Here is a 57,671-nt window from a genome sequence, read left to right on the forward strand (position 1 = left end):
CAAGTTTTTCTGGACGCGCTTGATGTCCTGATCCGTGAAGAAACGCTCAGCGGCATTGAATTTCGTGAATTGCTTAAGAAGTTGTCACATAGCGCATAATAATTCAGCATGAATAATCCTCAATTTATTACAATTTGAAGGCAGACGACATGTCTGTCTTCTTTTTTTTCAGAAAACCGTTATAATAAACATTGAACATAACTATAAAGAGAATGTTTCTCATTTACATGCTGTAGGGAAACGACAAGGAGAGAATCATGTCTATTAAAAAAGTTGGCGTAGTAGGCGCAGGAACAATGGGCCAGGGTATTGCTGAAATGTTGGCCTCTAATGGGCTGGACGTTCATTTAATCGAGATTTCGGAAGAACGATTGACATATGGCAGGCAAATGATCGAGCTTAGCCTGGACAAACAAATCGAGAAATGGGCTTTGACACAGGCGGAGAAGAAGCTGATTATGAATCGTATTCATATGACTTTGTCTTATGATGCACTGGCCGAATGCGAACTGGTCATTGAGACGGTTACCGAGGACTTGGAAAGCAAGAAGGCTGTCATTAGCCAAATAGACGACATTTGCGGCGCTGATGTTATTTTGGCGAGCAATACGTCGACGCTCAGCTTGACGGAGCTGGCTAGCGCATCTGCACATCCGGAACGGGTGATTGGACTTCATTTCATCTATCCGGTACTCAAAATCGATTTGGTAGAAATTGTTCGTGGTCTTAAAACGAGCGAGGATACGTTTACGAGCACGAAACATTTCGTTGAAGAAATTATTCATAAAAAAGGCGTCATGGTATTTGAATCTCCCGGATTCGTAACATCCCGCCTTATTTGCTTGTTCATAAACGAAGCTCTGCACGTATTGGAGGAAGGCGTTGCTTCTGCGGAAGACATCGACAGCGCGATGCGTATCGGCTATTCCTTCCAGCACGGTCCTTTCGAGATGGCAGACCGCTTCGGTCTCGATTCGGTGCTTGCTGCACTGGACCGCATGTTCCGCGAATATGGCGAGCTCAAATACCGCCCTTCCATCGTCTTGAAAAAAATGGTGCGTGCTGGCCAACTGGGTGCGAAAACTGGCGTTGGCTTTTTCAAATATGACAAGGATGGGGATCGGATCTAATGAAAGTACTCGTTATTAATGCAGGAAGCTCTTCTCTAAAATATCAGCTTTATGACATGCGCAATGAATCGGTGCTGGCAAGCGGCCGAGTTGAACGGATCGGCATGGATTCCTCTATCGTAACGCATGAACCAGCGGACAAGCCGGAAGTGCGCGATGTGAGCGAAATTTTGGATCATGTGACGGCAGTTAAAAAGGTTATCGACATGCTGACTCATCCGGAACATGGCGCAGTTGCGACAATGGATGAAATAGAGGCGGTCGGACACCGCGTTGTGCATGGCGGGGAAGTATTCAACAGCTCCACGCTTGTTACACCTGAGGTTAAGCTTGAAATTCGCCGCTTGTTTGATCTGGCGCCGCTGCATAATCCAGCCCATATGATGGGGATTACGGCGGTTGAGGCGAATATGCCGGGAGTTCCACAGGCTGTTGTATTCGATACAGCGTTCCACCAGTCGATGCCGAACACCTCTTACCTATACCCAATCCCGCAGGTGCTCTACCGTCGCCACAAGGTACGCCGCTACGGCTTCCACGGCACATCGCACCAATATGTGAGCCAGCAAGGTGCAGAGCTGCTTGGAAAGCCGCTGGAGTCGCTTAAAATGGTTACAGCGCATATTGGAAACGGCGCAAGCTGCACGGCGATTTTGGATGGCAAATCGTTTGATACGAGCATGGGCATGACCCCGCTTGAAGGTTTAATGATGGGTACGCGCAGCGGCGATCTTGACCCGGCGATCGTTCCTTTCGTCATGAATAAAGAAGAGCTGACGCTTAGCGAAGTTAATTCCATGCTGAATAAGCATAGCGGCATGCTGGCGATTTCAGGCATCAGCAGCGACATGCGCGAAGTAACGGAAGCGATGGAGGAAGGCGACCGTAATGCGAAGCTTGCTTTTGATATGTACACGTATCGCGTTCGTAAATATATCGGTGCTTATGCAGCTGCGATGAACGGCATTGACGTCCTGCTGTTTACAGCAGGCGTTGGCGAAAACTCTTCGGCGCTTCGCAAAGCGGTATGCGATGGCATTACTTTCCTTGGCATTGAGTTGGATGAAGAGAAAAATGCAAAGCGCAGCAAGGAAGCGCGGGTTATTTCGACAGAGGCTTCGCGCGTGAAGGTGCTGGTTGTTCCTACGAATGAAGAGCTCTTGATCGCTCGCGATACGTATACACTGGTACAAGCACAGGCTGCTGGAGAAACAAACGTTTAAAGAAAGCGGGTTTAACGGAAAGGCGGGCAAGCAGTGAGCAATGATGACATCTGGAAAGCTTACTCGCGCGGTATGGCGGCTGTAATGGAGGAGGGCGGTGTGCATATTTACGCCGTGCTGCTGCGTTCTTATCGGCAGCTTGGGCTGACGGATAGCGAGCTGCTGCTGCTGCTGCAGCTTAAGGCATTTCGGGAAACGGAGGAAAATGGTTTCCCGACGCCAGACGAGCTGGCGGAGCGTATGGGCGCAAGCGAGCGCAGCATTGTCGAGCAGCTTGGGAAGCTGATGAAAGAAGGTTTCCTAGCGATAGATGAGCACTTGGACTCCCAAACAGGTATCCAATCCGAGCAGTATAATTGGAGCGGCTGGCTGCTAAAGGCAGCGGAATGGGCAGCTCTGGAAAAACGCGAGTCGAAAAAAGCGGAGAAAGCACAGCGCCAGCCGGTGCAGCGCGTTGCAAATCCGGTCAATCTGTTTAATATTTTTGAACAGGAATTTGGCCGGCTGCTATCCCCCATCGAATGCGAGACCATTAGCGGGTGGATGGACGAGGATAAATATGCGGAAGAGCTTATTCGCTTTGCCCTTAAGGAAGCGGTATTTGCCGGGAAGCTAAGCTTCCGCTACATTGACCGCATCTTAATCGAGTGGAGCCGCAATCGTGTAACGAACGAGGATGAAGCTCGCGCCCATGCGCAGCGTTTTCGCGGCGGCAGGGGATAAGCGCAGGAAGCGTCTGGTTATTATGCAAGTGAAGTGAATCAATGCGTCTATGGATTGAATATAGCGGCGGCCGTCATCCTTTATAGGGTGGCGGCTGTTTTTTTTAGGCTTTTTGGTTGCTTATTTACGAGAGGTAGGAACTCCGCTAGTGAGAAGCGAATTTAAGAAGTAACTTGATTAAAGGAGATGAGCAGAGCGTGCAGCTTACAAACAAAATTGGAGTAATTGTCGATAGCTTTGGCGTCGGCGTAAGCGAAGGCTTGCGACTGGCAAAGGATGTTGGAGCGGAGGGTGTACAAATATATGCAGTGGATGGAGAAATGGACCCTGCTGTACTGACAGGAGTCAAACGCAAGCAGCTCAAGGACGAAATTGCCCAGCTAGGGCTTGAAATATCGGCGTTATGCGGCGATTTAGGTGGACATGGTTTTCAGGATAAACGGGCCAATCCGTTAAAAATCGAAAAATCCAAACGCATTCTGGATTTAGCGGTTGAACTGGGGACAAACATTGTTACGACCCATATTGGCATCGTACCGGACGATCCGAATAGCGAAGTGTATGCGTCCATGCAGCAGGCGTGCGAGGAGCTGGCGAATTATGCAACTAGCCAACAGGCGTATTTTGCGATTGAGACGGGGCCGGAAACAGCGGCGCATCTGAAGGCATTCCTTGATACGCTAGGCTCGCGGGGCGTCTCGGTTAATTTTGATCCGGCGAATATGGTCATGGTTACTGGAGATGATCCTGTGAATGGGCTGTACCTCCTAAGGGATTATGTTATGCATACGCATGTGAAGGATGGCGTCCGCCACCGTGTTGTGGATCCCCGGCAAGTATATGGAGCGCTAGGCTATGAAAAAATGGACCATGGGCAAATCGCGCAAATGGCGTCCGAAGGCCCGGACTTTTCAGAGCTGCCGCTTGGCGAGGGCCGCGTAAATTTTGATGCTTATTTTAAGATGATACAGACGATCGGGTATCAGGGCTATTTGACGATTGAGCGCGAGGTTGGTACGCAGCCAGAGGAGGATATTCGCAAAGCTGTCGAGTTTATTAGACGATACCGCTAACCTAAATTATGAAGTAGCAGAATCATTTCGTACAGGCTTGAAATAAAAAAGAGGACCCCTGCTAAATGCAAGGCTCCTCTCATGGCCGCTTAATTCCGCGGTAGTTTGTTTAAACGGTCTAGAATTCGGGCCAGTGTTCTGCTCTACCGGAGGGGTAACAAAAAAATAGATTGAACGCAAAATAACGCCATGATATAATCGATAGCGTCATTGACAATGCAGATTAAAGATGTATCCAATTTTATTCCCACTTTAATTGTACATCTGGAACTTTGATTTGTCAATGCTCTTTTTTATCCCGGAAAAACGGAAAAAGGAGTGTGTTCAGGAGAATGGATACGAAGGATTGGCGGCAAGAACAGGAGAGACTGGAATGGATCAGGAACAAGCTGCAGGCGAGGATCGCTGAATTGGAGCCGGAGGTTGCCGGGCTGCGCGATCAAGCTGCGGACATCCGCAAGCGGTTTTGGGAAGAGGTTACGATCAACACAAGCACGCAAGAAGATTTCGAAGAAACCTTCTACACGATTAACCAGCAGTCCGCGGTATTGGCCGAACGGGAGCGGGGCCGCAAGCTATTGGCGCAGCAATGGGACAGCATGAAACGTCTGCATCCATCTCCTTATTTCGGACGCCTCGACTTTCAGGAGGATGGTCTGGGCTTCAGCGAGCAAATCTATATTGGCGTATCTTCCTTCATCGACGATGACGGTTTGAGCTTTCTGATTTATGACTGGCGTACGCCCATCGCGAGCCTTTACTACGACTATTCCCCTGGCTTAGCGTCTTATGTCACGCCAGCTGGACAAATCGAAGGGACGATGGAGCTCAAGCGCCAGTTTCAGATTCAAAGCGGGCAAATCCAGAGCATGTTTGACGCGAGCGAGACGATCGGAGACGAATTGCTGCAGCAAGTGCTCGGCAAAGGGGCGGACTCGCAAATGAAGAGTATCGTGGCCACCATACAGAGGGAACAAAACATCATCATCCGCAATGAAAAAAGCCGGATGCTTATCGTACAGGGGGCGGCCGGCAGTGGCAAAACTTCAGCGGCATTGCAGCGAGTGGCGTATTTGCTGTACAAACATCGCCAGTCGATCAAGGCCGATCAAATCGTTCTTTTTTCGCCGAATCCGATGTTTAACAGTTATATCTCCACCGTCCTACCGGAGCTTGGTGAAGAGAACATACAGCAGACGACTTTTCAAGAATATCTCGACTATTGGCTAGGTTCTTCGTTACGGCCGGAGGATGCTTTTGATCAAATTGAATATGTACTGACCGCACAAGGGGTGCCGGGGTATGAGGCTCGACTTCAGGGGATCGAATATAAAGCTTCCGAGGTTTTCCTGCAAGCCCTGAAGGACTATGGCGTGTGGTTGGGACAAAAAGGCATGCGATTCAACGGTATCCGGTTTCGGGAACGCGATCTGATTGCCGCAGAGCGAATAAAAGCGAAATTTTACGAATATGACCGTTCTCAGCCGTTGCTCAATCGTATCGAACTTTTACAGGAATGGCTGCTGAAAGAACTGGCTTTGCTGGAACGTAAGGAGCGGGAAGCGCCTTGGGTGCAGGAAGAGCTGAATTATCTCGATGCCGAGCAGTACGCGGAAGTTTTCGGAATGCTGCACAAAGATAAGGAAGTATTCGACATTGCGGAACAATACGCGGTAGTTCGCGAGAAAATAAGCAACAAGCTTCGGGAAGATGAAGGCGACTTTGACTTCGCCACAAGGGAGGAAGAGCTGCACCGCCGCAGGATCGTGAAAGAATGCTTTAAACCGCTAAGGAAAATGGTGAAGAAGCTATCGTTCGTAGATATTAAAGGCATATATGGCCAACTGTTTGTTGACGAAGCCGCTTATCAAGAAAAAACGAATGGGGCTGTCGTCCCACCGCTGTGGCCTGAAATATGCAGGCAAACGAAGGAATCGCTGCTTCGCAATGAGCTATTCTACGAGGATGCGACTCCTTATTTGTATGTAAAAGAACTGATCGAAGGCGTCCGGACGAACAAGGAAATCCGGTATGTGTTCGTAGACGAGGGTCAGGATTATTCGCCGTTTCAATATGAATATTTAAAAAAGCTGTTTCCACGTGCTCGGATGACGGTGCTCGGTGATTTTGGGCAAGCGATCTTCATGCAGGCTACAAGTTTGTCTGCATCCGACTCGCCGCTGGTCCGCCTTTATGGCGAAGCCGAAACGAGCCTAGTATGCCTTGTACGCAGTTATCGTTCAACCAGGGAGATAGTTGAATTTACGAGATCGATGCTTCCAGGCGGGGAAGAAATTGCACCTTTTGAAAGGCGAGGCCACAAGCCCCTTCTGACGAGAATGGACAGCGGGGAGAAGCGTGATGCGCAAATAATGGCAGACATCGCGGCGCTCAGGGCCGAAGGCTTCGATTCCATCGCCGTCATTACGAAGACCGCTGCCGAAAGCCGGGAAGCTCATGAATCGTTGCGGATATATGGAGGCGCAGCTCTGCAGCTCATTACGAAGGAGACGCTGGGCTTTGAAAAAGGAGTGATGGTCATTCCCGTGTATCTCGCCAAGGGTGTCGAGTTCGATGCAGTCTTGATCTATGATGCTTCGCCCGAAGCTTACGGACAGAATAACGAACGCAAGCTTCTTTACACGGCTTGTACGCGGGCTATGCATCGGCTTCATCTTTATACGGCGGGCAATTGGTCGCCATTCGTGCAGTCATTGCCTGCGAATTTGTATGAGAAAGCTACATCTTGATGGATCGGGGAAAACTTCGACCCCGATAAGCTGCTGATTAGAAATCCATTTTGCTCCGAAACTGACGATGTCTCAATAAGCTGCCGGGCAAAAAATGTAAGCCTTGTGATTGTATAAACGTTGCAAATGAAATTTGCTTAAAGCTATAGAGTTGTGTATAATTATTCATTATTAAGAATAAATATTCATAACAAGGGAGTGCTTTATGACATATAAGGTATTTGTTGACGGACAAGAAGGCACGACAGGCTTGAAGATTTTTGAGTATCTGGCCAAGCTGCCGGACATTGAAGTTCTTAGGATTGACTCTGACAAAAGAAAAAATCCTGAAGAACGAAGTAAATTCCTTAATAGTGCAGATATCGTATTTCTTTGTCTGCCCGATTCGGCTGCTAAAGAGTCAATTGAGCTTGTGAAAAATGACAAAACAAGAATCATTAATACCAGCACTGCCTTTAGAACGGATAAAAGCTGGGTATATGGTCTGCCTGAGTTGAAAAATCAAAGAGAACTCATACAGTCCGCAGCGAGAGTATCCGTTCCAGGCTGTCATGCAACTGGTTTTATTCTTACGATTAGACCGCTAATTGAAGCAGGCATACTTCCAGAAGATTACCCTGTAACGTGTTATTCCTTGACTGGCTATTCCGGAGCTGGCAAAAGCGGAATAGAGGAATATGAGAATTCAGTATTAGCAGCTGAAAGAAAGCTCCATGTTCCAAGGCATTATGCGCTGCAGCATAATCATAAGCATATACCTGAGATGTTGATGTATTCAGGACTTTTATATGAACCATTATTCACGCCCATAAAAGCTAATTATGCACAAGGACTCGCGATGTCAGTCCCCTTAATTAGCAGGATTTTGTCCAAAAACGCTTCTGCAAAAGAGGTACATGAAGCATTATCCGCTTATTTTGAATCGGAGCGTTTTGTACATGTCATGCCTTACGATTCAGAAGCAAACCTTGATGAAGGACACTTCATGATTTCGGAGTGCAATAACACGAACCGATTGGAAATTTTTGTTTTTGGACAAAAGGGCAAGGTGAATATTATTTCAAGATACGATAATTTAGGAAAAGGTGCATCAGGGGCTGCAGTGCAAAATATGAATCTCATGCTTGGATTGGATGAAGGGAATAGCTTGTTGAACTAAATTCGTTTAGGCAAAATTTTTTCTGCTATCGAGTAACGTTATTTCAATAAAAATGCGTTGGTCCAGCTGTATTGTTATTCTAATAGGTCAACCAGAGATTTCTGGTTGGCCTATTTTTTCGTCCATGGCAACCGATTTTTCTTATAGTCAGGCTGGTCCAATCGTTTATTTCAATTGTACATGTGCTATTTCAAATTGTAGCTATTGAAATTTTGGAGCATTTCGGTGAAATGCTGCAGCGTGGCATCATCCCACTGTGAAATGCTGGCATAGAAGGCGGATTCTTTTTCCTTCAAGGCTTCTAAAGTTCGTTCCCGTCCAAGCTCGGTTAAGGATAAGCGTACGCCGCGGCGATCCTCAGGAGCCGTTTCACTTTGTACATAGTGCAGCCCCTTAAGCTGGTTGACCAGACGGCTGACGGAGCTGCGGTCCATAGCTGTTGCTTCGGCTAAAGCAGTGGCGCTAGTTGCCCCATAGGAGAGGAGCCACCGTACAATTAAAAAAGCGGCGGGCTGCAAGCTAGAGTCGAACCGCGCAGCAGCTCTGACATTCAAGGCGTGGGAGGCGCTGATAAGCGCATTAAGCTGCTCACCAAGCTTTAGCTCAAGCTGTGTTCTCGGTGCAAGCTGCTCTGATTGGTTATTGTCCATAATAATCATCTCCGTTGGCTCCATAGATTTACACTTGAATATAATTGACATATATCAAATAAAATCATATAGTTGATTTATGTCAATTATATGATTTTGCCTAGAAGGTGTCAAAATAAATTCAGCGTGATGGAGGAGAAACGAATGGATACGAAATCAGTGGCTGTCATAACAGGAGCGACCAGCGGCATTGGACAGATTGCGGCCATGGATTTAGCCAAGCGCGGCATGAAGCTTGCATTAACTGCCAGAAGCAGAGAACGAGCGGAGGAAACAGCCAGAAGGATTAATGAGGTTGCGCCTCATTCAGAAATGGTCTTTTTTTACGGTGACTTATCTATTATGGCGGATGTGAAACGGATAGGGGAAGAAATCAAGTCAACCTATCCCAAAATCGATGTGCTCGTAAATAATGCGGGTCTGCATGCTTTTAAACAGCGGATCACCTCCGAAGGCTTCTCGGAAATGATGGCCGTCAACTATTTGGCTCCCTGGCTATTGTCGAAAATTTTGCTGCCGTCGCTCAAGGCTTCAAACAAAGCGAGAATTGTCAATGTGGCATCAGAAGCGTCCCGCAATCATGGGGTGCTGACGCTGCCTGAAGATTTGACGGATACCGCTGATTTTACAGCGAGGGGCTCGTCAGCCATCTATGGAAAAACGAAGCTGTTGAACATTATGTTTGCAGGAGAGCTTTCCCGTCAATTATCTGGCACGAGTGTAGCTGTTCATACGCTCAATCCCGGATTTAATGTAACCGGACTTGGCCGCGAGCTCTGGTTTGCCCCGCTGCTTGAACGAATTTTAAAATGGCTGCGAATTGGAGATCCGCGCAAAGGTGCCGAGATTATTACCCGCCTAGTGGTTGATACGCAATATGAAGACGTTACTGGCGGATATTATAACGTTGGGACAGGCAAGTCGATCCTTCCTGTGCACCCTGGCGGAGATCCTGCAATGCAGTCTAGGCTATGGAAAGAGACACAGCAATTGCTAAAGCAAAAGGAATGGATTTAAATAACGGGCCTACGCCGGTATATTATGACTGTTCCGATTTTACCGCAAAAAGCATGACCGCAGCGCTCTCCAAACGCTCAATGAAGATGGAGTAGCGGCGCGACTGGAGCCAGCTTTGAAGCTCATGCAAACGGAAAGGCTCAATAGCTGCAGCAAGAGGCTGCCCGGCAGCGGCAAATTTAGTTGAGTCTGCTGCTGCTTCGATATCCTTGCTAATATCGATAATGGCCATTCGTCCTCCAGGCAGCAAAATTCGATCCATCTCAGCCAGAGCGAGCAACTGCTGGGAATCATTCAAATGATGCATTGCAAAGCTGCAAGCGATGAAGGCGCATACTCGATCCGGCAGTGGTATGGTGAGCAGGTTGCCGAGCTTTGCATCCACATGCGGCAGACGCCGGCGCAAAATGCTCAGCATTTGCACCGATTGCTCAATTGCTGTTAAGCGTACACCTGCTTCTGCGAGCTTGACAGACAGATTGCCGGTTCCCGCTCCAAGCTCGGCGCCGTACTCGCCTGCAATCGGATCAATCCATTCCAGCGTCTTCATTAACGCTTGTTCATAGCTGAAGGGAGTCAGCACCTTTGCCAATGCAGCCATTGGGGCAGCCTCGCCATGCTCCAGCGCTAGACGATCATAATCCCAGCGATCATTCCAGCTGCTTCGCTGGGAGCGGGAATGCTTCATCTTTTCCGCTGCATCCTCAGCGGCGCCAAGCTCAGGCTGTGGTTGGCTCCGCCATTTGGCTATCGTATCATCAAGCGCCTGCAGCTTTTGCCCCGCTGCGACCCATTCCTCATAGAGGAGAGCCCGCGCACGATCGGCTAATCGCAGAAAATCATCAGGCTGGCGTGCCGTTTGCAGCACCTCGCCAATGGCAGCCAGCGGCATGCCAAGCTCGCGGAGCGCAATAATCCATCGCAGCCGCTCTATATCTTCCTCACTATACAGGCGATAGCCGTTTTCGCGCGCTTTCGTGGGCGTAACGAGCCCTTTTTCCTCATAAAATCGCAGCGTACGCGGAGTTGTATCCAGCAGCCGTGCAGCTTCAAATACTTTCACCGTCATCCCTCCTTTACTAAGCATGAACCTTTCCCTAACGTAAAGGTCAAGCTTTTTTCAAAATTGCTCATTCATTCTACAGCTGGTTACGTCTTGAAAAAAGAGCCGCCTCTGCACGGGTGTGCATCGAGACAGCTCTTAGTCTTATTTATTAGTATGATCCTAATATAGCCTACCGTTGAAACAGCGCTTTATTTGCGGCCGTTCAACAGCTCCCAGCGATACACGTATTCAAAAATGAATTCAAACGCCTCCAAATGGCGCTTCGCTTCAAACGGATTCGCACCCCAAGCATAAATGCCGTGCTTGCGCAGCAAAATGCCGGGAATTTCGGGCTGCAGGCGCTCCATTACTTCAGGAACGATTTGCGGAATGTTGGCGAAGTTGGACACAATCGGAATGTCGATATGCGCTTCCTCGTCCCAAATATTGAACGCCTTAATTAATTCTACGCCGTCAACCGGCACGGATTTGCGATCCCAGAACCATTCCGAGATGACGCTGTTAAAGACGGTATGCACATGAAAAATAGCGCCTGCGCCCGTCTGGCGGTAAATTTCGCAGTGGATCAGCGTTTCCGCCGAAGGCTTCAGCTTAGTCGCTTCGACAGCTTTGCCTTCTTTATCGACGAATAGGTAGTCTTCTGGTGTATGAACCGTCTTATCCTTGCCGCTTGCCGTAATGGCAAAATGGAACTGCTCGGGGTCGAAATCCCCTACGCGCACGGACAGATTGCCGCTTGTGCCAGGGAACCAGCCGCGCGAGGCAAACAGCTCCTTTACTTCACGCAGATCAGCGAGCGCCTTCTGTTTCTGCTCGGTTGTAATTTGCTCAAATGTCATTACGATTCATCCTTTCCCTTGTCAAGCACGCGAATAATATCATGGAACGTCTCATATTCGGAATGAGGCAGGCCAAGCTCCTGGCATTTCGTCGTCAGGTGCGAGCGGGAAAAAACAGCATCCGCCAGCTTTGCGCCTTCAAAGTCCGTCACGCTGTCGCCAATGACAATACGTTCATATTGCTCAGCGGGGAAGCTGCGCATAATCGTCGTTTTGCACATGCCGCATTCATTGCTGCATTGTCCGTCGCACGGATGCGGCCATGTAATTTCAATATTAGCACCGCTAAAATCATGGCCATTGCAATAAATATGATCCTGTGGAATATCGAATGGCTCAAGCACCGGATAGACGAAAAAGTCTATGCCGCCGCTTGTCACGTAAAATTCAATATCATTTTTCCGGCAGTAGGAGAGGAACTCGCCAAACCCTTCGCGAATGCGCGCATTCGTAATGCCGAAATGGACAACTTCTTTTTGCATAGAAGAAGGGAGGAGGCGGAACAGCTTGCCTACCCCTTCACGAATGGATATTTGCTGTGAAATCGTCTGCTCCACAATCGGCTCCCAGCCTGGCGGGTTAAAATGGCGGATGATCGCAATAATATTATCATTTACCGTAATCGTTCCGTCGAAATCGCAGAACACGATGCGTTTTTTTGCTGCTGTCATTCTTTAATCCCCCAAGCGTCAATAGCAGCTTGCAGTGCTTCACCGCCAGGAGCTGCGGCAGCATCGCGCAGATGAATGCCATTCATCGCTGCATCAATCGCGAGGCGGAAGGCTTGTCCGCCAGCAGCGGTGCCCATCGGATGGCCGTGAATGCCTCCGCCAGCGTTGACGACTACATCGGTGCCGAAGTCGCGCAAAATAAGCGGCACGAGGCCCGGATGAATGCCCGCGGATGGAACAGGGAAGCTGGTGAGCAGCTCGCTGGATGGGGCAAGCAGCGCTTCCTTGACGGCGAGATTTTCTTCCTTCGGCATGACGACCGAGCCGTAAGGAGAAGGGAACAGCACGAGATCAGCTCCCGCAAGGCGCATAAGCTTGCCCAGAAGCACGGAAGCGCCAATGCCATAGTGCGGCGAAGGATACATCGCGCCTGCCATAGCCGGATGCGCAGCAATCGGTACGCTGATCGACGGATCTTTGCTCAGCTCATGCAGCACATCGTAGCCGTAAGCCAGCACATTAAAGAGCAGGGCGTTAGCTCTAGCAGCAATCGCTTTGCGCGCCTGAGAAGCAAGCTGCGAAGTAGGGCCCGTCAAATTGACAGCATACAGCAGCTTTTGGCCCGTTTCCTGCTGGGCGCGCTCGGCAGCTTCCATACAAGCCTCAACGCGTTTTTCCAGCGGGGTCAGCGGATTTTCAAACAAAATTTCATCGTCTTTAATCAGATCAACGCCGCCAAGCGCCTGCTTATAAAACTGCTCCTGCAAGTTCGCCAGATCATGGCCGACAACAGATTTGAAGATGCTCATCAGCAGCGGACGCTCCTGTACGCCGAGTAGGCCGCGAACGCCTTGCAAGCCAAACTTCGGACCCGGAAAAGCAGAGCCGAACGACTGTGAAACTTCAATATCAATCAGTTTAATGCGTCCGTCCATCGACAGCTTGCCGAAAATCGTAACGAGCAGGGCAGGGATATCGCGGCTGAAATTGATATCTGGATAGGCGATGCGAATATCAGCGTAGCGATTGCCTTCTCCGCCTTCATGCACCTCAACGGACAATACTTTGCCGAGATGCTTCTCCATTTCGGATTTGCGCGCTTCCGGCAAATCGGTCCAGCTTCCAACCGTCAGGCCGACGGCAATGGATAACGCTTTTTTATCAAAATCCGCTTTATCGTCAAAGCTGCGGTAGGTAGCAATGCAATATTCACTCATTATTTCAAGCTCCTTTCAATATCGGCTCCGATTTCGGCTGCGCGTTCGGCGGAACGCTTCATGCCGCTAGCAATTGTCTCAGCCAAACCTTGCTGGCTCATCAGCTCAAGCGCTGCTTGCGTCGTCCCATTCGGGGATGTCACTTTGCGGCGCAATTCGGCAGGCTCCTCGCCAGTTGCACGGACCATTTCCGCGGCACCAAGCACCGTCTGCGTGACAAGCGCCTTGGCAGCCGTTTCGCTAAGGCCCATTGCCTTCGCCGCATCAATCATCGATTCCATAAAATAATACACATAAGCCGGACCGCTGCCCGATACGCCGGTAATGGCGTCTTGATAGTTCTCCTCAACGACGGAGGTGATGCCAACGGATTGGAAAATAGCTTCCGCCAGCAGCTGCTGCTCCTTCGTCACCGCTTCGGAATAACTGATGCCTGTAACACCGAGCCCGATCGTGCAGGACGTATTCGGCATCGTGCGTACGATAGGCAGCTTGCGGCCAAGAAGCAGCTCAATCGAAGAAATCGATAGTCCGGCAATGACCGAAATAATAAGCTGATGCTCCGAAATAAAAGGCTTAATGCCTGCAATGGCTTCGGCTGCATCTTTTGGCTTCATGGCGAGAAAAATAATATCGGCTTCCTTCAGAAAAGCTTCGTTCGAGGAGCCTTGCAAAATCGTCTGAACACCATACTGGCTGTTAAGCTCGTTCAAACGATCGGCATTTTGCCGGTTGAGCATTGCAATGCGTTTCGGCTGCGTCAGGTTCTGATTAATCATGCCCCGGGCGATGGCTTCCGCCATGGAGCCTGCGCCGTAGAAAGCGATTTGCAGCGACTGAATGCGATCAATCGTCTTGGTGTCTGTATCTATTGGCATAACGGTTTCCTCCCATATTTTCGAAATCGTAAAGTGAACGCTTAATTAGCCGCGAATTTGTCCAGAGCCGGTAATCCGGTATTTGGTTGATGTGAGTGCAGGCAAGCCCATAGGCCCGCGTGCATGAAGCTTCTGCGTACTAATGCCAATTTCGGCGCCAAAGCCGAATTCAAAGCCATCCGTGAAGCGAGTGGAAGCATTGTGATAGACGGCAGCCGCATCAATTTCTTGCATAAAGCGGGCTGCATTGCCTGCGTCCTCGGTAACGATGCATTCGGAATGCTGCGTCCCGTAGTTGCTAATATGAGCGATGGCCTCATCCAGATTATCTACGATTTTCACGTTCAGAATATAGTCATTATACTCTGTCGCGTAATCCTCATTCGTCGCTTGCTTGGCGTGCGGAATAAGCTTCATAACGCGCTCGCAGCCGCGAAGCTCCACCTTTGCTGCTGTAAACTGCTCAGCAATGGAGAGAAGCGACTCGCTGGCAAAAGCTTCGTGTACAAGCAGCGTTTCCATGGAGTTGCAGACGGATGGACGCTGTGCTTTGGCATTGAGCGAAATGCTGGCCGCCATCTCCACGTTTGCACTCGCATCAATATAAGTATGGCAAATGCCTGCGCCGGTTTCAATAACCGGAACGGTAGCATTTTCAACGACGGTGCGAATGAGTGTTGACCCGCCGCGTGGAATAATAACATCGAGCAGTCCGTTCAGCTTGAGCATTTCATTGACCGACGCGCGATCGGAATCTTCAATGAGCTGGAGGGCATCGGCTGGCAATGCCGTCGACTCAAGCGCCTGGCGCAGCACCTCGATAATTTTGCGATTCGATTCAAGTGCTGCCGAGCCGCCGCGGAGCACGACGCAGTTGCTAGTTTTGAGACATAATCCAGCCGCATCGACCGTCACATTCGGACGCGCTTCATAAATGATGCCAATAACGCCGATCGGAACACGTGATTTTTCAATATGCAGTCCATTCGGACGGTCGAACTGCTCCAGCAGTTCGCCAACTGGGTCAGGCAGATCAGCGATTTCACGGAGCGCTTGAGCAATTGCTTCAATTCTTGCCTCATCGAGAGCGAGACGGTCGAGCAGGGAGCGGCTAGTGCCGGCTGCTTCTCCATTTTTCAAATCGAGCTTGTTCGCTTCAATAATATCAGCTGTATGCTTAATTAAAGCGTCAGCGATCGTAAGCAGTGCGGCATTTTTCTGGTCGGTCGTTACGGTGTTCATAATACTTGCAGCACGTTTTGCCAATGTGGCTTTTTGGACAACTTCGCTTGTCATAGGTTTGTTCCTCCTAAAAATAAGTGATGAATAACGACTGGCCCTATTAATGGACAAGGGCTTATTTTAATGAAACCCATTCATCCCGGTGGATGACTTCAATCCGGCTCACATCAATTCTGCGCTTCACTTCTTCGCTGCCAAGTCCGGCTGCTGCCTTAGCTTGCCATGCAGCGTAATTGACGACGCCGCGCCCAATCGTTTCGCCGCTGGCGCTAAGCACCTCCACGATATCGCCGGGATGGAAATCGCCGCTGCTGCCTGTAATGCCGGCAGGGAGGAGGCTTTTGCCCCCTGTAAGCAGCGCAAGCTCAGCTCCTGCATCAACTGATATCGTGCCTTGAGGCATAGAGTGGAAGCCCAGCCATTGCTTCTTCATCGGCAGGCTATGCATCTCCGTATCGAAATACGTGCCTTTGCCGGAGCCGCTTGTCGCAAGCGACAGATCGCCAGGCTGCTGCACTTTCCCGATAAAAGCGGGTACGCCGCCGCGCATGGCAATTCGGGCTGCTTCAATTTTGGAGCGCATCCCGCCCGTTCCAACTGCCGAGCCGGCACCGCCGGCGAATTTCATAATGTCTGCGGAAATGCTGCCGACTCGCTCGATTTTGACTGCTTGCGGATTCTTCCGTGGATCCTCCGTGTACAAGCCGTCCATATCCGTAATAATAATGAGCTGTCCAGCTTTCGTCATTGTTGCGACCAGTGCTGACAAATTGTCATTGTCGCCAAATTTCAGCTCATCGGTTGCGACGGTATCGTTCTCGTTAATAATCGGTATCGTGCGCAGCCTGAGCAGCTCTTCAATGGTCATCAAAGCGTTCTGAATTCGCTTGCGGTTAGAGAAGTCTGCCCGCGTCAGCAAAATTTGTGCTGCTCCAATACTGAACTGGCTAAAAGCCTCCTGATAAGCTTGCATGAGCAGCGCTTGCCCAACTGCGGCGGCCGCTTGCTTCTCGTGTACGGCTTTGGGCCTTGACTCATAGCCAATTTGGCGAAAGCCTGCAGCAACGGCACCGGAGGTGACTAATATGACCGAGCAGCCTGCTGCATGCAGCGCGGCAAGCTCGGAGACAAAATAAGCGATGCGTTCTTTGTTCAGTCCGCCTTCCTCGGAGGTTAGCGAGCTGCTGCCGATTTTTACAATGATTCGTTCCGCCATTTTCCCATCATCCCATTTCCTGACAAAATAAAAAAGACTCCCGTCCGTAAAGGACGAAAGTCTTATATGCTTCCGCGGTACCACCTTAATTGACTGTAGGCCAGTTAAGGCAAACAATCCTGCTTGGGCCTCGTAACAGGAGGTGCTGTCCGATTCATCATCGGCCGTTCAGGGGCAGGTTCAGCGAGCAGTCGAGGTAAATTCTTGCAGCCTCTGGAATTCACTCTCTGGGCACGACCTAGTCAAGCTTACTGGTCCCGTCATAACGTTTCATGTTCAGTTGATGTAAGCATATCATGATCGACGGGTGCTGTAAAGAGAGGCATTTGCAGGCGGTTATGCTTTGAAAATGCCTAGCTTTCCAATACGTTCAACCGCTTCCTCCAGCCGAGCTTCGCTTGTAAGCAATCCAAGCCGTACATAGCCTTCGCCGAATGTGCCGAAGCCGACTCCAGGCGCGACAACGACATCTGCTTCCTGCAAAACGAGATCCGCGAACGATTCAGATGTATAGCCTTCTGGAACAGGCAGCCAGCAGAAGAAGGAGCCACCCGGACGCTCTGCTTTCCAGCCGATGCGATCCAGCGCGCCAAACAACGCTTCACGTCTGCGCTCATAAGTGGCATTCAGCTCCGTCACGCATTGCTGAGATCCGGTTAGCGCTTCAGCCGCCGCTTCCTGAATGCCGCCAAACAGGCTGCAATAATAATGATCCTGCATAAGATTGATTAAAGAAATGACCTGCGGGTTGCCTAGTGCAAAACCTACGCGCCAGCCCGCCATGTTGTAGGATTTCGACAATGTATAAAACTCTATGCCCACTTCCTTTGCTCCCGGCGTTTGCAGGAAGCTGACGGGACGCTCGCCATCAAAGCCAATCGCGCCATAAGCAAAATCACTTGCGACAACGACGCCTGTGCGGCGGGCGAATTCTACTGTCTGTTCATAAAATTCAGCATTCGCTACCGCTCCGGTCGGATTGTTAGGGTAGTTCATAAACATGAGCTTCGCCCGCTTAAGCGCTGCTTCGTCTATGGCGCTATAATCAGGCAAAAAGCGGTTTTCCGCCGTTAGCGGCATAAAATGCATATCCGCTCCAGCGAGCGCCACGCCTGACCAATAATCGGGATAGCCCGGGTCAGGCACGAGGCAGACATCGCCTGGATTAAGCAGGCACTGGCTAAGTTCCACCAGACCTGTTTTGCCGCCGAACAAAATGGCAACTTCTGTTGTTGGGTCTATATCGACGTTATAATCTTCCTTATAACGTTTCGCTACGGCTTCCTTGAGAAAAGGGTAGCCGCTGAAAGGCGGATAACGGTGATACATAGGGTTTGCGGCTGCTTCCTGTAGCTTGGCCACAATGTGCGGCGGAGTCGGCTGATCGGGATTGCCTTGTCCAAGGTTAATAACGTCGCGGCCTTTCGCGACTTGGGCATTAGCCTTAGCAACCAATTTAGCAAAAAATTGCGTAGGCAAGCCGGTCATACGATCTGCTGGTTTAATGATATGCTGTTCCAGCTTTGTTTCCATTTTATTCACACTCCACATCCAATAGTTGCTCATGAACAATAAGCCGTTAAGCATTACTGTAGCACGCAAAAACCATTTATGTCGAGTGATTCAGTTGGAATGGATTCTTAAGCGGCCGGAATGCCGACTTTTTTAACAAAAGCTGCGATATCAGCTGTAAATAACAGCAGCAGCGGCCTGCGCTGATCATCAAAAACTAACAGCTGCGGCGCTTTGCCTTCGCATACGAACAAAAATACTTCGGTTGCATTGAGCGAAATATTGTTCGTGCTCAGCTTGTAAGGTTTAGCTAGAGGAACGCGATATACATAGGTACAGGTGTTGTCATTCGTTAATTGGGGGGCAAGACCTGTAATGGAGCCAAGCCAGCTGTTTGCCATCTTTTGATAGTCCTTGTCATTCGGTACAGTCAGCACGACCTTGCCAGCTTTAACATCAAAAACTTGAACGGGTCCCACCGTATGTTGCTCTTTTGCTGTCTCCTGGGCAAATCCGGTGGAGGCAAAAATAAATAATGAGCAAGCTGCGCACAGGGCAGCTATCCATTTTTGCAGCTTCATGTTATGCATGCTCCTTGTCTGTATATGGATTGGTAATTGTACTTGAGTTATCATCCCCATCTTGACACAGAACCATGTGAAGGTATCATTAGGGAAAATGAATGGTTGCAACATACAGGAGGCCTGACGAAAATGAATAATGAAAAATTAAACATTGCGCTGCTGCAAATGGACATAAATGCAGGAAATCCGGAGGCGAACTTTGCCAAGCTTGCGCAAATGCTGGAGCAAGCGGTAAGCGGGGATCGCAAGCTTGATGTCATCGTGTTTCCTGAAATGTGGAACACAGGCTATGCGCTGACGGAAATCGAAACGCTGGCTGATGCGAATGGGGAGCGGACGAAACAGCTTTTGTCAGCCTTTTCGGCTAAGCATCAAGTAAATATTGTTGCGGGCTCGATTGCGGAAAGCAAGGCGGATGGCGTTTACAATACGATTTTTGCTTTCGACCGTGCGGGGGAAACGATTGCGGATTATTCTAAAATCCATCTGTTCCGTTTAATGGATGAGGAAAAATATTTGCAAGCTGGCGATAAGCTTGGTTCGTTTCAGCTTGGCGGACAGGAAGCCGGCATGATGATTTGTTATGATATCCGCTTCCCAGAGCTTGCTCGCAAGCTGGCGCTTGGAGGCGCAAAGCTGCTGTTTGTTCCAGCTGAGTGGCCAAACCCGCGCCTGCATCACTGGAAAACGCTGCTGAGCGCAAGAGCGATTGAAAATCAAATGTTCGTCATTGCCTGCAATCGGGTAGGGCAAAGCGGCGAAACGAGCTTTTTCGGGCATTCACTCGTCCTTGATCCGTGGGGAGAAACCATTGCTGAGGGTGGAGAGGACGAAGCGGTAATTTATGCAGAAATCGACCTTTCACTCGTTGATGCCGTACGCGGAAAAATCCCCGTATTCGAAGACCGTCGGCCAAATTTGTATTAAAAGCTTGGTTAAAAAGTCAAGAGAAGTGAAAAGGTTGGGGTTAAATAGCCCTCGTGCGGGCAGCCCAACCTTTTTACATTTAGCCGTTTCTGTTTAATACCATTTTTTAGCGAATCATTTATTTATAATGGACGATCGTTTTGTTCATCGTTCGAATGAAAGCCTCCGTAGCTTTGGACAGGTAGCGCCCCTTGCGGCTGGCGATGACTAGTGTCCGTGACGCTTTGGGGGACAGGGGCAAGTAGATGGGGGCGAATTCGCTCCCTCTTTGCCGTGTCAGCATTTTCGGAACGAAGGCGATGCCCATGCCGCCCGCAACGAGCGATTGGACGGTTTCAATATTGCTGCTTTCAAATACGATTTGCGGCGTAAAGCCGGAAGCCTGGCACAGCTCGACCGTAATTTGCCGGAAGCCCTGGCCTTTTTTTAAGCCGATAAAGGGTTCATTGCGCAATATGCTTATCGGTACAGGCTCCGAGCTTTCCGCAAGCGGATGCTGTGGCGGAATCGCCAGGCAAATTTCTTCTTCCATTAAAGGCTCCCATGCAAGCGAGGTATCGGCAAGCGGAAGGGACAGCAAGCTGAGGTCAGTGCCGCCGCTTGCCGTAAGCTGCTCCAGCTTTGCCGAAGTATCCTCTACGAGCACCACCTCGATTTGTGGATACTGGGCGCCGAATACCGGCAGGACGAGCGGCAAAATATGCGAGCCTGTAATCGGCAGCGTTCCGACGACGAGCCGCCCGCGCCGCATTTGCGCCATATCATCCATTTCCTGCTTTAATTGTTCAATCGCATCGAGAATCGTTTGGGACTTGTCAACAAATACCTGACCAGCCTGCGTAAGCTCAACCGAGTTGGTCGTGCGCCGAAACAGCAGCACGCCAAGCTCCTGCTCCAGCTTAGACAGCTGCTGGCTGAGCGAGGGCTGGGCGATATGCAGCTTTTCCGCTGCGCGGGAGAAGTTTTTTTCAATTGCGATTTGCAGCACATACTGCAGTTGTCTGAGCTCCATGGGCATCCTTCGCTTTCTATTTTTCTGGGAAGAGCTTCTTCATTTACCGTTATAGTTGTTACCTATAGACATTATAGATATTATATCTTGGATCAATCAAGTGCCAGATGTTATGCTTAGAGCATCATTTTTGAAGAGAAGTCGAACGATGGGGTGAATTTAATGGCTAAAAGAACGATGTTTGAGAAGATTTGGGATAATCACGTCATTAATCAAGAAGAAGGCAAACCAAGTATTATTTATATCGATCTTCAACTGGTTCACGAAGTAACTTCGCCGCAAGCTTTCGAAGGCCTTCGCATGTCTGGTCGTAAATTACGTCGTCCGGATTTGACATTTGCAACGATGGATCACAACGTTCCTACGAAAGACCGCTTTAATATTAAAGATCCTATTTCCAAGCAACAAATCGATACGCTGACGCAAAACTGTAAGGATTTCGGCGTAAAGCTGTTTGATCTTGACAATATTGACCAAGGCGTTGTACACGTTATGGGGCCTGAAATTGGCCTCACGCATCCGGGCAAAACGATCGTTTGCGGCGACAGCCACACGTCCACGCATGGTGCGTTCGGCGCGCTTGCATTTGGTATCGGTACTTCCGAGGTTGAGCACGTAATGGCAACACAATGCTTGCAGCAATCGAAAGCAAAAACGATGGAAGTTCGCTTCACAGGCAACCGCAAACCGGGCGTAACGGCAAAAGATATGATTTTGGGCGTTATCGCAAAATACGGCACGGACTTCGCTACCGGCTACGTTATCGAGTACACAGGCGAATCGATCCGCTCGCTGACGATGGAAGAGCGTATGACGGTTTGCAACATGTCGATCGAAGGCGGCGCTCGCGCAGGTCTGATCGCTCCTGACGAAACGACTTTCAACTATCTTCGCGGACGCGAATATGCTCCAGCAGATTATGATGCAGCTGTAGAAGAGTGGAAATTGCTGTCCACTGACGAAGGCGCAACTTATGATACGATTGTTGATTTTGATGTGGATTCCCTGATTCCGCAAGTAACCTGGGGTACAAGCCCTGGCATGGGTACGGATATTACTTCTTCCGTTCCTTACCCAGAACAGCTCCCTACGGAAAATGAGCGTAAAGCTGCTGAGAAAGCACTTGAATATATGGATCTGAAGCCAGGTACGCCTATGAATGAAATCGAGATCGACTATGTATTTATCGGTTCTTGTACAAATGGACGTATTGAGGATCTTCGTGCTGCTGCTGAAATCGCTCGCGGCTACAAAGTTAGCGATAAAGTGACAGCAATCGTCGTTCCAGGCTCGGGCCGCGTTAAAATTCAGGCTGAGAAAGAAGGCCTTGATAAAGTATTTATCGAAGCAGGTTTCGAATGGCGTGAAGCAGGCTGCTCGATGTGTCTGGCAATGAATCCGGACGTTCTGCAGCCAGGACAGCGCTGTGCTTCGACATCGAACCGTAACTTCGAAGGCCGCCAAGGCCGCGGAGGCCGTACGCATCTCGTATCTCCAGCAATGGCTGTTGCTGCAGCTGTTATGGGCCGTTTTACAGATGTGCGTGATTGGAATGTCAAAACAGAAGTATTGAACTAATCAGGACGTGTGAGAGGGGTATTACCGATATGGAACCATTTAAACAGTTTACGGGCATTGTTGCTCCAGTCGATCGCGTTAACGTAGATACGGATGCGATTATTCCTAAGCAATTTTTGAAGCGTATTGAGCGCAGCGGCTTTGGACAATTTCTATTTTTCGAATGGCGTTTTCATGAGAACGGTGAAGTAAACGTTGATTTTGAACCGAATAAGCCTCGTTATCAAGGCGCTTCCGTTCTTATATCTCGTGCTAACTTCGGCTGCGGCTCTTCACGTGAGCATGCGCCATGGGCCATTCTCGACTATGGCTACAAAGTCGTTATTGCACCGTCTTATGCAGATATTTTCTACAATAACTGTTTCAAAAACGGCATTTTGCCGCTTAAGCTGAGCGAAGAGCAGGTTGAAGATCTGTTCCAGCGCACGGCGAAGCATGATGGCTACAAGCTGAATGTTGATCTGGAAAACAATCGTCTGACTGATGATTATGGTCTGGAAATCAACTTTGAGCTGGATGAGCACCGTCGCCAGTTTTTGCTGCAAGGTCTTGATGATATCGGCCTTACGCTGATGCATGAAGATAAAATTACAGCTTACGAGCAAAAACGCGCTGCAAAAGCGCACGCATAAGCTGTAAATAAGAAAAAACGGCTGTTGCCGCCTTCTGGCGGCGACAGCCGTTTCATTACGAGAAATATAGAGAAGGATGGAAAAACGATATACTTTCCTATATTTTAAAAAGAGGGCAATTTCCTGTCGGAAAAATTGTCCTCTTTTTTCCTCTATACGCAACTTTTTCTGACGCTGTGCGTCTAATATTTTAGTCTGTTTAAGTCGAATGCACCCCATTCGATGAGGGCAATTTCAGTCATCGAGGTGGAAAATGAAGAAATTTGTACCGATTTTGTTGCTCATGTCGTTTTTGTTCACGCTGTTTTCTAGTGCAGGACATGCTGCCGAGGTTGTGCCAAAGCTTTATTTGAATGGGGCTTTACTGGATTCGAAGGTAGCGCCGCAAATCGTAGACAACAAGTATACGCTTGTACCGATTCGGCTCGTGTCGGAGAGTATCGGCTACAAAGTAGGCTGGTCGTCAGCTACACAGACAGTTACTGTACATAATGGCTCTGATTCAATTGTACTTACTATTAACCAGGATGTCGCTTTTGTTAACAATGAGCAGGTGAAGCTGGATACGCCAGCTTTGCTGCAAAAAGGGACAACCCTTATTCCGCTGCGATTCGTTGGGGAATCTCTCGGAATGCAGGTCAATTGGGACCAAACGACAAAATCCGTCCAATTGTTTAAAGAAGCGGAGCCAACGCCTACGCCAACTCCATCAACAGATCCGGTTGTCACACAGCCTGATGGTGTTGTAACGGACATTTCGTATGACAATGAAAATGCGATTATTATTCACTATGAGGGAAGCGCTGTCTACAATCAGCCTTTCAAGCTCGAAAGCCCGAAACGAATCGTAATGGACATTCCCAAGGTGTCCTATTCGGATACGCTTTTAGCGCAGCTTGGCTCAGGTCAGATCAATCTTGAGGTAGGCGAGCATCCTTATTTGAGCGGTATCCGCTATTCCTTGTTCTCGTCAAGCCCGGCAACTGTACGTATCGTGCTTGACCTGAAAGCAGATGCCGATGTGGATGTCATCAACAGTGCGCTAGGCGAAATTCGCATCAATGTCATTGATCCGCTGCCAGTGCAAGCTACTCCTACGCCAACACCGACGCCTTCAGCGACGCCAACGCCAACTGCAGGTCCGACACTGCCAGCAAACGGTGTTTATTCTATCGTAATTGACGCGGGACATGGCGGCTCTGATCCAGGAGCAAAAGGAATTAATGGCAGATGGGAGAAAGAATTTAATCTCAGCCTTTCTTTGAAAGTAAAGGCTCTGCTTGATAAGGAGTCGAAAATAAAAGCTTCTTTATCCCGTCCCGATGACAACTATGTCAAGCTGGAGGATCGGGTAAAGTTTGCTGAAAATCTTAAAGCTAATCTATTCCTATCTATTCATGCCAACAGCAATCCGAGCAGCGCCGCAACGGGCACGGAAACCTACTACACAAGAGCTAGCAGCAAAGCGTTTGCCGATGCGGTACACAAGCAGTTTGCCAAAGCAACAGGCCTTAAGGATCGCGGTGTCAAGCAGCAGAGCTTGCATGTGACGAGAGAAACGACAATGCCAGCCATTTTGCTTGAGGCAGGATTTTTGTCTAACGCAGACGATTACAAGAAGCTGTTTGATGAATCCGTGCAAAATAAAATCGCTGCCGGAATTGTAGCAGGAATCAAGGACTATTTGAAGCTATAGTAGAGACAGGGGGATAACAGATGCTGCGAACAGTGAGCAAGTTCATGTTGACTTTATGTATAGTTGGACTCGTTGCGGGCTGTGCGGCGGTTAACAAGCCAGCTGAATCAGGCGCGGGCAGCAGCCCGTCGCCTTCTATTCAGCCATCCGCTGCTCCGACGGCCGAGCCGTCAATTGAGCCTGCAAAACAGACAGCAGAAATAAAGGTATATGCGGGAAATGAAGAGCTGGATGGTATAGTGGAGCAGCAGGTTCAGGTTGCATACAGCTCAGATCTGGAGTTAGTTCAAAACGCAATTACAGCATTACAGCAAGCGGAGGGCGATGGCGCTGTATCGCTGTGGAAGCTGATTGAAATTAAATCGGTGTTGCTGGGAAGCGATGGACAGGTGACGATTGATCTTCATCTGTCTGACGAGTCCCGGCTTGGTTCGCCTGGCGAAGTATTAGTGCTGGAGACGCTCCAAAAAACATTGTTCCAGTTCGAATTTGTAAAATCCTATGATTTGCTCATTGATGGAGACAGCGCAGATACGCTGATGGGCCATGTTGAGCTTGAGCATCCAACACTAAAGCCGTAGCTTAGCAGCCAGAGAACGTCTTCAGCCGTTTACGCTTGATAGAAAGAAAATGATAGATAATGAATAAAAGAGTGTAATAAAATAGAAATTCCATTTAATACGTTTTGAAACTATTTGGGGGGAACGATAACTATGGCATTGTCACGATCATCTAAATCTATCATTGCAGGTACAATTGCATTTTCCATTTTGGCGGGGCCTTTTGCGGTTCCCGCCCCTATTTCGTATGCGGCGTCTGTCAGTTCCAACCCGTTTAGCGATGTAGCATCGAATCACTGGGCGCAAAAGCATATTACGAAGCTGTCGCTTCAAGGCATCATTAATGGCTCTAATGGCCTGTTCCGTCCGGCTGATAATGTAACGCAGCAGGAAGCCGTTCTTATGGCTTTGCGTTTTATAGGCGCAGCAAGTGAAGCTCCGGCTGATGATACTGTTGCTTTTCCAGAAACGTTTGTCGTTAAGAGCGACTTTAAAGGCGAAGTGAAGCTTGCTTTTGATAAAGGCTTGCTGGATCAAGCTGAAGAATATGCGCTTGCCGCTTCCGGCGATCAAGCTGTAGGCTGGGGACAACGCCCTGCCACTCGTGAATGGGTGACGAAGCTGCTCATTCGTGCTATTAACCAGAAGAGCACAGCGGACAGCCTGCAGAACGCTGTTTCATCGTTTAATGATGCAGATCAAATTGCTAGCAGCTACCGTGGCTATGTCAATGCAGCTGTTTCACTAGATTTGGTTAAAGGGGTAACGGCAGTCAAGTTCGACCCTAAAGCGAATGTAAACCGTGCAAGCCTTGCAACGCTGTTCAGCCGTGCTGAGAAGCTGTATCCGGTGGAATACGCAGGCCAAGCAACGGGTGTGCTGCTGCAATCTAGCGATACGGGCATAACGATTTATAGCAAGTCTCAATCAGCTGTATATACGCTTAGCCCAGATACGGTCATCTATCGTTATGACTCAGAAACGCCAATTGCAGCCAAAGATCTTGTGCAATATGCAAATGTAACGGTCATTACGAAATCGGGCGGGGCTGCTTACGTGGAGCTCCAGGATGACAAGCCGCAAATTAAAACGATAACAGGTACGGTTGGCCGCGTGCTGCCGGATCAGAAGATGCTGTATGTGTGGATAGATAATAAGCCGGTAGAGGTTTATTATGACGACTCGCTTATCTTAACCGAAACGTCTGGCAAGACGATTGCCATTAGCGACTTGAAAGAAAACAGCGCAATTACAGTGACGCAGGATACGTTCCGTACATCTCCTAAAGCGCTGAAAATTACAGTTGACCAACAAACAGGAGCGGCTGTGCTCAAAGGCACGTTTATTTCCGGCGATGCAAGCGTCCTTACTTATGAAGACAGCGCTGGAAAGCTCAATTCCAAATTTTTGAGCAGCACGGTTGAAATTATAATCGAAGGCATCGTTGGGCCAACGATTGGCGATTTGATTAAAGATGTGGATCAACTGCAAATTACAACGAATGACCAGGACCAGATTACAAAAATCGAGGTCGTAAACCGCAACGTTCAGACGCTCGTTGGTGCTCAGGTGGAAAGCTATAATGCGGACAAAAAATTCCTTGTCGTTTTTGACTCTGCAGGGTCAAAAGCCTATCCGCTTTATTTGACTGACAAAACGAGAATTGACAACAACGGCAATGCAATCAAGCTGGAGGACATCGGCACTTGGCTGACTAAAAACCGCAAACTGACGATTACTTACAGCGGCGATAAGGTTGTGTCCTTGTCGATTGCAAGCAAATATACAGGCAAGCTCGTCTCTATTAATGCTTCGAGCAATTCCGTTACGATGAGCGTGCCTGGCGGCGTAGATGTTACGGTTACTTATTCGGCGCCAACGGTAGAAGTTCCGGGCATTGCAGCAGCATCTCTGACTGATCTCAAAGTTGGCGATACGATTACAACGGTTATGAATGTGAATCAGGATCGGGCAACGCTCATTCAGGTTCATCGTCCTATCCAATATGAAGTACGTGCTGTCAACACTGGAACCAAAAAGGTTACGGTCGTTAATGCGCAAAATGTCCAGACAGATCTAGTGCTGTCGGGAATCGACATTACGAATGAGACAGGAAGCAAAGTGGCGATCGATACACTTGTTCCGGGCACTTTCATTAATGTCAGCTACATTGGCAAGCAAATAACTGCCGTGAAATCCATCGTCGTTTCTTATGGAACCGTTCAATCGGTAGGCACGAACAGCATTACGCTGACCAATGAGAGTGGCCAGACAACAACGGCTGCACTTGGCCAATCCTTCCTAATTACTAAGGGCACATCAACTTCTGCGACTACGTCGACGCTTGCAACTGGAGACCGGATTCAACTGAGCAAAAATGAAAATGATGTCGTGCTGGTTACTGTCGCTGTTGGCCAGACGAGAACATTTTGGCAGTATGACGCTACGGCTGGACAGCTGTGGACGCTCAAAACGACCGATGCCGACAACGCCAATTATTTTTACGTGACAGGCTCAACAAAGCTGCTAAAAGATGGGAAAACGATTTCGCTGCAGGATATTAAATACGGCGATCAGATCATCGTTTATGCTTTCAAAAATAAAGCCGTGGAAATTGTAAAAGTGTAAATTGGTAAGGTTATGTGACAAACTGCCCTACGGGGCAGTTTTTTTATGCTTTTTTCAATATTTATGGTGGATTATAGTTGCATGGCGGGACGTTTTTCGCTACACTTTGAACGATAGTGTTTGGAATGGGAGAGAGGACGATGAATGCGAAGCAGAAGATGCGACACATATTGGATACTCTTGCGGAGATGTTTCCGGACGCACACTGCGAGCTGAACCATTCTAATCCGTTTGAGCTGACGATTGCCGTTCTAATGTCTGCACAATGTACCGATGAAATGGTGAACAAAGTAACCGCTAACTTATTTCAGAAGTATAAGCAGCCAGAGGACTATGTGGCGGTTCCGCTGGAGGAGCTGGAGCAGGATATTCGAAGAATCGGTCTATTCCGAAGCAAAGCTTCCAATATTCAAAAATTGTGCCGTATTCTCATTGATAAATATGATGGAGAAACTCCTTCCACGCATGAGCAGCTGGTCGAGCTGCCGGGCGTTGGACGCAAGACGGCGAATGTCGTCATGTCTAATGCGTTTAATGTGCCGGCTATTGCCGTCGATACTCACGTTGAGCGTGTATCCAAGCGCCTTTCGATAGCGAAGCCTGATGATTCTGTGCTGGAAGTTGAGAAGAAGCTCATGAAGCTTGTTCCCAAAGACGAATGGACCCTTACCCATCATCGGCTCATTTTTTTCGGCCGCTATCATTGCAAGGCGCAAAATCCGCAATGCGAGGTATGTCCGCTGCTGGATATGTGCAAAGAAGGAAAACAACGTATGAAGCCAGGCTTAAACAAGAAGACTGTTAAGAAAGTGGCTAAATAAGGTTGGCTAAGAGACAAATACTTTTAAAATGAAGGATGATGACAGTGAAGTGTATTTCTGTGTATACAAATAGTTTTGAGCTTTTCTCCGATATTTATGAGCAAGTGCTTAGCTCCCCGCCAGAAGAAAACGAAGATATCGTAGTGGAAGGCGTAACCGTTAGCGGCTCCGGCGACGTGCCTGACCAATACATCGAGCGTATGCGCCAAAAACCGGAAGTCGTTGTTATGCGTGAAAAAGAGCGTAACATTATGATTTTGCAGCATGGCAATGTATTCGAAATTTGCCTGCCTTCCGATGACGAGGAAATTGCATAGGTTATGGCTGAAATGACGGTACAACGCATTGAAGAAGCAACAATCCTGGCGGCCCGCGAAATGGCGGACGCAGGTGATGCGCTGCACGCCAAACAAGTTATGGAAGTAAACAGTAAGCTGGCCGAAGGTCGGCTTACTGTTGCTTTTTGCGGTCATTTTTCCGCAGGCAAGTCCACGCTGATCAATCGGCTGTGCGGGGCTCAGCTTCTGCCTTCCAGTCCGATTCCGACTAGCGCGAACGTAGTGTCCATAAGAGGCGGAGCAGAGGCGCTGGCAAGCATCATCACGGAGAGGGACGGCGAGGCCTCTAGTCTTAGTGTGCCTTTGGAGGATCTGGATCGCTATTGCGTAGACGGGGAGCAGTTCCAATCGGTCTTGATTACGTATCCAACAGAAAGATTAGGCAATCATACGGTACTTCTGGATACGCCGGGCATTGATTCTACGGATGATGCACACCGGATGGCAACGGAGTCAGCGCTGCATTTGGCGGATGTCGTGTTTTATGTGATGGATTACAATCATGTGCAATCGGAAATTAATTTTGCGTTTGCGAAGCAGCTTAAGGATTGGGGCAAGCCGTTATATTTTATCGTTAATCAGATTGATAAACACAGGGAACGCGAGCTAACGTTTGCCGATTACCGCAAAAGCGTAGAAGAGGCGTTTCAAGCATGGCATTTGGAGCCAGCGGGAATCGTTTATTTGTCGTTGCGCCAGCCGGATCATCCGCATCAGGAATGGGAGGCGCTTACGCAGCTGCTTGACGAGCTAAAGGAATTGCGTGAGCCGCTCGCTGCTTACAGCGTCGACGCTTCGCTGCGCCATCTTGCAGCAGAGCATTTGAAATGGTGCGAGATGCAGGATGAGCCGGAGAAGGAACGGCTGCTTGCCGAGGCAGGCGGAGAAGAGGAAGCACAGCGGGTGAAGGCGGAGCAAGGCGAGCTGACTGTTCAGGTGGAGCAGCTCAAGGCTGAACCGGAACGGCTGCGTCTGGAGCTGCGCCGTGAAATGCAGGCGCTGGTAGACAATGCGATCATTACGCCAGCTCCGGTGCGTGATTTGGCGCATTCGTTTCTGGAAAGCAGAAAGCCGGGCTTCAAGACGGGGCTATTGTTCGCGGGCGCAAAGACGGCGGCTGAGCAGGAGCGGCGTGCCGAGCTGTTCTGCCATGATTTTGCTGGCCAAGTGGGCGCGGCTGTCGATTGGCATGTAAAGGATTTGCTTCGCCGTGCCGCTGAGCGAGTCGGCTACGCAGCGGAAACGCTGGAGCAGCAGCTTGCCGAGCAGTTTAGCTGGAAGCCGGATGCTTCCTGGCTCATTCAGCGCGTAAATACGGGAGCCGTATTCGGCAACGAATATACGATGACGTATACGCGCGAGTTAGCCGCGGAGGTGAAGGAGCTTTACCGGAAGCGCGGCAATGAGCTGATTGACGCGCTGACGGCGCATGTGGCAGCGGCGAGCGAGGCAGCCGCTGCAGACGTGAGAGGCCGGCTTGCGGCGCTTGATGCGCAAGCCGGGGCGCTAGGGCTGCTTGCGGCGCTGGCGGAGCGCGCCGCGCAGCATGCGGCGCAGGTCGTAAGGGCGCTGCCGCAGCCAGTGGCGCGGCCGGCGCTGCCGGCGCCGAAGCGCGCAGCGGCGGATGCCAGCGCGCGCGCAGGTGTAGACGGCGGCGCGGCAGATGCCGCCGCCGGGCCTCGCCGCGCGAGCGAAGCTGCGCAGCGCGGCGATAGGGCGGCAGCGGGCGACGCTGCTGCCGCAAGTGCCAGTGGCGCGCCGCAGCACGCGCCACGAGCGCAAGCTGCGCTCGGCAGCGGCGAAGCGCTGTCGCAGCAGCATGGCGCAGCAGCGCGCTTGCTCAGCGCAGCCGCGCTGCTGACGCCGCACGCGCCGCTAGCCGCGGCCGCGCAGGCGATGCAGGACAAGGCGAACCGGCTCCGCAGCAGCCGGTTCACAATCGCGCTGTTCGGAGCGTTCAGCGCGGGCAAATCCTCGCTCGCCAATGCGCTTATTGGCGAGCCGGTACTGCCGGTGTCGCCGAATCCGACGACGGCGGCGATCAACCGTCTCGTGCCGCCATCGGGCGAACGCGAGCATGGAACGGCAGGCGTCGTCATGAAATCCCGTGACGCCGTCCTGGAAGACCTGCGCTATTCGCTCGCTTTGCTCGGCGAAGACGCTACTGACGCTGCGCTGCCGGACGCTGCCGCTCTTATGCGCGCGATCGACCGCCTGTCGCCGGATGCGATTCACGCCGGCGGACGGCCGCACTACAGCTTCCTGCGTGCTGCACGCGCAGGCTGGGAAGCGCATGAGTCGCTGCTTGGCCAGCGCCTCACCGTCTCCCAAGCGGAATACGAGCGCTTCGTAGCGGAGGAATCTCGCTCCTGCTACGTCAGCGAAATCGAGCTTTATTACGATTGCGAGCTGACGCGGCAGGGCATCGTCCTCGTCGATACGCCGGGAGCCGATTCCGTGAACGCCCGGCATACGGGCGTAGCGTTCAATTACATTAAAAATGCCGACGCTGTCCTGTTCGTCACTTATTACAACCATGCTTTTTCACAGGCAGACCGTCAGTTTCTTATGCAGCTGGGGCGGGTCAAGGACCAGTTCGAGCTCGATAAAATGTTTTTCCTCGTCAATGCGGCTGATTTGGCAGCCGATCAAGAGGAGCTTGCGGGCGTCCTGAAGCATGTGGAGCATAATTTGCTTCAGCACGGCATTCGTTCGCCGCGTCTTTATCCGGTTTCAAGCTTGGATGGTCTCGACGCGAAGCAAAGCGGCGATGGCGAACTGTTAGCGCGCTCAGGCATTGACGCGTTCGAGCGCTCCTTCCTGCATTTTGTGAGCGAGGATTTAGGGCGGCTTGCGATCGACGCAGCGGAGCAGGAAATTGTCAGGGCGGCGGCTACCGTAAATGGCTGGCTGAACAGTGCTACAGGCGATGCGGCTACGAGAGAGCAGGAGCGCAGCCAGCTGGCTGCGCTGCAAGAGCAGGCACAGCTGCTGCTTGCGTCCTACCGGTCCAGCGAGGCGCCGCCTCAGCAGGCACAGGAGCTAAGCGAGCTGCTCTATTATGTCGTACAGCGCCAGCAGCTTCGATTCGGAGAATTTTACAACTACGCCTTTAATCCTTCTGTCTTGCAGGATGATGGTCGCGATTTGAAGAAGATGATTTGGACGGCTTGGCTTGATTTGCAGCGGCAAATTCAGATGGAGCTGGCGCAGGAGCTGCAAGCGACTTCGCTGCGTCTGGAGCGAATTTTGAACGGCCTTTTGCGCAAGCAATTTGACAGCTGCGCGTCGGAGCTTGCCGCTCTGCTGGCGGGCTATCAATCGATCCCGTATGAGACAGCGGCCATTCCTACTCCGGAAATCGATGTCGATTGGACGACGACGGATATTACCGGCAAATGGCTGTGGAGCCGCTTTAAATCGCCGCGGCAATTTTTCGAAGGCGACGGCAAAGGCCAGCTGCGCAAGGAGCTTGAGGCGCTGCTCATTCCATCGCTCCAGCAGTGGATGGCTGTCCTAAATGGACAGTGGACCGAACGCTACAGCGCGCTTTGGAAAAAGTACGCCGAGCAGTCAGGCGAGCAGCTACAGCAAGACGTTGTCAACTATGTAGAGGGCAAGCGCATCTCGCTAGCGGACAATGCTGATGTGGGGCAATTGCGCGAGCTGCATGAGCAATTGATTCATCTGCATAGCGCAACAATTGCATAAGCTTTCATCTAATAATAATCTGAATGCTTTCAAGGGCGGGTATGAGCCTTTGAAAGCATTTTTTTTAATATAAGTATTTATGAAAAATTGTTTAGGCTTGTTTTGTGTGTTTCTGTGCAAAAATGGCGTAAGACGCACACTTTAGGGATGATTTAAGACGATACTTGAGCATAGGTTAGTTAGTGTTTCCAAATTGCCTTAATCGGCTGTTTCAATGTAATATACGGAAATTTACTCAGATTGCTCCTGTCATAGGATGCTGATAATATTCATTCATGCTTACAAAAAAGAACAGGGAGTGGGATTTGCTTGGACGTCTTTAGGCAACTCAAACGATTTTACTGGGTCGAACGAAAATTTCTTTTGACCTCCATCGTCTGCCTGATGTTTGCGACAGCGCTCGGGCTCGTATATCCGAATTTGCTTCGCATCTTAATCGACGATGTTATTAAAGAAGAGCAGTATGGCAAGGTGCCTGCGTTAGCGCTAACTGTTGTGGGGGTTGTGACGTTAAAGGGATTGATGCAATTTTTGCATGGTTTTTTCGGAGGAAGGCTCGGCAACCGAGTAGCTTTTAGGCTTCGCAATGCTTGTTATGACAAGTTGCAATCGCTATCTTTTCAATATTATGACAAAGCGAAAACAGGCGATCTCATGTCGCGTTTGACTGCGGATTTGGAAGCGATTCGCAACTTTATCGGCTTTGGCTTTGCCCAAATTTTGAACGTGGTGCTGATGGTCGTATTCGGCGGAGCGATGATGCTGTCCATCCACTGGCAGCTGACGCTTATTACTTTGGTTACGATCCCGCTGCTCGTGTTTACGGCTTTGCGCTTCGAGCGCAAAATCCACCCGGCCTTTCAAGAAATGCGCCGCGCGCTCAGCAGCCTGACGACGGCTGTTCAAGAAAACATTACGGGTGTTCGCACGGTGAAATCCTTTGCCCGCGAGCCGCATGAAGTGAACAAATTTTCAGTGAAAAATGAAGCTTATCAGACGAATCAGATCGGTGCTGCAATAATATGGGCTCGTTATTTCCCTATTATGGAATTATGCGCCAACATAAGCGCAGTTATTCTGCTTCTAGCAGGTGGAATGCTCGTCATTAGAGGAGAGCTCAAGCTAGGCGAGCTGGTTGCCTTTTTCAGCTTAACTTGGTACATTATCGGCCCGATGTGGGGGATTGGGTTCCATATTAACAACTACACGCAATCCAAAGCTTCCGGCGAACGGGTGCTGAATCTATTGAACGAGCATGTCCATGTGAAAAACCTCGAACATGCCATCGTGCTTGACGAGCAAATGGTTAAAGGGCATGTCCGTTTCAACAACGTAACGTTTAATTATCCTGACAATGCTCCGGCATTAACGAATATTTCGATTGATGCCCCGGCGGGCTCCGTAATCGGTTTCCTAGGAGCTACAGGCTCAGGAAAATCGACGGTTATCCAGCTGCTCATGCGCGCCTATAATGTGAAAGAGGGCAGCATTACGCTGGATGGCATGGACATTCGCGACATTGACGTGAACAGCCTGCGCAGACAGATGGCTCCTGTTTTTCAGGAAACGTTCCTGTTCTCCGCCTCTATCCGCACGAATTTGGCATATGGCATGCAGGATGTAACGGATGAGCAAATTGAACGTGCAGCGAAGCTGGCGAAGGCACATGATTTTATTATGGAAATGCCGGAAGGCTACGATACGATTGTAGGTGAAAGAGGAATGGGATTGTCCGGCGGACAGAAGCAGCGGATTGCGATTGCCCGCGCCCTTATTAAAAATCCGCATATTCTCATTCTGGACGACGCTACGAGCGCTGTAGATATGGAAACGGAGCATGAAATTCAGGCGGGCTTCAAGGAGCTTATGGCGGGTCGCACGACATTCATTATTGCCCACCGCATTTCCTCGCTGCGCCATGCGGATGAAATTATCGTTTTGGATCAAGGCATAATTGTGCAGCGCGGCACGCATCAGCAATTGCTTGCGCAGCCTGGCCCTTATCGTGATACTTACAAAATTCAATACGCCGACTTTCCGCTCGAAGAGCTTGAGCAGGCGGGTTCGCAGCGGAAGGAGGGGGCGCTATAATGAGCAGCACTTCCGGCACGGATAAATACGATAAAAAAGAACGTTTTATTTACAAAGATGATGATGCGATCGAGAAGCCGTTTAACTGGGCGCAGGTGGGCAGATTGTTCGTTTACATGAAGCCCTATAAGCGCCAGCTGATCCCGGCCATCTTCATGATGATTATTGGCACGCTTACGCGGCTCGCGACTCCCGCACTCGTCATCCTCGCGATTGACGAAGCCATTCAGCCAACTGATGGCGCGGCAAGCTTGCCAAAGCTGTACTTGTATGCCGGCTTAATGCTCTTGCTGTATGTGGTGCAATGGGCTGCCAACAGCTACCGGATCAAATACACGAATATTATTGGGCAAAAGGTCATTTATGACCTGCGGCATGATCTGTTCAAGCATATCCAGAAGCTTAGCTTCCGCTTCTTCGACAAGCGTCCGGCAGGCTCCGTGCTTGTACGGATTACGAATGACGTTAACGCCCTTCAGGACTTGTTTACGAACGGTGTCGTCAACTTGCTGATGGACTGCGTGCAGCTGCTGGGGATTGTTGTCATTTTGCTGATCTGGAATTTCAAGCTGGGGCTTGCAATCATGGTGACGGTACCGCTCATGTTTATCGTTTCGACTGCGCTGCGCAAGCGGATTCGTTTTGCTTGGCAGGACGTTCGGATGAAGCAGTCGCGAATTAATGCCCACTTGAACGAAAGCATCCAGGGGATGAAAGTAACGCAAGCCTACGTTCAGGAAAAAGACAATATGCGTTTCTTTGACTACATGAATACGGTCAATGTGAAATCATGGAATAAGGCCTCGGCGCTCAACCAAGCGTTTGGTCCGGTTATTGAAATTACGTCAGCTATCGGGACATTTATTTTGTTCTGGTACGGCGCCCATTTGATTCAGCAAGGTGCGATTACAATCGGCTTGCTCGTCGGCTTCGCCAACTATATCGGCAACTTCTGGGACCCGATTAACCGGCTTGGCCAAATGTATTCCCAGCTGCTTATTGCAATGGCATCTTCCGAGCGCATTTTTGAATTTATCGATGAAGAGCCAACGGTACACGAGAAGGGCGCAGCGAAGGAACTGCCGAATATTCGCGGCGACGTCGTATTTGACAACATTATTTTTGAATATGAAAAAGGGCGCCAAGCACTTAAAGGCATTAGCCTGGAAGCCAAAGCAGGCCAATCGATCGCTCTCGTTGGGCATACGGGCTCAGGCAAAAGTACGATCATCAACCTGCTTTGCCGGTTCTATGATCCCGTTAGCGGCAGCGTGAAGATCGACGGGAAGGATATTCGCGACGTAACGATTGAAAGCTTGCGCTCCCAAGTCGGCATCGTAATGCAGGATACGTTTATATTCTCGGGAACGATTCGCGACAATATTCGTTACGGCAGACTTGATGCATCGGATGCGGATATTGTGGAAGCGGCTAAAGCGGTTCATGCCCATGATTTCATTATGAATTTGCCGGATGGCTACGATACGGAAGTAGAGGAGCGCGGCAACATTTTGTCGATGGGCCAGCGCCAGCTGCTTTCCTTCGCCAGAGCATTGCTTGCGAATCCGCGCATTCTCATTCTCGATGAAGCGACGGCAAGCATTGATACCGATACGGAGCTGAAAATCCAGGAGGCGCTAAAGGCGCTGCTTGCTGGACGGACCTCCTTCATGATTGCCCATCGCCTGTCAACGATCCGCAATGCCGATGAAATTATCGTGCTGGACCATGGCCGCATCGTCGAGCGGGGCAAGCACGAAGCGCTTATTGCGCAAAAGGGCATATACAATGGGCTGATTGAAGCCCAATATCGTTTCTTGTCAGCTTAAGTCGAAGCAAAGCGGTTAAGGTCTTGATTTTTAGTGCAGGAACCTCCACAATGGAAGAAAAAACAATTCGGAATCGGTATCGCTGTCCCTTAGGGCAGCCGCCGACAATTATCCGGTTTGCTTCCAGGAGGTTCTTTTTATTATGTATGGATCACCATTGTCCGGAGCGTCGCGCAAGCTTATGCTGCTCGGATCAGGAGAGCTTGGCAAGGAGGTAGCGCTTGAAGCGCAGCGTCTCGGCGCTGAGACGATTGCGGTAGATCGCTATGAGAACGCGCCGGCGATGCAGGTCGCTCATCGCTCTTATGTAGCTGATATGCTGGATGGAGCGGCTCTAAGACGAATCATTGAACAGGAGCGCCCGGACTATATCGTGCCGGAAATTGAAGCGATTGCAACCGAAACGCTGCTGGAGCTTGAACAGGAGGGCTTCCGCGTCATTCCAACGGCTCGCGCTGCATGGCTGACAATGGACCGGGAAGGCATTCGCCGCCTTGCTGCCGAGCAGCTTGGCTTGCCGACGGCCGCCTACCGTTTTGCCGATACGCTGGAGGAGCTGCGTGAAGCGACAGCAGCGCTAGGTTTCCCATGTGTCATTAAGCCGATCATGAGCTCGTCTGGCAAAGGGCAAAGCGTCTGCCGCAGTGAAGCGGAAATTGAAGCTTGCTGGAGCTACGCTATGGAGGGTGGTCGCGCGAAGAAGCAGCGGATTATCGTCGAAGGCTTTATTACGTTTGAATCGGAAATTACGCTGCTTACGATTCGCTCCGTATCAGGCACGAGCTTCTGCGCACCTATTGGCCACGTACAGAAGGATGGCGATTACATCGAATCGTGGCAGCCGCATGCGATGAGCACTGAGCAAATCGAGCAGGCGGAGGACATTGCCCGCAAAGTGACCGAAGAGCTGGGCGGTTATGGCCTCTATGGCGTCGAATTGTTCCTTACGCAGGATGGCGTGCTGTTTAGCGAGGTTTCTCCACGTCCGCATGATACAGGCATGGTTACGATGGCGACGCAGGATTTGTCAGAGTTTGCACTGCATGTTCGCGCTGTATTGGGGTTCCCGATTCCAACGATCAGGCTGCTGTCGCCAGGTGCCTCGCACACGCTCAAAGCGGATCGTGAAAGCAATCAGTTCCGTATTGGCGGCGTGCAGGAAGCGCTGGCGCTGCCGCATACGCAGGTGCGGGTATTCGGCAAGCCGGAGACGAAAGTCGGACGCCGGATGGCTGTTGCGCTCAGTACGGCTGCAGATGTAGAGCAGGCACGGGAAACGGCGCGCCAAGCGGCGGAGCTGCTGCATATTACATACGGAGAATAGGCTGCAGAAGGGCTGCCGCGTCCAGTTATCGCATGGGCGCAGCAGCCCTTCCTTCTCGAAATATAAGAATTTATAAGTTTCCCACTTATCATTAGGCTTATATTTCTCGGAGTGAAACGCGCCTTGCCGCCAAAGGACGGCGATAGCCGTTTCACCTTGCCTATTTTGTTTTTTTCCAGTACACGCCCGTTGAATCTATCGTCACGAGCGGATCGGTAATGTGATAGGCATTGCGGAAGTCGGTAACAGCTGCGGCGCAATAGCCAATGGAGTAATCGTCAATGACGATAAAGCCGCCAATGGATACTTTAGGATATAGATGAGTCAGCGCATCCATCGTCGAGGAATACATGTCGCCATCGAGGCGGGCTATCGCTATTTTATTCGTTGGCGCCGCCGGCAGCGTATCCTTGAACCAGCCTTTAAGAAAGATAATGCCATCGTCATATAGATCATATTTTTGAAAATTGCTGACGACCTCAGGCAAGGAAACGCGCAAAAAGTCCTGCTCGTGAAATTTCGAGGTTTCGTCGATCGGACAGCGGGCCTCCGGCGCTGGCAGCCCTTCAAAGGAATCGGCGACGATCACTTTCCGGTTCGTTATGCCATGTACTTTCAGAAAGCCGCGCATGAAAATGCAAGTTCCGCCGCGCCATACGCCAGTTTCAATGAAATCGCCCTCGATGTTGTTGCTAACGACGGCATTCATAAGCTGATGCAGATGGTTCATGCGAATACGCCCAATCATACTATGTGCAATGAGGGGCCAATCGAGGCCTTAAAAGCGGTTTTCCTTCGTAGCGCCAGGCTCACGCTCCAGCCAAATTTCAAATAATATTGCTTTTTTCAACATTTCCAAATACATCTCTTTTGGTGTATTATTGCTCATAATCACAGTCCTTTTCTTTTTTATGGTTAACGTATGAATATGAATCAAGTTTGAAGATGGCTTGTGTGTACGACCCACTGATACGAAAAACTTATACATTGTCCGTAATTTGTAAATGATTGTGAAAAAGGAGAGAGACAAGCGATGCGTTCATCCAAAAGATTAGGCATTATGATTGGCGCCTGCTCCCTATTGATCACGATATTGATGCTCGTTGGTATTGGCTATGCCATTAAGGATCAGCTGTTTCCCTCTGTATCCGTACAGCCGCAGGTTACGGCATTGCCAGAGCAGACGGCTGAGAAAAATCAGCTTCGCATTGTCGCAATAGGCGATTCTCTGACCAAGGGAGTTGGCGATTCGGCAGGCGGGGGTTATGTCAAGCAGGTCGTAGACAGCTTGGCTGCTGATCCGGACAAGCAGGCGGAGCTCGTCAATAATTTGGGCATTAGCGGGCTGCGCGCCGACCAGCTTGCGGAAAATTTAAAGACGGATAAAGGCATGGCTTATGCGCTGCAGCAGGCAAATGTCATTTTGCTGACGATTGGCGGCAACGACCTGTTTCAATCGCTGCAAGGCGCTCAGGATTCCAATGGAACTGCAGCAGCTGAACCAAACATGTCGCTCGCGCAGGTGGAGAAGGGACTTGAGGAAGGCTTGAAGCGGCTGGATAATGTGCTTTCGGAGCTGCACCGGATTAATCCGGATGCCCGCATCATTTATATTGGCCTCTATAATCCGTTTTTTGATGTAAAAGAGCTGCGGGATGGCAGCTTGGAGGTTCAGAAGTGGAACGAGAAAGCCTATGACATGCTACATGAATACTCAAATATGACGATGGTACCGACATTCGATTTGTTTGAGGAACGGATTGGCAGCTACTTGTCATCAGACCATTTTCACCCGAATCATGAAGGTTACAAACAAATTGCGCAGCGGGTCGTGCAGGCGTTGTAGCAGAAGGAGGCGCTATGGAACAGTCAAATGTAGTGCTGCAAGTGACAAATTTAAGCAAAAAAATTCGCGGCAAGCAAATTATTCACGATGTCAGCTTTGAGGTGCGGGCAGGTGAAATTTTTGGTTTTCTTGGACCCAATGGCTCTGGCAAAACGACGACGATTCGCATGCTGGTCGATCTTATTAAGCCAACCTCTGGGCAAATCCGGATTTGCGGACATGATGTCCAGAAGCAGCCGGAGCAGGCGCTCCGTCATATCGGGAGCATTGTAGAAAACCCTGAAATGTATGGCTATATGACGGGCTGGGATAATTTGCAATATTTTGCCAATATGCTTGATGATGTGGATGAGGCCAGAATAAGCGAGGTCGTCGAAATCGTCAGCCTGACGCAGCGCATTCATGAGAAAGTCAAAACATATTCGCTTGGCATGAAGCAGCGTTTAGGCATTGCCCAAGCTTTGCTTGGACGTCCGAAGCTGCTTATTCTTGATGAACCGACGAATGGGCTTGATCCGCTTGGGATCAAGGAGCTGAGGGCGTTTGTGCGGATGCTTGCCGGAGAAGGCATTAGCCTGTTCATATCGAGCCATTTGCTCAGTGAAATTCAATTGATGTGCGATAGAGTGGCCATTATTGACAAGGGCAGAGTGTTGGCCGTCGGTTCGGTGGACGAGCTGGTTCAGCAGGCTGGAACGTATGTATTATGGCAGCTGGAGCCTCGGGAGAAAGGCATTGCTTTGCTGCTGCAAGACGGCAAGGCCGCAATCGTTTCGGAAGAGGAGCACCGTATTGATGAGAGCGTGCTTGCGAGCATGCCGGGCGCCGTCGTCACAACGATGCCGCTAGAGGATATTGCAGGTACCGTCAGCCGGCTGGTAGCGGAAGGTATAAGCGTTGAAGGGGTGCACAAAGCGGCTCCTACACTGGAAGAATTGTTTCTGAACATGACGGAGGGGAAAAGCCTTGCATAAACTACTGCTCCTTATTGAAAATGAAACCTTGAAAATGTGGAAAAAAAGAAGGTTTCTCGTCATTGTCCTTGTTCTCCTTGTTATTATTCCAATGTTCACGTATGCTCAGTTAACCGTAGCACAGAACAATAAAGACAAATTTGCCGACTGGCGCAACGAGGTGCTGCAGCAAATTACGGATATGCAAAACAGGCTGTCCAGCAATCGGATTCCTGAGGAATGGAAGAAGCAGCAGCGCATTGCGGTACAGCAGCTTCAATATTATTTGGATCATGATGTCAATCCTAGCAGCCCGAATGGCGTCACTTTTACTCGGGAATTTATGAATAATGCGGTAGGGTTGTTTATTCCGCTGCTCGTTTTGACCATTGGTTCTGATCTCGTATCTGGCGAGCGCGGCACCGGAACGATCAAAATGCTGCTTACCAAGCCGGTCCGCAGATGGAAGGTGCTGTTCAGCAAGCTCGCGGCGCTTACTCTTTATGTATCGCTGCTTGTCGGGGTGATGGTGCTGCTGTGTTATTTAATATCGGGCATGTTCTTCGGCTATGGAGGCTGGGGCTTGCCGATCTTTACCGGTTTTACGATCAACGGCAGCGAGGTCGACACGAGCTTTGTGCACATTGTTCCTCAGTGGCTATACATGCTCATGCAGACGGGACTCGTATGGCTGTCCGCCATGACGGTAGCAATTCTCGCTTTGATGGTATCGGTTCTTGTCAGAAGCACGGCGGCAAGCATGGTGATCATGATGGCTTCTGTCATTGCCGGAACAATTCTTTCGAGCATGTCCTCCTCGTGGGAAAATGCCAAATATTTATTCGCCGTGAACCTCAATTTGCCGACATATTTGGAAGGTTCGCCGCCGCCGATTGAGGGCATGTCATTTTCTTTTTCCCTTATCGTGCTTGCGATTTGGGCGATTGCGGGGCTTATTGTCTCGTTCAGCGTCTTTACTAAACAGGACATCTTGAATTAAAATAGCTTGAAGATACGGTAACAATGTAACAAGTGCTGCAGATAAGGGGGGCGCATATGGCAGAGCATGCAGATGTTTTTACACAAGCACCGGCCGCGGATCGGAATTATGAGGCCGATGATATACAGATTCTTGAAGGCTTGACAGCCGTACGGAAACGTCCGGGAATGTATATAGGCTCTACGAGCAGCTCAGGGCTGCATCATCTCGTTTGGGAAATCGTCGACAATGCTGTCGATGAGCATTTGGCGAAATTTTGTTCCGCCATTGAGGTAACTTTGCACAAAAACGGTTCCATTACGGTCTATGACAATGGACGAGGCATTCCGACAGGGATGCATAAAAGCGGAATTCCAACGCCGCAAGTCGTATTTACGATCCTTCACGCTGGGGGAAAGTTCGGCGGCGGGGGATATAAAAAATCAGGCGGCCTGCACGGCGTCGGCGCTTCGGTAACGAATGCGCTATCCGAATGGCTGGAAGTGGAAATTTTCCGTGATGGAAAAATACATAAGCTTCGGTTCGAATATTGGGTAGATGCGGATGGCAAGGAGCATGTCGGCGAGCCGACAACGGGACTTGAAGTAACGGGAACGACGTCGCGGACAGGCACGAAGGTTACATTTAAGCCGGATGGACGCGTGTTTCAGACGGGAACTACGCTGAATTACGATACGCTGGCAGAACGGCTGCAGGAAATCGCTTTTCTCAACTCGGGGCTGAAAGTGACGATCAAGGATGATCGCAGCGGCAAGCTCGATGTGTTCCATTATGAAGGCGGAGCGCGCCAGTTCGTCGAGTTTCTCAATGAGGACAAGTCGGTGCTGCATGACGTCATTCATTTTACTGGCGAGCGTGAGGATATTGAGGTTGAAGTGGCGCTTCAGTACAATGACGGCTACACGGAAACACTGGCTTCATTCGTTAATGCCATTCCTACACGGGGCGGCGGTACGCATGAAACGGGCTTCAAAACCGCATATACGCGCGTCATGAACGATTATGCCCGCAAAGCCGCGATGCTGAAGGAAAAGGACAAAAATCTGGAAGGCAATGATCTCCGCGAAGGCATGATGGCGGTCATCAACATTAAGATGTCTGAGGTGGAGTTCGTCGGCCAGACGAAGGACCAACTCGGCAGCGCTTCTGCACGCGGCGTCGTTGATGCGATTGTGACGGAGAAAATGCAAGTGTTTCTCGAAGAAAATCCGCAGGTTGCCCAGCTGCTGCTCAAGAAGGCTGTTCAGGCTTCAAGGGCGCGGGAAGCGGCGCGCAAGGCGCGGGAAGATATGCGCAGCGGCAAGAAGAAGAGTGAAAGCTCCAATCTTGGCGGCAAGCTGACGCCAGCGCAATCGAAGGATGTTACGCGCAATGAGCTGTTTATCGTCGAAGGCGATTCGGCGGGCGGCTCGGCCAAGCAGGGGCGTGATTCGAAGCATCAGGCGATTTTGCCGCTCAAGGGCAAGCCGATGAATCCGGAGAAAGCCAAGCTGCATGATATTTTGAAAAACGACGAGTACAAAATGATTATCGCCGCTATTGGCGCAGGCGTAGGCCCGGAATTTGAATCCGAGGAATGCAACTATCACAAAATCATTATTATGACGGATGCCGATACGGACGGAGCCCATATCCAGGTGCTGCTTCTAACGTTCTTCTATCGCTATATGAAGCCGCTTATAGACAGCGGACGCGTATATATTGCTCAGCCGCCGCTTTACAAGCTGACGCGAAAATCCGGCAAGCTGGAGACGGTGCGTTATGCATGGACGGATGAGCAGCTGCAAAATTATTTAAAGGAATTCGGCAAAAACTTTGAGCTTCAGCGCTATAAAGGACTTGGCGAGATGAATCCCGACCAGCTGTGGGAAACGACGATGAATCCGGAGACGCGGACGATGCTGCAGGTGCAGATCGAGGATGCTGCGAAGGCGGAGCGCCGAGTGTCTGCGCTTATGGGCGACAAAGTTGATCCACGCAAGCGCTGGATTTTGGAAAATGTTGATTTTGCGGAATATGAGGAATAGGAGGCAAGCAGCATGAGCATTTTGGAACAGTTTCTTCCAGCATTTCTTGAAGAAATCGTGGGCGACCGCTTCGGCCGCTACTCTAAATATATTATTCAGGACCGTGCCATACCCGATGTACGGGATGGCTTGAAGCCGGTACAACGACGTATATTGTACGCGATGTACGATTCCGGCAATACGCCGGACAAGCCATATCGCAAATCTGCGAAAACGGTCGGCGATGTAATGGGCAATTATCATCCACATGGCGATTCTTCGATATACGAGGGCATGGTGCGGATGGCGCAGCCTTGGAAAATGGGGCATATCCTCGTTGACGGCCACGGCAACTGGGGCTCGATGGATGATGATCCCGCTGCGGCCATGCGTTATACGGAAGCTAGATTATCTCCGCTAGCCATTGAGCTGCTGAGAGATATTGATAAGCGTACGGTCATGTTCAAGGATAATTTCGATAATACGACGAAAGAGCCGGTTGTGCTGCCGTCTCGCTACCCCAATTTACTCGTAAATGGGGCCAGCGGCATCTCTGCCGGCTTTGCGACTGAAATACCGCCCCATAACTTGCGTGAAGTTATTGATGGCTGTATCACCGTTATGAACCGCCCAGAGACGACGCTCGAAGAGCTGATGCAAATTATTAAAGGGCCTGATTTTCCGACGGGCGGCCTCATCATGGGTGAGGAAGGCATACGCGATGCTTATGCGACTGGCAAAGGCCGCATTTATTTGCGCGCCAAGACAGCAATCGAGGACATGCGCGGCGGACGCCAGCAAATTGTCATAACCGAAATTCCTTATCAGGTTGTCAAATCACGCCTTGTGACGGCGATGGAAAATATTCGACTGGAGAAAAAGGTCGAAGGTATCGCCGAGGTGCGCGATGAGAGTGGACGAAACGGCCTTCGGATCGTGATCGAGCTGAAGAAGGAAACAGATGCAAACGGCATTTTGGCTTATTTGCTCAAAAAGACGGATTTGCAGGTGGCCTACAGCTTTAATATGGTGGCTATCGTTAATAAAACGCCGCAGCAGCTCGGCATTCGCCAAATGCTGGATGCGTATATTGCACATCAGAAGGAAGTTGTCACATTCCGTACGCAATATGATCTGGAAAAAGCGGAAGATCGTGCCCATGTGCTGGAAGGTCTCGTTAAGGCACTGAATTTGCTTGATGAAGTGATTGCGGCGATTAAAGCTTCCAAAAACCGTGCCGATGCGCAGCAAAATCTCGTCCAGAAGTTCGCGTTCAGCGAGCGCCAGGCGGATGCGATTTTAACGTTGCAGCTGTATCGTCTGACGAATTTGGAAATTACGTCGCTGGAGAAAGAGCATAAAGAAGTGATGAAGCGCATCGCTTATTTGAGCAGCATCTTGAACAGCAATAAGAAGCTGATCGGTGTCATTCGTGATGAGCTGATGGAAATTCATGCGAAGTTCGGCATTGACCGCCGTTCAGACATCCAGGGAGAAGTAGAAGAGCTTAAGGTTAACCTTGAAGTAATGGTAACGCCTGAGGAAGTGCTCGTTACACTGAGCAATGAAGGTTACATGAAGCGGACAAGCATGCTTTCGTTTACGCGCTCCGGCGGTGAAGTTGGCAACGCGGGCGTGAAGGATGGCGATATCATTCGCGGCTTGTACGCGGTCAACACGATTGATAATTTGCTGCTCTTCACGAAAAAGGGACAATATTACACGCTGCCCGTCCATCAAATTCCCGAGTTCAAATGGAAGGATACGGGGACCGCAGTCGTCAATATCGTTCCGATTCCGAAGGATGATGCGATCATTAGCGTCATCCCAGTGAAGGACTTTAATGTTCCAGGCGCTTCGCTCGTCTTTGTTACCAAACGCGGACAGGTGAAGCGGACTGAGCTGAAGGACTATATGTCAACGCGCTCGACAGCGATTGCAGCCTGCAAAGTAGCTGAAGGCGACGAGGTTATTAAAATTTTGCCGAGCGACGGTACGAAGCAGCTGATGCTCGTGAGCAAGCAAGGCTGGAGCATCCGGTTCTCCGAAAGCGAAGTAAACCCTATGGGGCGTGTCGCTGGAGGCGTGCGCGGCATGCAGCTGAAGGAAGACGACGAACTGATTGCGGCAGACTGGGTAGGCGAGGATGAAGGAGAATTGTTCGTCATCTCTGACCTTGGCTATGCCAAACGCTCGCTGCTGCTGGATTACCCTGTTCAGGGCAGAGGCGGCAAAGGGGTTCAGACGTTCGAATTTAAAGAAGGCAAGCGCGTGAAGCCGAATGGCTCAGCACTTGTTTATGCCGTTTATTGCAAGGATGCGATTGATCTCATCGCGCTAGCCTCATCTGGGGCTAAGCTGCCGATGACGACGGAGAAATCACCGATAGATGATCGCAGATCGATAGGGCGGACTATCGTTCCGCTCGAAAAAAATGATGTTTTAACGGCAGTCATTGTCCGTCCGTCTGATGTCCTTCAATCATAAGGGCGATTAGGCGGATCAAAGCGTTCAATTAACTGGATCATCGCATCCAACATAACCCACAATGGTACGAGCTCATCCGGGCGATCGAGCCATTGTGGGTTTTTTATGATGCCATAAGCTTTAATTTTGCGAATAATTTCGGCTTTCTCGTTGTCCATTGAGGTTCACTCCTTATGAGATGAGGATGGCGAAATAGGGAAAGCGCCCAGATTCATTGTATGTCTACTCTTGTCAAAACGTTCGGGTATATCGCAGTTTGTGAGGGAAATTATTAATCGGGTTAACCTTTTATTCGACAATCTCGGATGGTATAATTGGAATTAAAGAGAAATTGGACAGGAAGCGGGTGTATGAATGGTTTCTGATGAATTTACTCGATTGTGGACGAAGCTAAGCAGAGAATGGAGGACAGGTCTGGAAGAGGGACTGGCGCCGCTCACGGAAGGCCAGCTGAATGTGCTGGATTTATTGCTGCAACACCAACCGATGAAGCCATCCGATCTGCTGCAGCATTTGGCAACGACTCCAGCAGCGATTACTACTTTGCTCGATCGTATGGAGCGCAATGAACTAATTGTACGTACAAGAGATACAGCCGATAGACGAATTGTATGGGTATCCGTATCAGGCAAAGGGAAATCAGAGGCACAGCGTGGCAAGGAAGTACGAACGAAGCTCATTTCCGAAGCGCTAGACCGGATCTCCTCCCATAATCAGCAGCTGCTTGTTTACTTATTAGGCAAGGTAGCCAATAGATAGTTCCGCTAATGCAGGGTGCAGGTGGAACAGGCGGCTTAAGGCAAGACGCCGCTATATTCTGCACAAAAAGGGCGTTGCTGTCCTAAGACGGCAACGCCCTTTTATGTTTGCTTATCCTGTTACCCATTCTGCCCTGAACAGCCGCGATTAGGACATCGATTCGAGCCGGGTGCGCAGCAGGCTGAGATTTTTTTTCAGAGAGGCATATAGATCTGGTGTAAGCAGCTTGCTCGACTGCTCCGCAAGCGTTTGCTCAACAGGCAATATGCGATAGCGATAATTATGATCCGGTTTGTAGCGGTAAACCCAAGTCGGAATGGCTTCAATATCGGCAAGCTGGATGCTGCCGTCCCCGTTATTTTTGCGAATAAGCACTTGATAAATGACGCCATAATCCTTCGTGTCCCCACGCTGGTTGGAAATAAAATTGCCCATCGAATAAATGATAAGTCCTTGGCGCTCGCGGCCGTCGTCATCCGTTGCCTCCAGCACCTCATAGGGCTGAATGACATGCGTATGCGAGCCTGCGATAATGTCGGCGCCTTCCGCAATCAGCTTGCGGGCAAGCGTCTTCTGCTCCTCATTGGGCTTCGTCTGGTACTCCGTTCCAAAATGGAGCGCTACCGTAACAAAATCGGCGCCTGCTTTCTTAAGCTTCTTAATATCGGCAATCATTTTTTGCTCATCAATTAGCGGAACCATATATGGCTTTCCTTTAGGAATAGCGATGCCGTTCGTACCATACGTGTAAGCGAGCAGCCCCATGCGAATCCCGTTTTTTTCGACGATGATGTTTGTATCCGCTTCCTTTTGTGTGGCGGCGGAGCCTTTTATTATAAACTCTTTCTCTTTCATATGCTTCAGCGTCAGCAGCAACCCTTTCTCGCCTTTGTCGAGCATATGATTGTTGGCATTGGTCAATATGTTGAAGCCGGCGTTTTGCAGCGCATCGAGCAGGGCAACGGGCGCATTAAACGTCGGGTAACCCGTATAAGCGAACGCGGATCCGGCTACAGGCGTTTCTAAATTCGCCAAAACCCAGTCGCCTTCTTTCAATATCGGTTCTACATCTTGAAAGAAAGGATCGAAATTATAGCTTTTCGTCTTTTTGTTATAAGCACCCGGCAGCTCCGGGGAATGCATCATAATATCGCCAACGGCGACCCATAGCGCTTCCTGATAGCTGTTAGAAGGGCTGGATGGGGGAACGCTGGCTTCCTGCGTTGTAGTGGGCTCGGGTGATGGCTCAGATGATGGCACAGGGGAGGTCGTTGCACTAGGAGCTGTAGCCGATTGTGCGCTGGCGCTCGATTCCGACTCCACTTGCATCGTGGAATCGACGCTGTTAGCGGTAAACGGTAATGAGCCTGCTAGCGGCGGGAAAAAAATAATAAGGAGTCCTGCTGCTGCCAGCAGCAGCAGGATCATATTGACGGCGAGATGAATTTTAGTCCTTCGGCGCATGGACGGATTCTCCTTCAGCCAGGTAGACGTCTGCTGCGGCTTCCAGCTCGGCTTGCGGCCACCAGCCCCAAGCTTTCGACCCATAAGGGATGGAGCGGAAGCAGACGTGTTCCTTCGTTATGGGATGGGAAACCGAAACGGAAGTAGACCAAAGCGCGATATCGTTAACACCGCCCGTTTGCGGCGCTCCATATTTGCGGTCGGCCACCAGCGGGCAGCCGATAAAGGCCATTTGCGCCCGAATTTGATGGGGCCGTCCCGTATGCAGCATGACAGCTATGAGAGAATAACGGTCTGTACTGGCTATAACCGTATATTCGAGCACAGCCTCCTTCGCTTCCGGTGCTTCCTGCTTGAATACGGTCACCTGATTAAGCTTCGCATCCTTGCGGATAAAGTGGCGAAGCTTGCCGCTTGCCGCATGAGGCTTGCCATGTACGACGCACACATAGGTTTTGCCAAAATTTCTGCTGCGGACTGCCTCGGAGAGCCGTGAGGCCGCTTTCGAGGTTTTGGCAAACAGCATGGCGCCGCCCACAGGCTGATCCAGCCGGTGAATAAGGCCGAGAAACACATTTCCCGGCTTATCGTGGCGTTTTTTTAAATCGCGTTTGAGCAGTGTCAGCATATCCGGCGTACCCGTGTGATCCTCTTGGGAGGGAATGCCCGGCTGCTTCACAACTGCCAAAATATGATTGTCTTCAAACAGCACCGGAATTTCGCCGATGCCATCTAGAGAGGAGCCAGCCATTAGACAGACTCCCAGCGGCCCAATATGCCGCAAGGCAGGTTCAGTCCGGATGCAGTAATAGGCAGACCGATTTCGCCGCAATGTATCGCACCGCCGAAGCGCTTCGCCATCGTCATATGAAGCAGATTATGCAGCACGGATGGGGATAGACCTGTCGTGTACGAATTAATTAACATAAACAATGGATTATCGGATAAAATCGTCGTGCAGAACTCAAGGAACGGGAACAGGTTCTCTTCCAGCTTCCACGTCTCGCCGTTCGGTCCGCGTCCGTAGGACGGCGGGTCCATAATAATAGCGTCATATTGACGGCCCCGGCGCTGCTCGCGTTGAACAAACTTGAATACATCGTCGGTAATGAAGCGGATCGGCTTGTCGGACAGCCCGGAAAGCTGGGCATTTTCTTTCGCCCACTGCACCATGCCTTTGGAAGCATCCACGTGAACAACCTCTGCGCCTGCTGCGGCAGCCGCAACCGTAGCTCCACCGGAATAGGCGAAAAGATTGAGTACGCGAATCGGACGGTCCGCCGTGCGGATTTTATCCATCATCCAGCTCCAGTTCACCGCTTGCTCAGGAAAGAGCCCCGTATGCTTGAAGCTGGTCGGCTTAATATGGAAGGACAGCTCTCCATAGGATATGGTCCAGCGCTCCGGCAGCTGGGAATTGAACTGCCATTCGCCGCCGCCAGAGGAGCTGCGGTGGTAGTGGCCGTCTGTTTTTTTCCACAAGCCGTCTTCCTTCGCTATTGGCCAAATAATTTGCGGGTCCGGCCTGCGAAGAATATAAGAGCCCCAACGCTCCAGCTTATCTCCATTCCCTGTATCTATTACCTCGTAATCTCTCCATTTATCTGATACGTACATGATTTTAGCGTTCCTTCCCAATTTCAAAATTTGTATTATAATATTAAGGTCAACGCTAATTATAGCGAAGCAAACAAGTTGAAGCAATTGGGAGAGGATATTTATTCGAAAGGTATTTTGGGGATGGGTCGCCGGGCTTGCCGCAAGCCTGGTATTATTTGCGTTAACTACAGCGATTGCAGCACGTCCAGAGCTGTCACAGCTCGACAAAGAAACAGCCGCATTCGCTGAGCAAATGCGGGGAGAAGGATGGACGGCTTATTTCAAGGCGATGTCTTATATGGGTTCTTCTCTATTTATTATCGCAGCGACTTTTGCGCTTTTTCTATGGTTCGGCTGGCGCAGCGGCTGGCTGAAAGCAGCTCCGATTATAGTAGGTACTGGACTTGTATACATAACGAATACGTTGGCCAAAATGGCTTTTGACCGGGGCCGGCCAGAGGAGGCTTGGGGATTAGAGGCAGCTGGCGCAAGCTTTCCAAGCGGAAATGCCATGATGGCGATGGCGCTTTATGGGCTTGCAGCTATATGGATTGGAAGGGATGCCTGGTTTAGTCAAACGATGAAGCGGGCCAGCTATGTACTCGCCGGATTGCTTATTGTATTAATGGGCGCTTCAAGACTGTATTTCAGCGTCCACTACGCAACGGACATTATTGGCGGGTATGCAGCGAGCTTTGCCATCCTTGCACTGATGATGACCGTTCTGACGGCTCGCCGCTAAAGAAAGCAGCAGGGCAGCAAGCCGGCAAAGGATTACTCCGACTCGCGAATGACATTAAGCAATTTATGAATCGATGCTTTTCGTTTGTCTTCATCCATATGATTCAGCAGCTGCAGCAGCTCGTGCGTTTCTTCCCTGGCGAGCCCAGCCACTTGCTGGCGGGTCTCACCTTCAATAATATAATCCGTCGTCACATGAAAAAAGAAGGCGAGCTTAATCAGCGTTTCATATACCGGCTGGCGATTGTTAATCTCGTAATGACTGTAAGCGGAGCGGGTGATCCCGATCGCACGGGCAACGGCTTCTTGCGAAAGATTTTTTTGTAAGCGGAGTTCCTTCAAGCGGTCTCCCATCGTCATTTTTAGTGGCTCCTTCAAAAAAGCTGAAATAATAATACAAGCTTAACTATTAATTTATGATACAAAATGTATCATTGTCAATAGTTTTGGCGAAAATAGCAGGAAACAACTGTGTTTAGGGGAGGGGAAACAAACCGTGGTACTAACCTTTGAATGTGTTTGCGGCAATCAAACCGGATTGTTCGCAACCGGAGATCGAGACGAACAGGGGCGCGAATATTTAGAAGCAGAGGACGATGATCGCATCAGCTGGATCATGGGCGATACTGGGATGTTGTTCAAATGCTCTTTCTGCGGCCATACTTACCGATTAGAGAAGCAATAGCTTGCAAGAAAGGGCACCGAACGGGCCTCTGTGCAATCAAGCATTGCAAACGATGTTGTTTCAGAGTATGGAAATAAGAGTAAAAAAGCTGGATTTTACGCTTTATGCGTAGAGTTTGGCTTTTTTTGCTTATGCTTGTCACAAAAGGGGCGGCTTCTTTGTCTTATCTTATGAGAACCGAAAAACACCAACCTACTGGGAGGAATTTAAAATGAAATTAAGAGTAAACTATCGCACGGCGAACCCTGCAGTATTTAAAGCGTTGATGGAATTGGAGAAAGCAGCGTCAAGCTCCGGCATTGATCCTATCACCTATGAGCTTATTAAGCTGCGGGCGTCGCAAATCAATGGCTGTGCTTTTTGTCTGGATATGCATAGTGAGGATTTGATGAACAAAGGCGAAAGTTTGCAGCGAATTATGCTGCTAAGCGTATGGCGAGAAGCGCCTATTTATACGGAAAAGGAATGTGCCGTTTTGGAATTGACCGAGCACGTGACTCAGGTTTCTGCAGCGGGAGTGCCGGATGAGCTGTACAATCGCGTGAGAGACTATTATGATGAAGCGGAATATGCAGCATTAATTTTGGCGATTATTACGATCAACAGCTGGAATCGGATTGCCATTTCAACTAGCATGTTCCCCGGCTGCTTCGACTAAAAGGACGTTATAGGAAATTATAAATTTGGTTATTTGTTTACGGGAAAGGAAGTTTTGGAAGCGAGATGGCGGATACTCAGGTGTTGTGGAAAGTAGCAGAGTGGTATGCGGATTATAAGTCGCTGCTTAGCTCGCTTGCATACAAGCTGCTTGGATCACGGCAGGAGGCGGACGATGTCGTCCAGGATGTTTTTGTGACGCTTCAGTCGGCAGAGCCTTCTCCGCTGCGCAATGTCAAAGCCTATCTGTGCAAAATGACGGTCAACCGCTGCATGAATGTGCTGCAATCTGCCCGCCACAAGCGAGAAGCTTATGTCGGCGAATGGCTGCCGGAGCCATGGAGCGGCGATTATGGCGATGAGCCTTTGGAGCAGCTCGCGCGCAGGGAAACGATCAGCTATGCCATGCTCGTCATGCTGGAGCATTTATCCCCATTAGAGCGTGCGGTATTTGTGCTGCGTGAAGGCTATGGCTATGGCTACGATGAGCTTGCTGAGCTGGTAGGCAAGTCTGAGTCAAACTGCCGCAAAATTTTAAGTCGTGCCAAGCTGGCGCTTGACCAGTACCGCCTGCTTCCACAATCGGATGCTGAGGAACAAGAGCTAACAGTGGACGCAGCAGCATTGGAGCCATTTGTTGCGGCATTTGAACAGGCCGATATTGGGAAGCTGCTTGCTCTGATGCGTCAAGATGCTGTGTTTATCACCGACGGCGGCGGCAAAGTTACTGCAGTGAGACGGCCCGTTATTAGCGCACGCCGCGCTGTAATACTGCTGCGGAGAATGTCCACGCACAGCCTGCACGGTACGAACATATCCATTTCTATGTTGAACGGACAGCCAGCGCTCATTTTCCGCCGGGGAAAAGAGGTTCAGGCGGTCATGTGCCTAGAATGGGTGCAAACGGAGGAAGGCAGCCGTATAAAGCGAATTTATGCGATGTATAACCCGGATAAGCTATCGTTTATTTAATGTAAGGTTCCACTCATAATTTGCTTGCTGGATGCAGAACATAAGGGCGAGTAAGCAGCATATGAATGAGGGGGAACAGCATGATGAAGCGAATAGCACTCCGGCTGCTGAGCCTGTGTCTGGCTGTATGGCTAGGCTGCCTGGGGATGGACAGCGTAATGGCGCAGCCGGGCGTGTATCATTTTGGGTTTAAGAAAAGCGCTGGAGGACAGCTGCCTTCGATAAATGAGGAAGGTTTCAAAGGCATCGTCCAGCAAAATGGGGCGATTTTCCTCGGCGATACGAAGCAAAAGGAGCTGTATTTGACCTTCGATAATGGCTATGAAAACGGCTATACAGCTAAGGTGCTGGATACGCTAAAAGCGAAGGGTGTGCCTGCTGCTTTTTTTGTAACAGGCCATTTTATTAAGGATCAGCCGGAGCTGGTGAAGCGTATGGCGTCAGAAGGACATATCGTTGGCAACCATTCATGGAGCCATCCGGATATGACACAGCTCAGCTCAGGACAAATTCAGACCGAGCTCAAAAAGGTGGAGGAGCAGTCGGCACTGCTGACCGGCCAGCAGCAAATGGCGTATTTGCGGCCGCCGAGGGGGATTTTCAGCAATCAGGTGCTTGCTGTCAGCAAGCAGGCGGGATATACAAGCGTTTTTTGGTCGGTTGCCTACAAGGATTGGGACATTAAGAGCCAGAAGGGCGCTGCATATGCCCTAGATCAAGTGATGCGCCAGCTCCATCCGGGAGCTGTAATATTGCTGCATTCGGTTTCAAGCGACAATGCCCAAGCTTTAGGGGCGATTATAGATGGCGCGAGGGCGCAAGGCTATACATTCAAAAGCTTGGATCAGCTGACGAATCGCAGCTATTGATAGGTATTTGCTGCTTCGTCAGGAGAAAGTTAATCGCCACATACGCTGAATACGATAAGAAATAAAACGGAAATATAAAAAATAAAACGAACCCCGTGATCTTGTTAAGAATGCACGGGGTTCGTTTTATGTGTATAGGGGGCATGCTGTGCGCCAAATGAGCGCCGCTATGTTTTATTTTGTTCCAGCGGTATATTGGGCACTTGGCAGTTCAACGGTCCAGCCGAATGGATCGGCAATGACGCCCGTTTGGATGCCTGTTAACGTCTCATACAGCTTGCGCGACAGCGGGCCTGTCTCGCCACCGCGAAGCAGCAGCTGCTCATCAAGGTAATGCAGCTCTCCAATTGGCGAAATAACCGCTGCCGTACCTGTTCCGAAAGCTTCCTCCAGCGTATCATTATGATAAGCTTCCACGAGCTCGTCAATGGACAGCTTGCGCTCCTCAACAGGAATGTTCCACGATTTAAGCAGCTCAATAATCGATTTGCGCGTAATGCCGTCAAGAATGCTGCCATTCAGCGCCGGAGTGACAATCGTGCCGTTGATGCTGAAAAAGACGTTCATGCTGCCGACTTCCTCGATGTATTTGCGCTCAACACCATCCAGCCACAATACTTGCGTGCAGCCTTTGGCTGATGCTTCTTCCTGGGCTTTCAAGCCAGCAGCATAGTTGCCAGCTGTCTTGGCATTGCCGACGCCACCTTTAACCGCACGTACATATTCGGATTCTACAAAAATTTTCACCGGATGAATACCCTCTGCGTAATACGAGCCGACCGGCGAAAGGATAATCATAAACATATAGTTTTGAGAAGGCGCTACACCAAGTGATGATTCGTTCGCAATTATGAACGGACGGACGTAAAGGGACGTTTTATCCTCATCAGGAATCCAGTCCTGATCAACAGCAATGAGCTGCTTCAAAGCTTCCAGCGCAATTTCCTCATCAAGATGCGGAATGCTCAGACGCTCGTTAGAACGGTTTAGCCGTTTAAAATTTTCCTCTGGACGGAACAGCAAAATGCTGCCGTTATCCGTGCGATACGCTTTCAACCCTTCGAACACCGTTTGTCCGTAGTGGAATACCTTGGAGGCAGGGTCGAGCGTAATTGGTTGGTAAGGAACGATTCTTGGGCTATGCCAGCCTTTCGATGTTTCATAGTCCATAATAAACATATGATCGGTATAATATTTTCCAAACCCTAATTGATCGGATTGGGGCTTTGTTTTTTTGGTAGCAGCTAATTCAATGGCAATCGGTTGGCTCATTTCAGAATCCTCCCACATATATTCGTAATATTCGTTTAGTTGAATCGTACCACTTAACGAAGTATATTGATAATATCTGTTTTATCGGATCATCATACTTTTTAGGTATAGGAGAATGCATATGGATATACGTCAGCTTAAATACTTCCTGGCTATCGCCAAGGAGGGGCAAATTACGCGCGCCGCCAAGCTGTTGAATATGGAGCAGCCCCCACTGAGCCGCCAATTAAAGCAAATGGAGCAGGAGCTGAACGTCACTTTATTTGACCGCAATGGCAAAAGCCTTGTGCTGACTCATGCGGGAGAGCTGCTGCGCGATAAGGCCGAAAGCTTGGTCAATCAATTTAATGAAACGATGCAGGAGGTACGCGAGCTCGATGCGGGCATTCAGGGCGTACTGCCGATTGGCTCGGTCGTGTCCTGCATTTCGCTGCTGCCGCCTGTCATTGAGCGGTTTCGGGACAAGCATCCCGAGGTGACGTTCAAAATTTGGGAAGGCGATCATTATATGCTGGGCAGCCAGCTGGAAAAGCGCAGCATTGAGCTTGTTGTTGCCAGGCTGCCGTTTGAATCAGCTTCTGATTCGCAGCCTTATTCGATATTGCCGCTGCCATCCGACCCATTCGTTGCGGTGCTGCCTTCAAAGTGGAGCACAGATCCGCAAAAGCAATCGATGCAGATGAGCGAGCTTAAGGATTTGCCGTTTCTTGCCCTTAAGACAGAGCGGACAACGGCCATGCATGAGAAGGTGATGATTGAGTGCCGCGCCCACGGCTTTGAGCCGAAAATCATCTGCGAATGCTCGAGCGTCGCCATAATAATGGCGCTAGTGGCAGCAGGAATCGGCGTAACTGTCTTTCCTAAATCGGTTATGGCTTCTTTTCCGCTTCCAACGATTCGCATGCTGGCCATCACGGACACGGATTTTCAATCGGATGTCGGCATCGTATGGCTCAGGAATCGTTATCTGTCCAATGCTGCCCGTCATTTTATTCAAATGTTTCAGCAATAACCGCAAACGTCCCCTCGGCCTATTGTTTTATCTTTTCCAATTGTATGACGGTTTGTTCAATATCTTAGCCGCCATCATTTACCTTTTGGTTGGCAAGCGGAGTAGCATTCGGGAGATGTTGGCCACCATTGCGATGCAGGGTGAAAAGAAGGAGTTGGACGTCAAGCTGGAGAAGCTATTATGAGGATAATTTGGAGCTTGCTGTGGTTGATTTACGCGCATCGTTGTTGTCCGACACCAATGTGCAGAAGGGCAATGAGCTCAAAACAGCAATAACCGATGCACAGACCAAATACGTAATGGGTGAGCTTGACGAGAAAGGTTGGAATGATGCAGTTGCAAAATGGAGAAAAGATGGCGGAGACAAAATCATCGAAGAGATTACAGCCGATTACAAAGCAAATCACGCAAAATGAGGGGAAAGCGATTATCTTGCAGCGCGCAGACCCTTGGATTTATAAGCATGTAGACGGCTGGTATTATTTCACGGCGACAGAGCCGGATTATAATTATATCGAGCTGCGCCGCTCGCAGACGATTGCGGGGCTTGCTGATGCGGAGCCGGCTGCAATTTGGCACAAGCATGAAAGCGGCGAGATGAGCGAGAAAATTTGGGCCCCGGAAATTCATTTTATCAATGGCCGTTGGTACATTTATTTTGCTTCGGGGCGGACGGATGCAGGCTTTGCCCACCGCACCTATGTGCTTGAAAATGAAAGCGCTAATCCGCTGGAGGGCGCATGGACGGAGAAGGGCAAAATCATAATGAACTGGGAGTCCTTCAATCTGGATGCTACGACGTTTGAGCATAAGGGAGAGCGCTATCTGGTTTGGGCGCAAAATGATCCAGCGATCAAAGGAAATACAAACCTGTACATCGCGGCGATGGAAAACCCTTGGACGATTCGCGGGACTCAGATTATGATCGCAACCCCTGAATACGATTGGGAAAAAATCGGCTATTTGGTTAATGAGGGGCCCGCGATCATTAAACGGGGCGGCAGCATTTTCATCAGCTATTCTGCAAGCGCTACCGATTTAAATTATTGCGTCGGTTTGCTTACGGCATCTGAGGACAGCAACCTGCTCGATGCGGCTTCGTGGACGAAATCGCCGGAGCCGGTATTTAAGACGGATGGGGAACGTGGGCAGTATGGACCGGGCCATAACGGCTTCACTGTAGCGGAGGATGGCCAGACGGATGTATTCGTGTACCATGCCCGCACCTATAAGGAGATTGAGGGCGACCCGC

51 protein-coding genes and 1 pseudogene (2 of these 52 cut by a window edge) are annotated in these 57,671 nt (G+C 50.0%); 34 read left to right on the top strand and 18 right to left on the bottom strand.

Going from position 1 to position 57,671, the window contains the following annotated elements; genetic code table 11:
- From AC50Y5_RS27270 to argC, 7 genes are all read left to right on the top strand, one after another.
- A protein-coding gene (locus tag AC50Y5_RS27270) for an AAA family ATPase (RefSeq protein WP_494864381.1) crosses the window boundary here: on the top strand, positions 1-99 show its 3' portion. Its footprint begins 1,398 nt before the window's first position; 99 of the gene's 1,497 nt are visible here — the last part of the coding sequence; its start codon lies beyond the left edge, outside the window; the stop codon is at positions 97-99.
- Between the two features lie 158 nt (positions 100-257).
- Positions 258-1,130: a 3-hydroxyacyl-CoA dehydrogenase family protein gene (locus AC50Y5_RS27275; protein WP_056028690.1), complete on the top strand. Its 873-nt coding sequence runs from the start codon at positions 258-260 to the stop codon at positions 1,128-1,130.
- The gene (locus tag AC50Y5_RS27280; protein WP_056028687.1) at positions 1,130-2,353 is read left to right on the top strand and encodes an acetate/propionate family kinase; all 1,224 of its coding nucleotides are present in this window, start codon (positions 1,130-1,132) and stop codon (positions 2,351-2,353) included. The genes AC50Y5_RS27275 and AC50Y5_RS27280 overlap by 1 nt, the downstream gene beginning before the upstream one ends.
- A gap of 33 nt (positions 2,354-2,386) precedes the next feature.
- The gene (locus AC50Y5_RS27285) at positions 2,387-3,076 is read left to right on the top strand and encodes a DnaD domain protein (protein WP_081418557.1); all 690 of its coding nucleotides are present in this window, start codon (positions 2,387-2,389) and stop codon (positions 3,074-3,076) included.
- Between the two features lie 197 nt (positions 3,077-3,273).
- Positions 3,274-4,149, top strand: coding sequence for a sugar phosphate isomerase/epimerase family protein (locus tag AC50Y5_RS27290; protein ID WP_081418556.1), 876 nt, complete (start codon positions 3,274-3,276; stop codon positions 4,147-4,149).
- A gap of 332 nt (positions 4,150-4,481) precedes the next feature.
- Positions 4,482-6,899, top strand: coding sequence for an RNA polymerase recycling motor HelD (gene helD / locus AC50Y5_RS27295; RefSeq protein ID WP_494864389.1), 2,418 nt, complete (start codon positions 4,482-4,484; stop codon positions 6,897-6,899).
- Positions 6,900-7,104: 205 nt separating this feature from the next.
- Complete coding sequence (argC, locus tag AC50Y5_RS27300) at positions 7,105-8,058, top strand: N-acetyl-gamma-glutamyl-phosphate reductase (RefSeq protein ID WP_494864392.1); 954 nt, start codon at positions 7,105-7,107, stop codon at positions 8,056-8,058.
- 185 nt (positions 8,059-8,243) lie between these two features.
- Here argC and AC50Y5_RS27305 read toward each other — a convergent pair whose 3' ends face one another.
- Complete coding sequence (locus AC50Y5_RS27305) at positions 8,244-8,708, bottom strand: MarR family winged helix-turn-helix transcriptional regulator (protein ID WP_494864394.1); 465 nt, start codon at positions 8,706-8,708, stop codon at positions 8,244-8,246.
- Positions 8,709-8,852: 144 nt separating this feature from the next.
- On the opposite strand from AC50Y5_RS27305, the gene AC50Y5_RS27310 reads away from it, so the two are divergent.
- Positions 8,853-9,725, top strand: coding sequence for an SDR family NAD(P)-dependent oxidoreductase (locus AC50Y5_RS27310; protein ID WP_056028680.1), 873 nt, complete (start codon positions 8,853-8,855; stop codon positions 9,723-9,725).
- A gap of 22 nt (positions 9,726-9,747) precedes the next feature.
- On the opposite strand, the gene AC50Y5_RS27315 is transcribed toward AC50Y5_RS27310, so the two are convergent.
- The 9 genes from AC50Y5_RS27315 to AC50Y5_RS27355 form a co-directional block, all read right to left on the bottom strand.
- The gene (locus tag AC50Y5_RS27315) at positions 9,748-10,788 is read right to left on the bottom strand and encodes a MerR family transcriptional regulator (RefSeq protein WP_494864396.1); all 1,041 of its coding nucleotides are present in this window, start codon (positions 10,786-10,788) and stop codon (positions 9,748-9,750) included.
- 191 nt (positions 10,789-10,979) lie between these two features.
- On the bottom strand, positions 10,980-11,630 hold the full coding sequence (gene mtnB, locus AC50Y5_RS27320; protein WP_056028674.1) for a methylthioribulose 1-phosphate dehydratase: 651 nt from the start codon (positions 11,628-11,630) through the stop codon (positions 10,980-10,982).
- Positions 11,630-12,301, bottom strand: coding sequence for a 2-hydroxy-3-keto-5-methylthiopentenyl-1-phosphate phosphatase (locus AC50Y5_RS27325; protein ID WP_056028670.1), 672 nt, complete (start codon positions 12,299-12,301; stop codon positions 11,630-11,632). Before AC50Y5_RS27325 ends, mtnB begins: the two co-directional genes overlap by 1 nt.
- Entirely contained in the window at positions 12,298-13,518 is a 1,221-nt protein-coding gene (locus tag AC50Y5_RS27330; RefSeq protein ID WP_494864399.1) for a 2,3-diketo-5-methylthiopentyl-1-phosphate enolase, read from the bottom strand. The genes AC50Y5_RS27325 and AC50Y5_RS27330 overlap by 4 nt, the downstream gene beginning before the upstream one ends.
- Positions 13,518-14,396, bottom strand: a complete 879-nt coding sequence (gene proC / locus AC50Y5_RS27335; protein ID WP_056028664.1) for a pyrroline-5-carboxylate reductase — start codon at positions 14,394-14,396, stop codon at positions 13,518-13,520. The genes AC50Y5_RS27330 and proC overlap by 1 nt, the downstream gene beginning before the upstream one ends.
- A 45-nt stretch (positions 14,397-14,441) precedes the next feature.
- On the bottom strand, positions 14,442-15,692 hold the full coding sequence (locus AC50Y5_RS27340) for a glutamate-5-semialdehyde dehydrogenase (RefSeq protein ID WP_494864401.1): 1,251 nt from the start codon (positions 15,690-15,692) through the stop codon (positions 14,442-14,444).
- A 61-nt stretch (positions 15,693-15,753) separates the two neighbouring features.
- Positions 15,754-16,854, bottom strand: a complete 1,101-nt coding sequence (gene proB, locus AC50Y5_RS27345) for a glutamate 5-kinase (protein ID WP_494864403.1) — start codon at positions 16,852-16,854, stop codon at positions 15,754-15,756.
- Positions 16,855-17,190: 336 nt separating this feature from the next.
- Positions 17,191-18,387, bottom strand: a complete 1,197-nt coding sequence (locus AC50Y5_RS27350; protein ID WP_494864405.1) for a pyridoxal phosphate-dependent aminotransferase — start codon at positions 18,385-18,387, stop codon at positions 17,191-17,193.
- 107 nt (positions 18,388-18,494) lie between these two features.
- A complete protein-coding gene (locus AC50Y5_RS27355) occupies positions 18,495-18,947 on the bottom strand; it encodes a hypothetical protein (protein ID WP_056028652.1) in 453 nt (150 codons plus the stop codon).
- 132 nt (positions 18,948-19,079) lie between these two features.
- Here AC50Y5_RS27355 and AC50Y5_RS27360 point away from each other — a divergent pair, with 132 nt between their 5' ends.
- Positions 19,080-19,877 carry a carbon-nitrogen family hydrolase gene (locus tag AC50Y5_RS27360; protein WP_494864407.1) on the top strand — a complete coding sequence of 266 codons (798 nt, stop codon included), beginning with the start codon at positions 19,080-19,082 and terminating at the stop codon, positions 19,875-19,877.
- Between the two features lie 118 nt (positions 19,878-19,995).
- On the opposite strand, the gene AC50Y5_RS27365 is transcribed toward AC50Y5_RS27360, so the two are convergent.
- A complete protein-coding gene (locus AC50Y5_RS27365) occupies positions 19,996-20,889 on the bottom strand; it encodes a LysR family transcriptional regulator (RefSeq protein WP_099519986.1) in 894 nt (297 codons plus the stop codon).
- A 162-nt stretch (positions 20,890-21,051) separates the two neighbouring features.
- Here AC50Y5_RS27365 and leuC point away from each other — a divergent pair, with 162 nt between their 5' ends.
- The 11 genes from leuC (at position 21,052) to purT (ending at position 38,097) form a co-directional block, all read left to right on the top strand.
- Positions 21,052-22,467, top strand: a complete 1,416-nt coding sequence (gene leuC, locus AC50Y5_RS27370) for a 3-isopropylmalate dehydratase large subunit (protein ID WP_056028644.1) — start codon at positions 21,052-21,054, stop codon at positions 22,465-22,467.
- Positions 22,468-22,496: 29 nt separating this feature from the next.
- Positions 22,497-23,099, top strand: coding sequence for a 3-isopropylmalate dehydratase small subunit (gene leuD / locus AC50Y5_RS27375; protein ID WP_099519988.1), 603 nt, complete (start codon positions 22,497-22,499; stop codon positions 23,097-23,099).
- 253 nt (positions 23,100-23,352) lie between these two features.
- Positions 23,353-24,795: an N-acetylmuramoyl-L-alanine amidase family protein gene (locus AC50Y5_RS27380; RefSeq protein WP_494864410.1), complete on the top strand. Its 1,443-nt coding sequence runs from the start codon at positions 23,353-23,355 to the stop codon at positions 24,793-24,795.
- Between the two features lie 20 nt (positions 24,796-24,815).
- Positions 24,816-25,376, top strand: a complete 561-nt coding sequence (locus AC50Y5_RS27385) for a GerMN domain-containing protein (protein WP_494864412.1) — start codon at positions 24,816-24,818, stop codon at positions 25,374-25,376.
- A gap of 132 nt (positions 25,377-25,508) precedes the next feature.
- On the top strand, positions 25,509-27,983 hold the full coding sequence (locus AC50Y5_RS27390) for an S-layer homology domain-containing protein (RefSeq protein ID WP_494864414.1): 2,475 nt from the start codon (positions 25,509-25,511) through the stop codon (positions 27,981-27,983).
- Positions 27,984-28,123: 140 nt separating this feature from the next.
- The gene (nth, locus tag AC50Y5_RS27395; protein WP_494864416.1) at positions 28,124-28,804 is read left to right on the top strand and encodes an endonuclease III; all 681 of its coding nucleotides are present in this window, start codon (positions 28,124-28,126) and stop codon (positions 28,802-28,804) included.
- A gap of 44 nt (positions 28,805-28,848) precedes the next feature.
- A complete protein-coding gene (locus AC50Y5_RS27400; RefSeq protein WP_046234755.1) occupies positions 28,849-29,121 on the top strand; it encodes a hypothetical protein in 273 nt (90 codons plus the stop codon).
- Positions 29,122-29,124: 3 nt separating this feature from the next.
- Complete coding sequence (locus AC50Y5_RS27405; RefSeq protein WP_494864418.1) at positions 29,125-32,853, top strand: dynamin family protein; 3,729 nt, start codon at positions 29,125-29,127, stop codon at positions 32,851-32,853.
- 309 nt (positions 32,854-33,162) lie between these two features.
- Positions 33,163-34,944 (top strand): ABC transporter ATP-binding protein, encoded by a 1,782-nt coding sequence (locus AC50Y5_RS27410; RefSeq protein WP_494864420.1) that lies wholly within the window; start codon positions 33,163-33,165, stop codon positions 34,942-34,944.
- Positions 34,944-36,773, top strand: a complete 1,830-nt coding sequence (locus AC50Y5_RS27415; protein ID WP_494864422.1) for an ABC transporter ATP-binding protein — start codon at positions 34,944-34,946, stop codon at positions 36,771-36,773. The genes AC50Y5_RS27410 and AC50Y5_RS27415 overlap by 1 nt, the downstream gene beginning before the upstream one ends.
- Before the next feature lie 142 nt (positions 36,774-36,915).
- Positions 36,916-38,097 (top strand): formate-dependent phosphoribosylglycinamide formyltransferase, encoded by a 1,182-nt coding sequence (gene purT / locus AC50Y5_RS27420; RefSeq protein ID WP_494864424.1) that lies wholly within the window; start codon positions 36,916-36,918, stop codon positions 38,095-38,097.
- A 160-nt stretch (positions 38,098-38,257) separates the two neighbouring features.
- Here the strand turns inward: purT and AC50Y5_RS27425 are convergent.
- Positions 38,258-38,986 (bottom strand): annotated as a pseudogene (locus tag AC50Y5_RS27425) (TylF/MycF family methyltransferase).
- A 144-nt stretch (positions 38,987-39,130) separates the two neighbouring features.
- On the opposite strand from AC50Y5_RS27425, the gene AC50Y5_RS27430 reads away from it, so the two are divergent.
- From AC50Y5_RS27430 to gyrA, 5 genes are read left to right on the top strand one after another with little or no spacing between them, the layout of a single operon-like run.
- Positions 39,131-39,943 (top strand): GDSL-type esterase/lipase family protein, encoded by an 813-nt coding sequence (locus tag AC50Y5_RS27430; protein WP_056028613.1) that lies wholly within the window; start codon positions 39,131-39,133, stop codon positions 39,941-39,943.
- A gap of 14 nt (positions 39,944-39,957) precedes the next feature.
- Positions 39,958-40,917 (top strand): ABC transporter ATP-binding protein, encoded by a 960-nt coding sequence (locus tag AC50Y5_RS27435; protein ID WP_056028610.1) that lies wholly within the window; start codon positions 39,958-39,960, stop codon positions 40,915-40,917.
- Complete coding sequence (locus tag AC50Y5_RS27440) at positions 40,910-41,896, top strand: ABC transporter permease (RefSeq protein ID WP_081418554.1); 987 nt, start codon at positions 40,910-40,912, stop codon at positions 41,894-41,896. Before AC50Y5_RS27435 ends, AC50Y5_RS27440 begins: the two co-directional genes overlap by 8 nt.
- Positions 41,897-41,952: 56 nt before the next feature.
- The gene (parE, locus tag AC50Y5_RS27445) at positions 41,953-43,923 is read left to right on the top strand and encodes a DNA topoisomerase IV subunit B (RefSeq protein WP_056028607.1); all 1,971 of its coding nucleotides are present in this window, start codon (positions 41,953-41,955) and stop codon (positions 43,921-43,923) included.
- A gap of 12 nt (positions 43,924-43,935) precedes the next feature.
- Positions 43,936-46,389 (top strand): DNA gyrase subunit A, encoded by a 2,454-nt coding sequence (gene gyrA, locus AC50Y5_RS27450; RefSeq protein WP_056028604.1) that lies wholly within the window; start codon positions 43,936-43,938, stop codon positions 46,387-46,389.
- Here the strand turns inward: gyrA and AC50Y5_RS27455 are convergent.
- On the bottom strand, positions 46,380-46,547 hold the full coding sequence (locus AC50Y5_RS27455; protein WP_172455590.1) for a hypothetical protein: 168 nt from the start codon (positions 46,545-46,547) through the stop codon (positions 46,380-46,382). The two genes, gyrA and AC50Y5_RS27455, sit on opposite strands and share 10 nt — an antisense overlap.
- Positions 46,548-46,743: 196 nt before the next feature.
- Between AC50Y5_RS27455 and AC50Y5_RS27460 the strand changes: the two genes are divergently transcribed.
- The gene (locus tag AC50Y5_RS27460) at positions 46,744-47,148 is read left to right on the top strand and encodes a MarR family winged helix-turn-helix transcriptional regulator (RefSeq protein ID WP_046233412.1); all 405 of its coding nucleotides are present in this window, start codon (positions 46,744-46,746) and stop codon (positions 47,146-47,148) included.
- A 147-nt stretch (positions 47,149-47,295) separates the two neighbouring features.
- Here the strand turns inward: AC50Y5_RS27460 and AC50Y5_RS27465 are convergent, their stop codons facing one another.
- The 3 genes from AC50Y5_RS27465 to AC50Y5_RS27475 are packed head-to-tail and all read right to left on the bottom strand — an operon-like array spanning position 47,296 to position 50,229.
- Positions 47,296-48,612 (bottom strand): CapA family protein, encoded by a 1,317-nt coding sequence (locus tag AC50Y5_RS27465; RefSeq protein ID WP_494864429.1) that lies wholly within the window; start codon positions 48,610-48,612, stop codon positions 47,296-47,298.
- Positions 48,596-49,363 carry an RluA family pseudouridine synthase gene (locus AC50Y5_RS27470; RefSeq protein WP_494864431.1) on the bottom strand — a complete coding sequence of 256 codons (768 nt, stop codon included), beginning with the start codon at positions 49,361-49,363 and terminating at the stop codon, positions 48,596-48,598. The genes AC50Y5_RS27465 and AC50Y5_RS27470 overlap by 17 nt, the downstream gene beginning before the upstream one ends.
- A complete protein-coding gene (locus AC50Y5_RS27475) occupies positions 49,363-50,229 on the bottom strand; it encodes a class I SAM-dependent methyltransferase (RefSeq protein WP_056028599.1) in 867 nt (288 codons plus the stop codon). The genes AC50Y5_RS27470 and AC50Y5_RS27475 overlap by 1 nt, the downstream gene beginning before the upstream one ends.
- 280 nt (positions 50,230-50,509) lie before the next feature.
- Here AC50Y5_RS27475 and AC50Y5_RS27480 point away from each other — a divergent pair, with 280 nt between their 5' ends.
- Entirely contained in the window at positions 50,510-50,953 is a 444-nt protein-coding gene (locus tag AC50Y5_RS27480) for a phosphatase PAP2 family protein (RefSeq protein WP_056028596.1), read from the top strand.
- Between the two features lie 32 nt (positions 50,954-50,985).
- Here AC50Y5_RS27480 and AC50Y5_RS27485 read toward each other — a convergent pair whose 3' ends face one another.
- Positions 50,986-51,312 carry a helix-turn-helix domain-containing protein gene (locus AC50Y5_RS27485; protein ID WP_056028593.1) on the bottom strand — a complete coding sequence of 109 codons (327 nt, stop codon included), beginning with the start codon at positions 51,310-51,312 and terminating at the stop codon, positions 50,986-50,988.
- A 136-nt stretch (positions 51,313-51,448) separates the two neighbouring features.
- Here AC50Y5_RS27485 and AC50Y5_RS27490 point away from each other — a divergent pair, with 136 nt between their 5' ends.
- From AC50Y5_RS27490 to pdaA, 4 genes are all read left to right on the top strand, one after another.
- Complete coding sequence (locus tag AC50Y5_RS27490; protein ID WP_056028590.1) at positions 51,449-51,637, top strand: hypothetical protein; 189 nt, start codon at positions 51,449-51,451, stop codon at positions 51,635-51,637.
- Positions 51,638-51,848: 211 nt separating this feature from the next.
- Complete coding sequence (locus AC50Y5_RS27495; RefSeq protein ID WP_099520004.1) at positions 51,849-52,295, top strand: carboxymuconolactone decarboxylase family protein; 447 nt, start codon at positions 51,849-51,851, stop codon at positions 52,293-52,295.
- A 65-nt stretch (positions 52,296-52,360) separates the two neighbouring features.
- On the top strand, positions 52,361-53,266 hold the full coding sequence (locus AC50Y5_RS27500) for a sigma-70 family RNA polymerase sigma factor (RefSeq protein WP_494864435.1): 906 nt from the start codon (positions 52,361-52,363) through the stop codon (positions 53,264-53,266).
- An 83-nt stretch (positions 53,267-53,349) separates the two neighbouring features.
- A complete protein-coding gene (gene pdaA, locus AC50Y5_RS27505) occupies positions 53,350-54,135 on the top strand; it encodes a delta-lactam-biosynthetic de-N-acetylase (RefSeq protein WP_494864596.1) in 786 nt (261 codons plus the stop codon).
- A gap of 174 nt (positions 54,136-54,309) precedes the next feature.
- Here pdaA and AC50Y5_RS27510 read toward each other — a convergent pair whose 3' ends face one another.
- On the bottom strand, positions 54,310-55,407 hold the full coding sequence (locus AC50Y5_RS27510) for a branched-chain amino acid aminotransferase (RefSeq protein WP_056028576.1): 1,098 nt from the start codon (positions 55,405-55,407) through the stop codon (positions 54,310-54,312).
- A gap of 121 nt (positions 55,408-55,528) precedes the next feature.
- On the opposite strand from AC50Y5_RS27510, the gene AC50Y5_RS27515 reads away from it, so the two are divergent.
- From AC50Y5_RS27515 to AC50Y5_RS27525, 3 genes are all read left to right on the top strand, one after another.
- A complete protein-coding gene (locus AC50Y5_RS27515) occupies positions 55,529-56,419 on the top strand; it encodes a LysR family transcriptional regulator (protein WP_056028574.1) in 891 nt (296 codons plus the stop codon).
- 140 nt (positions 56,420-56,559) lie between these two features.
- Entirely contained in the window at positions 56,560-56,835 is a 276-nt protein-coding gene (locus AC50Y5_RS27520; RefSeq protein WP_494864438.1) for a hypothetical protein, read from the top strand.
- Positions 56,774-57,671: the 5' portion of a glycoside hydrolase family 43 protein gene (locus AC50Y5_RS27525; RefSeq protein ID WP_494864440.1), read on the top strand. It continues 89 nt past the right edge of the window; 898 of the gene's 987 nt are visible here — the first part of the coding sequence; it begins with the start codon at positions 56,774-56,776; the stop codon falls past the right edge of the window. The genes AC50Y5_RS27520 and AC50Y5_RS27525 overlap by 62 nt, the downstream gene beginning before the upstream one ends.

Source organism: Paenibacillus sp. JT22N7, from assembly GCF_059383875.1.

Bases quoted from the DNA above. Each gene is read 5' to 3' on its own strand.
- argC (WP_494864392.1), top strand. From the start codon at position 7,105: ATGACATATAAGGTATTTGTTGACGGACAAGAAGGCACGACAGGCTTG.
- AC50Y5_RS27355 (WP_056028652.1), bottom strand. From the start codon at position 18,947: ATGAAGCTGCAAAAATGGATAGCTGCCCTGTGCGCAGCTTGCTCATTA.
- AC50Y5_RS27510 (WP_056028576.1), bottom strand. From the start codon at position 55,407: ATGAGCCAACCGATTGCCATTGAATTAGCTGCTACCAAAAAAACAAAG.
- nth (WP_494864416.1), top strand. From the start codon at position 28,124: ATGAATGCGAAGCAGAAGATGCGACACATATTGGATACTCTTGCGGAG.
- purT (WP_494864424.1), top strand. From the start codon at position 36,916: ATGTATGGATCACCATTGTCCGGAGCGTCGCGCAAGCTTATGCTGCTC.
- AC50Y5_RS27405 (WP_494864418.1), top strand. From the start codon at position 29,125: ATGGCTGAAATGACGGTACAACGCATTGAAGAAGCAACAATCCTGGCG.
- AC50Y5_RS27275 (WP_056028690.1), top strand. From the start codon at position 258: ATGTCTATTAAAAAAGTTGGCGTAGTAGGCGCAGGAACAATGGGCCAG.
- AC50Y5_RS27390 (WP_494864414.1), top strand. From the start codon at position 25,509: ATGGCATTGTCACGATCATCTAAATCTATCATTGCAGGTACAATTGCA.
- AC50Y5_RS27385 (WP_494864412.1), top strand. From the start codon at position 24,816: ATGCTGCGAACAGTGAGCAAGTTCATGTTGACTTTATGTATAGTTGGA.
- AC50Y5_RS27480 (WP_056028596.1), top strand. From the start codon at position 50,510: ATGGGTTCTTCTCTATTTATTATCGCAGCGACTTTTGCGCTTTTTCTA.
- AC50Y5_RS27430 (WP_056028613.1), top strand. From the start codon at position 39,131: ATGCGTTCATCCAAAAGATTAGGCATTATGATTGGCGCCTGCTCCCTA.
- AC50Y5_RS27310 (WP_056028680.1), top strand. From the start codon at position 8,853: ATGGATACGAAATCAGTGGCTGTCATAACAGGAGCGACCAGCGGCATT.
- gyrA (WP_056028604.1), top strand. From the start codon at position 43,936: ATGAGCATTTTGGAACAGTTTCTTCCAGCATTTCTTGAAGAAATCGTG.
- leuC (WP_056028644.1), top strand. From the start codon at position 21,052: ATGGCTAAAAGAACGATGTTTGAGAAGATTTGGGATAATCACGTCATT.
- AC50Y5_RS27305 (WP_494864394.1), bottom strand. From the start codon at position 8,708: ATGGACAATAACCAATCAGAGCAGCTTGCACCGAGAACACAGCTTGAG.
- AC50Y5_RS27380 (WP_494864410.1), top strand. From the start codon at position 23,353: ATGAAGAAATTTGTACCGATTTTGTTGCTCATGTCGTTTTTGTTCACG.
- leuD (WP_099519988.1), top strand. From the start codon at position 22,497: ATGGAACCATTTAAACAGTTTACGGGCATTGTTGCTCCAGTCGATCGC.
- AC50Y5_RS27350 (WP_494864405.1), bottom strand. From the start codon at position 18,387: ATGGAAACAAAGCTGGAACAGCATATCATTAAACCAGCAGATCGTATG.
- proC (WP_056028664.1), bottom strand. From the start codon at position 14,396: ATGCCAATAGATACAGACACCAAGACGATTGATCGCATTCAGTCGCTG.
- AC50Y5_RS27485 (WP_056028593.1), bottom strand. From the start codon at position 51,312: ATGACGATGGGAGACCGCTTGAAGGAACTCCGCTTACAAAAAAATCTT.
- AC50Y5_RS27500 (WP_494864435.1), top strand. From the start codon at position 52,361: ATGGCGGATACTCAGGTGTTGTGGAAAGTAGCAGAGTGGTATGCGGAT.
- AC50Y5_RS27515 (WP_056028574.1), top strand. From the start codon at position 55,529: ATGGATATACGTCAGCTTAAATACTTCCTGGCTATCGCCAAGGAGGGG.
- AC50Y5_RS27280 (WP_056028687.1), top strand. From the start codon at position 1,130: ATGAAAGTACTCGTTATTAATGCAGGAAGCTCTTCTCTAAAATATCAG.
- AC50Y5_RS27475 (WP_056028599.1), bottom strand. From the start codon at position 50,229: ATGTACGTATCAGATAAATGGAGAGATTACGAGGTAATAGATACAGGG.
- AC50Y5_RS27325 (WP_056028670.1), bottom strand. From the start codon at position 12,301: ATGACAGCAGCAAAAAAACGCATCGTGTTCTGCGATTTCGACGGAACG.
- parE (WP_056028607.1), top strand. From the start codon at position 41,953: ATGGCAGAGCATGCAGATGTTTTTACACAAGCACCGGCCGCGGATCGG.
- mtnB (WP_056028674.1), bottom strand. From the start codon at position 11,630: ATGACATTTGAGCAAATTACAACCGAGCAGAAACAGAAGGCGCTCGCT.
- AC50Y5_RS27495 (WP_099520004.1), top strand. From the start codon at position 51,849: ATGAAATTAAGAGTAAACTATCGCACGGCGAACCCTGCAGTATTTAAA.
- AC50Y5_RS27455 (WP_172455590.1), bottom strand. From the start codon at position 46,547: ATGGACAACGAGAAAGCCGAAATTATTCGCAAAATTAAAGCTTATGGC.
- AC50Y5_RS27365 (WP_099519986.1), bottom strand. From the start codon at position 20,889: ATGGAGCTCAGACAACTGCAGTATGTGCTGCAAATCGCAATTGAAAAA.
- pdaA (WP_494864596.1), top strand. From the start codon at position 53,350: ATGAAGCGAATAGCACTCCGGCTGCTGAGCCTGTGTCTGGCTGTATGG.
- AC50Y5_RS27470 (WP_494864431.1), bottom strand. From the start codon at position 49,363: ATGGCTGGCTCCTCTCTAGATGGCATCGGCGAAATTCCGGTGCTGTTT.
- AC50Y5_RS27330 (WP_494864399.1), bottom strand. From the start codon at position 13,518: ATGAGTGAATATTGCATTGCTACCTACCGCAGCTTTGACGATAAAGCG.
- AC50Y5_RS27460 (WP_046233412.1), top strand. From the start codon at position 46,744: ATGGTTTCTGATGAATTTACTCGATTGTGGACGAAGCTAAGCAGAGAA.
- AC50Y5_RS27435 (WP_056028610.1), top strand. From the start codon at position 39,958: ATGGAACAGTCAAATGTAGTGCTGCAAGTGACAAATTTAAGCAAAAAA.
- AC50Y5_RS27340 (WP_494864401.1), bottom strand. From the start codon at position 15,692: ATGACAAGCGAAGTTGTCCAAAAAGCCACATTGGCAAAACGTGCTGCA.
- AC50Y5_RS27465 (WP_494864429.1), bottom strand. From the start codon at position 48,612: ATGCGCCGAAGGACTAAAATTCATCTCGCCGTCAATATGATCCTGCTG.
- AC50Y5_RS27360 (WP_494864407.1), top strand. From the start codon at position 19,080: ATGAATAATGAAAAATTAAACATTGCGCTGCTGCAAATGGACATAAAT.
- helD (WP_494864389.1), top strand. From the start codon at position 4,482: ATGGATACGAAGGATTGGCGGCAAGAACAGGAGAGACTGGAATGGATC.
- AC50Y5_RS27415 (WP_494864422.1), top strand. From the start codon at position 34,944: ATGAGCAGCACTTCCGGCACGGATAAATACGATAAAAAAGAACGTTTT.
- proB (WP_494864403.1), bottom strand. From the start codon at position 16,854: ATGGCGGAACGAATCATTGTAAAAATCGGCAGCAGCTCGCTAACCTCC.